The sequence below is a fragment of the Pseudomonas tremae genome, from assembly GCF_001401155.1.
In the GTDB taxonomy this organism is placed as follows: Bacteria; Pseudomonadota; Gammaproteobacteria; order Pseudomonadales; family Pseudomonadaceae; genus Aquipseudomonas; species Aquipseudomonas tremae.
On the sequence record NZ_LJRO01000458.1, the window covers coordinates 53089 to 110456 of the forward strand.

General features: G+C 59.5%; 51 protein-coding genes and 1 pseudogene (2 of these 52 only partly in view). 36 read left to right on the forward strand and 16 right to left on the reverse strand.

The window, feature by feature from the left end:
• The 5 genes from ALO43_RS24530 to ALO43_RS24550 form a co-directional block, all read right to left on the reverse strand.
• Positions 1–979 carry the 5' portion of a DNA topoisomerase IB gene (locus ALO43_RS24530; RefSeq protein ID WP_054998230.1) on the reverse strand. Its footprint begins 77 nt before the window's first position, so only the first 979 of its 1056 coding nucleotides appear in the window; its start codon is at positions 977–979; the stop codon falls past the left edge of the window.
• 87 nt (positions 980–1066) lie between these two features.
• Positions 1067–2155: a molybdenum ABC transporter ATP-binding protein gene (gene modC, locus ALO43_RS24535; protein WP_054998231.1), complete on the reverse strand. Its 1089-nt coding sequence runs from the start codon at positions 2153–2155 to the stop codon at positions 1067–1069.
• 3 nt (positions 2156–2158) lie between these two features.
• Positions 2159–2839 carry a molybdate ABC transporter permease subunit gene (gene modB / locus ALO43_RS24540; protein WP_005886690.1) on the reverse strand — a complete coding sequence of 227 codons (681 nt, stop codon included), beginning with the start codon at positions 2837–2839 and terminating at the stop codon, positions 2159–2161.
• A complete protein-coding gene (modA, locus tag ALO43_RS24545) occupies positions 2840–3607 on the reverse strand; it encodes a molybdate ABC transporter substrate-binding protein (RefSeq protein ID WP_005886692.1) in 768 nt (255 codons plus the stop codon).
• A gap of 100 nt (positions 3608–3707) precedes the next feature.
• Positions 3708–4787 (reverse strand): NAD(P)H-dependent flavin oxidoreductase, encoded by a 1080-nt coding sequence (locus tag ALO43_RS24550; RefSeq protein WP_054998232.1) that lies wholly within the window; start codon positions 4785–4787, stop codon positions 3708–3710.
• A gap of 143 nt (positions 4788–4930) precedes the next feature.
• Between ALO43_RS24550 and acuR the strand changes: the two genes are divergently transcribed.
• Together acuR and acuI are read left to right on the forward strand one after the other, a co-directional pair.
• On the forward strand, positions 4931–5566 hold the full coding sequence (acuR, locus tag ALO43_RS24555; protein ID WP_053932653.1) for an acrylate utilization transcriptional regulator AcuR: 636 nt from the start codon (positions 4931–4933) through the stop codon (positions 5564–5566).
• Between the two features lie 47 nt (positions 5567–5613).
• Positions 5614–6597 (forward strand): acrylyl-CoA reductase (NADPH), encoded by a 984-nt coding sequence (gene acuI, locus ALO43_RS24560; protein WP_024690688.1) that lies wholly within the window; start codon positions 5614–5616, stop codon positions 6595–6597.
• Here acuI and ALO43_RS24565 read toward each other — a convergent pair.
• Positions 6558–7079, reverse strand: a complete 522-nt coding sequence (locus tag ALO43_RS24565) for an antitoxin Xre-like helix-turn-helix domain-containing protein (protein ID WP_005886701.1) — start codon at positions 7077–7079, stop codon at positions 6558–6560. The genes acuI and ALO43_RS24565 overlap by 40 nt on opposite strands.
• 203 nt (positions 7080–7282) lie before the next feature.
• Here ALO43_RS24565 and ALO43_RS24570 point away from each other — a divergent pair, with 203 nt between their 5' ends.
• From ALO43_RS24570 to ALO43_RS24625, 11 genes are all read left to right on the forward strand, one after another.
• Complete coding sequence (locus ALO43_RS24570; protein ID WP_054998353.1) at positions 7283–8248, forward strand: site-specific integrase; 966 nt, start codon at positions 7283–7285, stop codon at positions 8246–8248.
• A 344-nt stretch (positions 8249–8592) separates the two neighbouring features.
• Positions 8593–8985, forward strand: a complete 393-nt coding sequence (locus ALO43_RS24575; protein WP_005886705.1) for a cupin domain-containing protein — start codon at positions 8593–8595, stop codon at positions 8983–8985.
• Positions 8978–10477, forward strand: a complete 1500-nt coding sequence (locus ALO43_RS24580) for a methionine--tRNA ligase (protein ID WP_053932651.1) — start codon at positions 8978–8980, stop codon at positions 10475–10477. The genes ALO43_RS24575 and ALO43_RS24580 overlap by 8 nt, the downstream gene beginning before the upstream one ends.
• A gap of 16 nt (positions 10478–10493) precedes the next feature.
• Entirely contained in the window at positions 10494–11633 is a 1140-nt protein-coding gene (locus ALO43_RS24585; protein WP_053480890.1) for an NAD(P)/FAD-dependent oxidoreductase, read from the forward strand.
• Complete coding sequence (locus ALO43_RS24590) at positions 11630–12607, forward strand: ABC transporter substrate-binding protein (protein WP_054998233.1); 978 nt, start codon at positions 11630–11632, stop codon at positions 12605–12607. The genes ALO43_RS24585 and ALO43_RS24590 overlap by 4 nt, the downstream gene beginning before the upstream one ends.
• 51 nt (positions 12608–12658) lie before the next feature.
• Positions 12659–13981: a SidA/IucD/PvdA family monooxygenase gene (locus ALO43_RS24595; RefSeq protein ID WP_054998234.1), complete on the forward strand. Its 1323-nt coding sequence runs from the start codon at positions 12659–12661 to the stop codon at positions 13979–13981.
• A 5-nt stretch (positions 13982–13986) separates the two neighbouring features.
• Positions 13987–16104, forward strand: coding sequence for a 2,3-diaminopropionate biosynthesis protein SbnB (gene sbnB, locus ALO43_RS29605; protein ID WP_162235626.1), 2118 nt, complete (start codon positions 13987–13989; stop codon positions 16102–16104).
• Positions 16104–17867 (forward strand): FAD/NAD(P)-binding protein, encoded by a 1764-nt coding sequence (locus tag ALO43_RS24610; protein WP_053480892.1) that lies wholly within the window; start codon positions 16104–16106, stop codon positions 17865–17867. Before sbnB ends, ALO43_RS24610 begins: the two co-directional genes overlap by 1 nt.
• Positions 17868–17893: 26 nt before the next feature.
• A complete protein-coding gene (locus tag ALO43_RS24615; RefSeq protein ID WP_024690680.1) occupies positions 17894–18538 on the forward strand; it encodes a LysE family transporter in 645 nt (214 codons plus the stop codon).
• Positions 18539–18573: 35 nt separating this feature from the next.
• On the forward strand, positions 18574–19728 hold the full coding sequence (locus ALO43_RS24620) for an iron-containing alcohol dehydrogenase (protein WP_024690679.1): 1155 nt from the start codon (positions 18574–18576) through the stop codon (positions 19726–19728).
• Positions 19729–19731: 3 nt separating this feature from the next.
• A complete protein-coding gene (locus tag ALO43_RS24625; protein ID WP_054998235.1) occupies positions 19732–20910 on the forward strand; it encodes a serine hydrolase domain-containing protein in 1179 nt (392 codons plus the stop codon).
• Here ALO43_RS24625 and ftrA read toward each other — a convergent pair.
• Positions 20870–21823, reverse strand: coding sequence for a transcriptional regulator FtrA (gene ftrA / locus ALO43_RS24630; RefSeq protein ID WP_054998236.1), 954 nt, complete (start codon positions 21821–21823; stop codon positions 20870–20872). The two genes, ALO43_RS24625 and ftrA, sit on opposite strands and share 41 nt — an antisense overlap.
• A 121-nt stretch (positions 21824–21944) precedes the next feature.
• Between ftrA and ALO43_RS24635 the strand changes: the two genes are divergently transcribed.
• From ALO43_RS24635 to treS, 4 genes are all read left to right on the forward strand, one after another.
• Positions 21945–22550: a DJ-1/PfpI family protein gene (locus ALO43_RS24635; RefSeq protein ID WP_005886732.1), complete on the forward strand. Its 606-nt coding sequence runs from the start codon at positions 21945–21947 to the stop codon at positions 22548–22550.
• Positions 22551–22892: 342 nt separating this feature from the next.
• Positions 22893–23141: a helix-turn-helix domain-containing protein gene (locus ALO43_RS24640; protein ID WP_005886735.1), complete on the forward strand. Its 249-nt coding sequence runs from the start codon at positions 22893–22895 to the stop codon at positions 23139–23141.
• Between the two features lie 47 nt (positions 23142–23188).
• Positions 23189–23758 (forward strand): LysR family transcriptional regulator substrate-binding protein, encoded by a 570-nt coding sequence (locus tag ALO43_RS24645; RefSeq protein ID WP_230855681.1) that lies wholly within the window; start codon positions 23189–23191, stop codon positions 23756–23758.
• Positions 23759–23915: 157 nt separating this feature from the next.
• Positions 23916–25979 carry a maltose alpha-D-glucosyltransferase gene (gene treS, locus ALO43_RS24650; protein WP_005886738.1) on the forward strand — a complete coding sequence of 688 codons (2064 nt, stop codon included), beginning with the start codon at positions 23916–23918 and terminating at the stop codon, positions 25977–25979.
• A gap of 58 nt (positions 25980–26037) precedes the next feature.
• Here the strand turns inward: treS and ALO43_RS24655 are convergent, their stop codons facing one another.
• Entirely contained in the window at positions 26038–27807 is a 1770-nt protein-coding gene (locus ALO43_RS24655; RefSeq protein WP_024670069.1) for a sigma-54-dependent Fis family transcriptional regulator, read from the reverse strand.
• Between the two features lie 276 nt (positions 27808–28083).
• Here ALO43_RS24655 and ALO43_RS24660 point away from each other — a divergent pair, with 276 nt between their 5' ends.
• The 3 genes from ALO43_RS24660 to ALO43_RS24670 all read left to right on the forward strand — a co-directional run bounded on the left by ALO43_RS24660 (position 28084) and on the right by ALO43_RS24670 (position 31434).
• Positions 28084–29565: a benzaldehyde dehydrogenase gene (locus tag ALO43_RS24660; protein ID WP_024690673.1), complete on the forward strand. Its 1482-nt coding sequence runs from the start codon at positions 28084–28086 to the stop codon at positions 29563–29565.
• Positions 29566–29635: 70 nt separating this feature from the next.
• A complete protein-coding gene (locus tag ALO43_RS24665) occupies positions 29636–30403 on the forward strand; it encodes a coniferyl-alcohol dehydrogenase (RefSeq protein WP_005886747.1) in 768 nt (255 codons plus the stop codon).
• A gap of 83 nt (positions 30404–30486) precedes the next feature.
• Complete coding sequence (locus tag ALO43_RS24670; RefSeq protein WP_005886749.1) at positions 30487–31434, forward strand: SphA family protein; 948 nt, start codon at positions 30487–30489, stop codon at positions 31432–31434.
• A gap of 66 nt (positions 31435–31500) precedes the next feature.
• Here ALO43_RS24670 and mhpT read toward each other — a convergent pair whose 3' ends face one another.
• Positions 31501–32715 (reverse strand): 3-(3-hydroxy-phenyl)propionate transporter MhpT, encoded by a 1215-nt coding sequence (gene mhpT, locus ALO43_RS24675; protein WP_024670071.1) that lies wholly within the window; start codon positions 32713–32715, stop codon positions 31501–31503.
• Between the two features lie 326 nt (positions 32716–33041).
• Between mhpT and ALO43_RS24680 the strand changes: the two genes are divergently transcribed.
• Positions 33042–34364 carry an OprD family porin gene (locus ALO43_RS24680; protein ID WP_054998237.1) on the forward strand — a complete coding sequence of 441 codons (1323 nt, stop codon included), beginning with the start codon at positions 33042–33044 and terminating at the stop codon, positions 34362–34364.
• Between the two features lie 54 nt (positions 34365–34418).
• On the opposite strand, the gene ALO43_RS24685 is transcribed toward ALO43_RS24680, so the two are convergent.
• A complete protein-coding gene (locus ALO43_RS24685; RefSeq protein ID WP_005886753.1) occupies positions 34419–34907 on the reverse strand; it encodes a MarR family winged helix-turn-helix transcriptional regulator in 489 nt (162 codons plus the stop codon).
• A 210-nt stretch (positions 34908–35117) separates the two neighbouring features.
• Here ALO43_RS24685 and ALO43_RS24690 point away from each other — a divergent pair, with 210 nt between their 5' ends.
• The 6 genes and pseudogenes from ALO43_RS24690 to ALO43_RS24715 all read left to right on the forward strand — a co-directional run.
• Positions 35118–35948, forward strand: coding sequence for a p-hydroxycinnamoyl CoA hydratase/lyase (locus tag ALO43_RS24690; protein ID WP_005886755.1), 831 nt, complete (start codon positions 35118–35120; stop codon positions 35946–35948).
• An 82-nt stretch (positions 35949–36030) separates the two neighbouring features.
• Positions 36031–37479, forward strand: coding sequence for an aldehyde dehydrogenase (locus tag ALO43_RS24695; RefSeq protein WP_005886758.1), 1449 nt, complete (start codon positions 36031–36033; stop codon positions 37477–37479).
• A 150-nt stretch (positions 37480–37629) separates the two neighbouring features.
• A complete protein-coding gene (locus tag ALO43_RS24700; RefSeq protein WP_054998238.1) occupies positions 37630–39516 on the forward strand; it encodes a feruloyl-CoA synthase in 1887 nt (628 codons plus the stop codon).
• The gene (locus ALO43_RS24705) at positions 39513–40781 is read left to right on the forward strand and encodes a thiolase family protein (protein ID WP_054998239.1); all 1269 of its coding nucleotides are present in this window, start codon (positions 39513–39515) and stop codon (positions 40779–40781) included. The genes ALO43_RS24700 and ALO43_RS24705 overlap by 4 nt, the downstream gene beginning before the upstream one ends.
• A 112-nt stretch (positions 40782–40893) precedes the next feature.
• The gene (locus ALO43_RS24710; protein WP_024670075.1) at positions 40894–41238 is read left to right on the forward strand and encodes a hypothetical protein; all 345 of its coding nucleotides are present in this window, start codon (positions 40894–40896) and stop codon (positions 41236–41238) included.
• Positions 41239–41331: 93 nt separating this feature from the next.
• Positions 41332–41712 (forward strand): annotated as a pseudogene (locus ALO43_RS24715) (LysR substrate-binding domain-containing protein); the annotation flags it as partial.
• A 10-nt stretch (positions 41713–41722) separates the two neighbouring features.
• On the opposite strand, the gene ALO43_RS24720 reads toward ALO43_RS24715, so the two are convergent.
• On the reverse strand, positions 41723–42640 hold the full coding sequence (locus tag ALO43_RS24720; protein WP_005886769.1) for a LysR family transcriptional regulator: 918 nt from the start codon (positions 42638–42640) through the stop codon (positions 41723–41725).
• Between the two features lie 126 nt (positions 42641–42766).
• Between ALO43_RS24720 and ALO43_RS24725 the strand changes: the two genes are divergently transcribed.
• From ALO43_RS24725 to ALO43_RS24735, 3 genes are all read left to right on the forward strand, one after another.
• Positions 42767–43522, forward strand: coding sequence for a 5-oxoprolinase subunit PxpA (locus ALO43_RS24725; RefSeq protein WP_054998240.1), 756 nt, complete (start codon positions 42767–42769; stop codon positions 43520–43522).
• An 88-nt stretch (positions 43523–43610) separates the two neighbouring features.
• On the forward strand, positions 43611–44483 hold the full coding sequence (locus tag ALO43_RS24730) for a 5-oxoprolinase subunit B family protein (protein ID WP_054998241.1): 873 nt from the start codon (positions 43611–43613) through the stop codon (positions 44481–44483).
• Entirely contained in the window at positions 44480–45454 is a 975-nt protein-coding gene (locus ALO43_RS24735) for a 5-oxoprolinase subunit C family protein (RefSeq protein WP_053480903.1), read from the forward strand. Before ALO43_RS24730 ends, ALO43_RS24735 begins: the two co-directional genes overlap by 4 nt.
• Positions 45455–45512: 58 nt before the next feature.
• Here ALO43_RS24735 and ALO43_RS24740 read toward each other — a convergent pair whose 3' ends face one another.
• Positions 45513–46094, reverse strand: coding sequence for a TetR/AcrR family transcriptional regulator (locus ALO43_RS24740; RefSeq protein ID WP_053480904.1), 582 nt, complete (start codon positions 46092–46094; stop codon positions 45513–45515).
• Positions 46095–46483: 389 nt separating this feature from the next.
• Between ALO43_RS24740 and ALO43_RS24745 the strand changes: the two genes are divergently transcribed.
• Together ALO43_RS24745 and ALO43_RS24750 are read left to right on the forward strand one after the other, a co-directional pair.
• Complete coding sequence (locus tag ALO43_RS24745) at positions 46484–47668, forward strand: L-dopachrome tautomerase-related protein (protein WP_053480905.1); 1185 nt, start codon at positions 46484–46486, stop codon at positions 47666–47668.
• A gap of 36 nt (positions 47669–47704) precedes the next feature.
• The gene (locus ALO43_RS24750) at positions 47705–48013 is read left to right on the forward strand and encodes a putative quinol monooxygenase (protein WP_054998242.1); all 309 of its coding nucleotides are present in this window, start codon (positions 47705–47707) and stop codon (positions 48011–48013) included.
• A gap of 171 nt (positions 48014–48184) precedes the next feature.
• On the opposite strand, the gene ALO43_RS24755 is transcribed toward ALO43_RS24750, so the two are convergent.
• Entirely contained in the window at positions 48185–49459 is a 1275-nt protein-coding gene (locus ALO43_RS24755; protein WP_054998243.1) for a glucarate dehydratase family protein, read from the reverse strand.
• 19 nt (positions 49460–49478) lie between these two features.
• A complete protein-coding gene (locus ALO43_RS24760; RefSeq protein WP_024690660.1) occupies positions 49479–50819 on the reverse strand; it encodes an MFS transporter in 1341 nt (446 codons plus the stop codon).
• A 140-nt stretch (positions 50820–50959) separates the two neighbouring features.
• Here ALO43_RS24760 and ALO43_RS24765 point away from each other — a divergent pair, with 140 nt between their 5' ends.
• The 4 genes from ALO43_RS24765 (at position 50960) to ALO43_RS24780 (ending at position 55671) form a co-directional block, all read left to right on the forward strand.
• Entirely contained in the window at positions 50960–51853 is an 894-nt protein-coding gene (locus ALO43_RS24765) for a LysR family transcriptional regulator (protein WP_024690659.1), read from the forward strand.
• Positions 51854–51997: 144 nt separating this feature from the next.
• Complete coding sequence (locus tag ALO43_RS24770; RefSeq protein ID WP_054998244.1) at positions 51998–52690, forward strand: hypothetical protein; 693 nt, start codon at positions 51998–52000, stop codon at positions 52688–52690.
• A 224-nt stretch (positions 52691–52914) separates the two neighbouring features.
• The gene (locus ALO43_RS24775) at positions 52915–54885 is read left to right on the forward strand and encodes a putative bifunctional diguanylate cyclase/phosphodiesterase (RefSeq protein ID WP_005886794.1); all 1971 of its coding nucleotides are present in this window, start codon (positions 52915–52917) and stop codon (positions 54883–54885) included.
• Between the two features lie 75 nt (positions 54886–54960).
• Positions 54961–55671: a GntR family transcriptional regulator gene (locus ALO43_RS24780; protein ID WP_024670789.1), complete on the forward strand. Its 711-nt coding sequence runs from the start codon at positions 54961–54963 to the stop codon at positions 55669–55671.
• On the opposite strand, the gene ALO43_RS24785 is transcribed toward ALO43_RS24780, so the two are convergent.
• Positions 55672–56622, reverse strand: a complete 951-nt coding sequence (locus tag ALO43_RS24785) for a PDR/VanB family oxidoreductase (protein WP_024670788.1) — start codon at positions 56620–56622, stop codon at positions 55672–55674. It abuts the gene before it with no gap.
• Between the two features lie 72 nt (positions 56623–56694).
• On the reverse strand, positions 56695–57368 hold the 3' portion of the coding sequence (locus tag ALO43_RS24790) for an aromatic ring-hydroxylating dioxygenase subunit alpha (protein WP_024670787.1). The gene runs 391 nt beyond the window's last position; 674 of the gene's 1065 nt are visible here — the last part of the coding sequence; the start codon falls outside the window, past its right edge; the stop codon is at positions 56695–56697.

Below are 57368 nucleotides of genomic sequence, written 5' to 3' on the forward strand. Positions count from 1 at the left end.
CGAGCCTCATGCCCTTTTTCTGTCGGGAGCGGGGGAGTTTGGCGAGGTTGCCGAGCAGGAAGCCTTCCAGCACGGCCGGGTGGATGTAGCACTTGCGACAAATAGCCGGCGTATTGCCCAGTTGTTTGGAGACGGCTTTGACCATATCCACGATGTGCCTTTTGGCGTCCGCTTCCGGCTCCCAATGCAACTTTTGCAAAGTGGCAAGGGCCAGCGCACTGGCCGCCCAGGTCCGGTAGTCCTTGGCGGTGAAATCGGAACCGGTCAGGCTTTGCAGGTAGGCGTTGATGTCGGATGACGTCACGGCATGGCGCACCCCGTCGTCGTCCAGGTACTGGAACAGGTTCTGCCCCGGCAGTTCCATGCAGCGCTTGATGACACCGGCCAGACGCCGGTCTTTCACGCTGACTTTGTGCTCGACGCCGCTCTTGCCGCGGAACTCAAAGAGGATCTGGCCGCCTTTGACCTCCACATGCTTGTTGCGCAACGTGGTGAGGCCGTAAGAACGGTTTTCCTTCGCGTATTGACTGTTGCCGATGCGAATCAGCGTGGCGTCAAGCAATGAAATCACCGTTGCCATGACTTTTTCCCGGCCCATGCCCGGCTGGGCAAGTTGCGCTTCAATCTGCTTGCGCACTTTTGGCAGCGCATGGCCGAACTCGATCAGACGTGAATACTTGTCCTGATCACGAATCTCCCGCCAGCGTGGATGGTAGCGATACTGTTTGCGCCCTCGAGCGTCGCGACCGGTGGCCTGCAAGTGACCCATCGGGTCGGCGCAGATCCACACATAGGTGTAGGCGGGCGGAATCGCCAAAGCGTTGATGCGCTTGATCTCTGACTCGTCCTTGATGCGTTGGCCCTTGGTGTCGAAATAAGCAAATTTACCGCGCAGTATCTTGCGGGTAAGGCCGGGCTGAGTGTCGTCTACGTAATGCAGGTCACTGGCAGGCTGGCTGATGGCAGTCGAGTCAGGCATGGCTAAATTCCAGAGGCAGTTAAAAAGACTGACCGCGACCGTTGACGGTGGTGCCGTGTATTTCACGCCCGGTGAATTCTCGATTTATTACGCCAGTACCGCGACTGCCTTTATCTGCGCCCACAGCTGCTGGCCTTGGTGCAGGTTCAATTGGTCTCGTGAATAGCGAGTGATGCGCGCCAGCAAGGGGGTGCCGCCAGCGTCCAGCCTTACCAGTACATGCGCCGAATTGTCGGCAAGCATTTCTGCTGTCACTGCTACCGGCAGCCTGTTGAGAATGCTGCTGTGCTCGTCAGGTTGCAGGTTGAGGCTGACATCCCTCGCCTGCACCTTGATGCGCAGCAGCGTGCCGATCGGTACTTCGGCGTGGGCGACGCGGATGCCAAGCTCGCTGCCGGGAAGCGTCACGGTGAGCAGTTGATAATGACGATCGTAGGCCGTTACCGTCCCATCGATGACTACCCCTGCGTCGTTGCCCATGGCCAGTGGCAGGTCCAGCCGCGCCAGCGTTTCCTTGATCGGACCGCTGGCCAGTACCTTGCCAGACTCAAGCAGCACAAGATGATCGGCCAGGCGTGCGACTTCATCCTGAGCATGGCTGACATAGAGCATGGGAATGTCCAGCTCCCGGTGCAAGCGCTCCAGGTAGGGCAGGATTTCACTTTTACGTTTGGCATCCAGCGCTGCCAGCGGCTCATCAAGCAGCATAAGGCGAGGGCTGGTCAACAAGGCACGGGCGATGCCCACCCGTTGCCGCTCGCCTCCGGACAATGTGTCGGGGCGGCGTGCCAGCAGGTGATCAATGCCGAGCAGCCCGGTCGCCTGCTGCAATCCGATGCGGCGTTGCTGGCGCGGAATGCGCTGCATGCCGAATTCCAGATTGGCGCGGACCGACAGATGCGCAAACAGGCTGGCTTCCTGAAACACATAGCCAATTGCGCGCTTGTGCGGGGCGAGGAAAATACCGTTGGCACTGTCCTGCCAGACCTCGTCGTGAACACGGATAAACCCTTGTTCTGCTTTCTCCAGCCCGGCGATGCAGCGCAGGCAGGTGGTCTTGCCCGAGCCGGACGGGCCGAACAATGCAGTAATGCCCGAGCCAGGCAACGTCAGCTCAGTGTTTACGGTGAAGTCGGGGTAGGCCATCTTCAGGCGCACTTCAATGGGCGACACCATGGCTCAGCTCCATCCCGCTTTGGATCTGCCGCTCGAATAGAGCAGGAGCAGAACCAGAAAGGAAAATGCCAGCATCACGCCAGCCAGCCAGTGGGCCTGCAGGTACTCCATTGACTCGACATGATCGAATATCTGCACCGATACCACCCGCGTCTTCTCCGGAATGTTGCCACCGATCATCAGCACCACGCCAAATTCACCGACTGTGTGAGCAAAGCCCAGAATCGCAGCAGTGATGAAGCCCGGCTTTGCGAGCGGCAGGGTTACATGGAAGAACGTATCCCAAGGGCTGGCACGCAGAGTAGCGGCGACTTCCAGAGGGCGTGTACCGATTGCTGCGAAGGCGTTTTGCAGAGGTTGCACGACGAAGGGCATCGAGTACAGCACCGAACCGATCACCAGCCCGGCAAAGCTGAATGTCAGCGTCCCGAGGCCAAGACTCAGGGTCAGTTGACCGATTGCACCGTTCGGGCCGAGCAGCAACAGCAGATAAAAACCGATGACGGTAGGTGGCAGCACCAGTGGCAGCGCAACAACTGCACCGATCGGCCCCTTGAGCCACGAATCGGTGCGCGCCAGCCACAGCGCAATCGGCGTGCCGATGATCAGCAGGATGACCGTGGTCAGCGACGCCAGCTTCACTGTCAGCCATATAGCGGCGATGTCAGCACTTCCCAGCGGCATTTACAGCTGGTACCCGAACGACTTGATGATCGCAGCAGCTTTTGGACCCTTCAGGTACGCAACCAGTGCTTTGGCTGCGGCGTTGTCCTTGCCTTTGACGAGAATCACAGCGTCCTGTCTGATCGGGTCATGCAGCGAATCAGGCACGATCCACGCCGAACCGCCAGTCAGTTTGCCCTCCTTGTAAACCTGCGACAGGGCCACAAAGCCCAGTTCTGCGTTGCCGGTGGAAACGAACTGATAGGCCTGGGTGATGCTTTGACCTTCGACGATCTTTGCTTTGGTTGTGTCAGTCAGCTCCAGCTTCGCCAGTACCTGCGTCGCCGCCAGGCCGTAAGGTGCTGTTTTCGGATTGGCGATGGACAAGTGCTGATATTGATTGGCCTTCAGCACATCACCCTTGCTATCGACATAGCCTTCTTTGGGCGACCACAGTGCCAGCGTGCCTACCGCGTAGGTGAAGCGCGAGCCTTTGACAATATCGCCTTCCTGCTCGAGCCTGGCCGGGGTGGCGTCGTCGGCCGACAAAAAGACTTCGAACGGCGCGCCATTTTTTATTTGCGCATAGATCTGGCCCGTGGCGCCTGAAGAGACGACGAGCTTGTGGCCGGTATCTTTCTCGAAATCTGTAGCGATGGCCTGGAGAGGCGCGGTGAAATTGGCCGCTACGGCAACTTGTACGTCATCGGCTAGCGCCGAGGCGGCAGCAGGAATGGCAACAGCCAGAGCAGCGAGCTTGAGCAGGGCGTGCAGCGAGGTCTTGCGCATGAAACAGGTTCCTTGAGGGTGAGGCAGACGCCGCTGGTAGAGAGACGTTTCGCTATATATTTAAATATATAGCGCTACCCCTTTGTTCTGAAAGCTATGTTTACCGCCGAGAGAGAATTTTCAGCGCATTTGCTGCCAGTTGTTGAGTCAGTTCCCCCGCGCCGAGCTGGTGCTTGATGCCGACTGCCTGTCCGGCCCAAAGGTTCATGAAGTCGCTGTTGCCTAGTTTCTCTGCCGCTGCACGCAGCGGCAGCAACGCGCCGCCTGCCAGCGGAAAGGCGGGGGCGAGGGCGCTGATGTGGCCGATTTCACGCATGATCCGGTTAACGATGCCTCGGGCGGGCCGACCGCTGAACAGATTTGTCAGTGCTGTCTCGCTATCAGTCGCATTCAGCAACGCCTGGCGATGAAGGGCGCTGACGCTGGCCTCCGGGCAGAACAGATACGCCGTTCCGACCTGAGCCGCCGATGCCCCCAGCGTGAACGCCGCTGCCACACCTCGACCGTCTGCAATACCGCCTGCCGCAATGACCGGGACACTCACTGCATCGACGACTTGCGGCACCAGTGCAAAGGTACCGACCTGCGTGTGCAGTTGATCGCTGAGAAACAGCCCGCGATGGCCGCCCGCTTCGTAGCCCATGGCAATCACCGCATCACAGCCTTGCCGTTCCAGCCATACGGCTTCTTCGACCGTGGTCGCTGACGAGATGACAGTGGCGCCGGTGGCCTTTACCCGGTCAAGCAGCGTGGGTTCGGGAAGGCCGAAGTGAAAACTCACCACCGAGGGTTTCAGGCGCTCGACCAGCGCACAGGTATCGCTGTCGAAAGGCGTGCGGTTGGAGGTCGGCGTTGGCGCGTCGTAGTCGGCTCCCAATTCCTCGTAATAAGGTTTGAGCGTCTGCTTCCAGCGTTCAGCCCGCGCGGCGTCAGCGGCAGGAGGCACGTGGCAGAAAAAGTTGAGATTCAGCGGAGCGCGGTTATGGTGCCGACGGAAAAGCTGCATCTCTTCTTCGATTCTATCGAGTGACAGCATCGCGCAGGGCAGCGCGCCCAAACCGCCTGCTGCCGCCACAGCGATTGCCATTGACGAGCCACTGGCCCCGGCCATCGGCGCCTGCAGGATAGGCAAGGTGATGCCGAACAGTTCAAGAACACGGGTATCTGGCCAGTGAGGCATCTGTTTCTCCGGTTATCAGGCATCGCAGCAGTGAATTTTTCATTGAGCGCGAGGCTGCTCCGAATGGCAACCGCCATTTATGGCCCGTTTATGCGAACTTTACCGATGGTTGACTTGTGAGACGATCGGTCTAGTATTCGGGGATGACTCAGATTCCGCTCACCACCAGACGCCCAGGACGCCCGCCCAACGTCAACCGGGACAACCTCGAAACCCGCGAGTTGCTGCTGCGGCGCGGCCTTGAAGTGCTCACCGAGCAAAGCTTTTCAGCAACCGGGCTGGACTACATTCTGAAGGAAGTGGGGGTCCCGAAGGGGTCGTTCTATCACTACTTCCCCAGCAAGGAAGCGTTTGGCCGCGCGGTGCTGGATGAATACGCCCGATACTTTGCGCAACGCCTGGACCGCTGGCTGCTGGATGAATCATTTTCGCCACTGGAGCGGCTGGTAGGTTTCGTGCAAAGCGCCAAAAGCGGCATGGCGCGGCATGATTATCGACGCGGCTGCATGGTCGGCAATCTCGGGCAGGAAGTCGGCCTGCTGCCGGAGGGGTTTCGCGACACGCTGGAACAGATTCTGCTCGATTGGCAAGCGAAACTGGCAGTCTGCCTGAGAGACGCGCAGGTCAGCGGTGAATTGTCCGCAGACGCAGACTGCAACGAACTGGCAGCGTTTTTCTGGATCGGCTGGGAGGGCGCTGTGCTTCGTGCCCGGCTGGTCAAAAGTGATATTCCATTGAACACCTTTATTGCCGGTTACCTTCGCGGGTTGCCGCAATAATTTCTCGAGTCTATTTAAAGACGATCGGTCTAAAATTGGAGGCGTACATGTTCAAGGGCATTTTGATCGACAAGGACGAGGCAGGGTATCGCGTCAATCTGACGGATATAGATGAAGCAAAACTGCCGGCCGGTGACGTGACCGTACGCGTGTCGCACAGCACGCTCAACTATAAGGATGCATTGGCAATCACTGGCCAGAGCCCAATTGTGCGCAGCTTTCCGATGGTGCCGGGCATTGATCTGGCGGGTGTCGTCGAAGCCAGCGATGCGAGCGAATTCAAAGTGGGCGACAGGGTGCTGCTCAATGGCTGGGGGGTAGGCGAGGGGCATTGGGGCGGTCTGGCGCAAAAAGCGCGTTTGAAAAGCGAATGGCTGATCGCTTTGCCGCAGGCCTTCACCCCGGCGCAGGCAATGGCCGTCGGAACCGCCGGCTATACGGCCATGCTCAGTGTGATTGCACTGGAGAAACACGGCTTGACGCCTGACCACGGCGATGTGCTGGTGACCGGCGCCAATGGCGGTGTGGGAAGCTTTGCCATCGCTATTCTCGCCAGGCTGGGTTACCGAGTCATTGCGTCTACCGGGCGGATGGCGGAGCGCGAGTATCTGCAAACGCTCGGCGCAGCGGCGGTCATTGACCGTGAAACGCTTTCACAGCCGGGCCGCCCGCTCGGCAAGGAGCAATGGGCGGCAGCAATTGACTCCGTGGGCAGCCACACGCTGGCAAATGTATGTGCCGGGATTCGTTATCGCGGTGTGGTCGCGGCCTGTGGCCTGGCGCAAGGCATGGAGTTCCCTGGCTCTGTGGCACCGTTCATCCTGCGTGGCGTCACGCTCGCAGGGATCGACAGCGTGACGCGCCCCCGCGCTGACCGGCTGGAAGCATGGTCGAGGCTGGCGACCGACCTGGACTTGTCCCTGCTACCGCTTATCAGCCGTGAAGTCGGTTTGAGCGAGGTGATCGATATCGCACCGCAATTGATTGCAGGTCAGGTTCGCGGGCGAGTGGTCGTGGACACCGGGCGCTGAAGGGCATCAAGAAAGATTGCCGGGCGCTGCTCAAGCGTTTTCACGTCCAGTTCAGCCAGTGCCCGATGCGCCTGAGCAGCACCGATTCCGGTTTCACACAATTGCAGCGGCGTGCGGTCGCCATGAGCCTTGTCTGGAGTGATCATCCATCGACCGGCACGCTCGGGAGTTTTGAATATGTGCAGGGCATGGCTGGCAAGCATTGCAACCCTGTCCAGACGCTCTGAGGCCACAGGGTCCAGTGACCGCTGCTGACGCTGGCGGCGCTCCAGGGTGGAAACAGAGGCATTGAACAATGCTTCCAGCTGCTGTGGCCCCAAATGGAAGGCGTGGCGCATCGCGTCTATCCAGCATGGGCCGAATCCGGCCTGAATACTTGCCAGCCGTTCGGCTTCGCTGCGCTGGCTTAGCTGGTGGGCCAGCAACCAGAAACGGGTGGCCGCCTCGCGACGGTGTGGTGATCGGGCAGCAAGGTACACCATCAGATTGCCTCGGCGATGACTTAGAAACACGCGCAAAGGCTAACCCGGACCAGCGTTGATTCAAGCCCCGGGATGTTACCGGGGATTGCCCGGTCGAGCATGTTAAAGTCGGGCGCTTGAACATGGCCGAATTGAACCTGAATCAGAAGTGCATGAGCCGTTCGCTCGCACTTGCATTTGCACCAGAGAAGGCGTTGCTCCACATGCCGCAAGACCCTCATACCGACCAGGCCGCACGCAACGTCAGCCCGCCCGCGCTACCGGATGTCAATAAACCGCTGCGCCTCTACCTGGATCGTCTTGCGCCTTCCAGCCGCCTGACCATGACTTATGTGCTGCAGGATGCAGCCGACCGGCTGGGCATGGCCGATGTGGATATTCACGACATTCCCTGGCACACATTGCAGCCAGGTCATGTCACCGCTTTGGTCGCCACGTTGCGCGAGGATGATTACGCACCCAACACTACTTCGCTGTATGTGAATGCCATTCGCGGGGTGATGAATGAAGCCTGGCGGCATGACCTGATCAGCCATGACCAACTGTTGAAAATCCGCTCGATAAAACCGGTCAGCGGCACTCGCCTGGTCAAGGGGCGCAACATCCGGCGTACGCTGATTCGTGAGCTGATGGAGGCTTGCGCTGCCGACCCGAGGCCTCAAGGGCGCCGCGATGCTGCAATCATCGCGATTTTGTACGGTTCCGGCATGCGCAAGTCAGAGTCGGTCAATCTGGATCTTTCTCAGGTTGATTTCGCCGAGCGCAGCCTTAGGGTCATGGGCAAAGGCAACAAACAGTTGATCAAGTACGCCCCGCAATGGGCCTTCAAGGCGCTGGGTGACTGGCTGGAACTGCGCCGCTCATGCCTTCAGCCGGGGCAGAGCGACGACGTGTTTCTGTTCAACCGGATACGCCGCGGCAGCCATATCACCCGCGACCGCATCACCAAGCATGCCATTTATTTCATTGCCAAGCAGCGTGGGCGCCAAGTGGGAGTGAACATCATGCCCCACGATTTCCGTCGCTCGTTCATCACTCGGGTAATCGAAGAGTACGACTTGTCGATTGCGCAGAAACTGGCGCACCACACGCACATATCGACTACCGCCAGCTACGACATGCGTAACGAAAACGAACGTCGCAATGTGGTGGATGGCTTTGATCTCTAGCGGGGGCAAGGCAAAAAAAAGCCACCTCACGCAATGTGAGGTGGCTTAAAGATCTAACCAAAGGAGCGATGAAGCAGAGCAGTAATTTACTGACCTTGTGACGCGGATTCGCAAGGTCGGCAGACGTGTTCGTTCATCGCCGCCAACGGTAACACCACCGCCCTCGATTCAATTATCAGCGTTATCGATACCAGTCATTGTCAGAAAAGATAGGACAGCCAATGTCTTGCAGGAGCAGCGATCAAAAAAATCGATAACTCGCCTCTGAGCTATCCGGCAATCGGATAGCCAACGATTGGCAACAATTTCATGCTTTGCCGCACTTGAAACGTACGGGACTGAGCATGGAAAAGTTCGATATACACCGTAAAACCGCCTTCGATTCCCTGGTACATGAGTACGGGCTCGACGGCAGTCGACTGTTGCCCTGGGAGGGCTACCCGATGCCCTTCGCGGGCGGCTGGTGCGTGGTCCGCCCAGGCACTTGCAGTGAAGCGCACACGCAGATCGATCAGGAAATATTCATTGCCATCAAGGGCAGCGCCCAGCTTGTGGTGGGCGAAAAGCAGATGCCCTTCAATGTCGGTGACATCGCCGCGATTCCGAAACACACCAACCACTATGTCATCAATGATTCCGCCGAAGACTTCCACTTTTATGTGGTCTGGTGGGACATGAATCACGTGAATGCCTTCGTCGCGCAGCACACAGAGACCACGGGGTGCATCGATGGCTAAGTACATCGTCACCATTACACCGCCAACCCCCAATGGCGACTTGCACATTGGTCATATAGCCGGCCCGTTTCTGGCCGCAGACGTATTCACCCGGGTTCAGCGCCAGCGCGGTCACGACTGCGTGCTGGTGTCCTATTCCGATGACTACCAGTCCTACATGCTGCGCAAGGGGATGGAACTCGGCGTCGATCCGGTAGCGCTTGCCAACAGCAACTCCGATCGTATCGAAGCGTCGTTGGCGGCAATCGGCATCGAGCCCGATAACTGGATGCGTCCCTACGACAATCCCTGGTTTGCCGGAGCGGTAGGTGAAGTGTTCAGCGCTTTGCAGGCGGCGGGCTTGATCGATTTTCGTGATTCCAGCGAGCCCTATTGCCCGGCGTGCGACGTCTGGGGCTACGAGGCGTTCGCTCGAGGTCACTGCAATTACTGCGGTGCCGAATCCGATGCCAGCCAGTGCGAAAACTGTGCTCAGGCGCCGGATGCCGGGCTGATGACCGGGTTGCACTGCAAGCTGTGCAAGCAGCCTTCGCAATGGCAGATCGCGCACCGTGCGTTTCTGAAACTGGCTGATTTCAAACCGCAACTGCGCGACCGCCTGCTAGGGCAGCAATGGCGTGTGCCGCTGGACAACTGGCTGCGAGACACGCTGGAGCACTTGCATGACTGGGGCGTGACCCGGCCCGGAGATGGCGGGCTCGACCTGCAAGTCGACGGTTCATGTCGGGTCCACACGTGGTTTATGGGGCTGGCCGGTTACATGGCTGCGTTTCGTGAATACGCCCATAACGTCGGCCGCCCGGAGCTGTTTCGCCAGTACTGGCAGTCGGGGCAGGGCACGCTGGTGCATTTTCTCGGTTTTGACTGCGTGTTCAGCCACGCCATCGTCTACCCGGCGCAGTTGTCGGCGTTACCGGACATCAAGGTCCGCCAGCGCTTTGTGCCCAATCAGTTTCTCAAGCTGGATGGTGTGAACCTGTCGACCAGCCGCAACCATGCCATCTGGGTCAGCGACCTGACGCGCCAGGCCTGCGCTGACAGCGCACGTCTGTACTTGGCCAGCATTGCACCAGAGGACAACGAGGGCGATTTCCGTCTGGCGGATTTCCTGGCATGGCGGGACGCGCTGTTCAACCAGTTTTTTCCGGCCTTGCTGGAAACCGGGAAACAACCTGGGGACAGCGGCTGGAATGGCCTGCGTGGTGCCGATGCCGGGCTGCTGGAGGCTTTTCGCCTGCAATGGTTGAAGGCCGCCGAGCCTGCGCAGTTCTCCATGAAAGGTCTTGCTCAGGTACTGCTGGATGTCATCGCCATTACCCGCCTGCGCCTGGCCGAAGGTCGCCCGGTCGGTCATCTGGCTGCGTTCATCGCGGTGACCGGCAAGGCGCTGATCCCGCAAATATCAGCGCAACTGATCACGGCTTACCGGCTGCCCGAAGCCCGCCTTACTGCCACGCTCATGAACGGTTCGGCCGCTGAATATTCCATCTGAACGGACGCACCTTCACATGTTCATCGACTATGAAATAGCGGTCATTGGCGCCGGGATCACGGGGGCGAGCATTGCCGCCAAGCTGTGCAGCTCCGGGGTATCAGTTGCCTTGATCGACAGGGCCACGGCCGGCAGCACAGGCGCAAGCGGTTATTCCGGCGGCCTGGTGCGCCTGTATGACGGCGACCCGACGCTGATGGCGCTGGCAGCGTACTCGATTACCCAGATGGACGATGCCCTCTTTGCCGCCACCTATGCCCGTGCGTTACGACGCACCGGCGTTATCTATCGAGGGGCGAGCGACCAGGAAGACAAGCTGCGCCGAGCCATCGAGCGATATGGCAGCGAGCGCTACCCAATGCGGATGGTGCCGAATCATCAACTCGATGGCCGTCGCTACCCGCATTGTCTGGCGCAAGATCGTGCCAACCTGTTCGAACCTCACGCGAGCGTCGGCAATGTGCGTCAAGCCGTTGCCGAGCTGTGTCAGGTGGTGCGCCAGCAGGGGCTGCTGCTGGAGCACTGCAAGATCAAGGCCATCGATTGCCGCGCTGCCGACCTTGTATTCATCGAGCTGGGCGATGCGACGCTACGCTGCCGGAGCGTAGTGGTCGCCGCGGGAGCCTGGAGCCAGCATCTGCTGCCCTGTGTGGGGCTTGAAGTGCGTTCGATCCCTCTGGCCAGGGTGTTGACTGACAGCGACTGGTCGATGCCGGTCATCGATGCTGTCACCCAGAGCTACGCCATCCCGCTGACCCGCAACATCGTGCAGACCGGCTGCGGCCTTCGCGACAGTGCATTACGGCCGGAGCACCTGGTACAGCCTGATGAACGTCATGCGCAGGATGCCCGCCAGCGCATCGCCCAGTTGAGTGGCTCTGACAAGAACGTCCGCGTGCTGGACGTGCTGCCAGGTTTCGACAGTTACAGCGTCGACGGTCGCCCGCTGGTGGGGTTTTGCGATAAGCAAAGCCCGGTTTACCTGGCTGCCGGCCTTTCAGGGTTGGGCTTCAAGTTAGCGCCAGGGATCGCCCGGATCGCTTTCGAGCAACTGCGTGGTCATCTGGCCGGGAAAGACCGTTCTTGCCCTGACTGGTCAGCCCTGTCGCCGCAGCGACTGATGCCGGGCCGTCACCCGGCGAGCGTGCAGCCATGAAGCCGGTTGTCACACACGCAGCGCCTTTGCGAGTCGGCGTCAGTGCGCTGTTCGACCCCGATGACACGCCCCATGCGCGGACCTTCATGCGGGCGCTGGCGATCGGGCGAAACTGCCTGCCCGGGCTGGCTCAGGTGCAGTGGCATTTTCTCGATGACGGTGCGCACGCCATTCGCGGCGCTGAAGTTGCGCGGCACATGATCGACTGGAAAGCGGATGTCGTCGCAGGTCATTTTTCGTCGGATGCGGCCCTTGGTGCTGCACCGCTCTACGAGCAGGCCGGTATCGCGCTACTGACCCCGGCAGCGACGATCGATCGCCTGACGACGGAGCATCACAACGTGTTTCGTTTCTGCCCCTCAGACCGGCAACTGGCTGGCGATCTGGCCGACTGGCTGGCGTCCCGCGGATGGCAGCGCGTACAGATTCAGGCCGATGACAGTGCGCACGGTCAGGCGCTGGCCGCCACCCTCGGCAATGCGCTGGCTCGCGCCGGGCTGCAACGTTGCCACGCCCGTGCTGATGTGGAGGTGTTTGCCGGTCGCCTCAAGGCCAGCCGCGAGCACTGGCGCGCGCGACGAAACGCTGGCAGCACTCGACCTCTGGTGCTCACCGACGACGCAGCCTCGCCTCATCTGGGCTGCGCGCCAGAACAGGACCGCAATACCTTCGTCATCGGCTTCGGGGTTCCCGACAGCGCCGCAAGCGTCTGTCAGGCCGCCGCGCTGCACCGGGCTTTGTTCGCCAGCGAGCCGCACACCTATTTCCGCGAAAGCCTGCTGATGCTTCACGTGCTGGCCGGGTTGTCCGGGTTGTCCGGCCAACGGCGCGCGCGACCACTGTCGGCGACGTTGCATGACAGCGTTTTCGCCACCCCGATGGGCGCCGTCAGCTTTGACCGGGGGGAGTACCAAAGCGCGCAGAGCTGCATCTGGACCCTTGGTCCGACAGGGCTGACTCCCGCAACTCGTTGACCGGAAACACCAAGAACAGCGCTTTACGCCAACTCTAAGGACAGGAATTTCATGGGTAACTCGATACCTCACTCTTTTCATTCGGACGCCGTTTGTATCGGTTTCGGCCCCGCCGGCATTGCGCTGGCCTGCGCTGTGGAGGACGCAAGGGAGGCCAATGAGCCTCTGGGCAGTCTTTCCATCCGCTACCTGGAAGCTGCGCCGGACACTCAATGGCACCGCGAACTGCTGCTCGCCGGCACCGACATCAACCATCACGTGTTTCGTGATCTGGTGACGCCACGCAACCCGCGCAGCCGTTTTTCGTTCGCCATGTACCTCAAGGACCAAGGGCGGATGTTCGATTTCGGGCTGCTGGGGCGCCCGGCCAGTCGCCATGAATGGTCGGATTACCTCGCCTGGGTTTCCAGGCAGGTGGACGCCCGCACGCTGTTCGATACGCCAGTCACCGAGATTGACCCGGTGATCCGCAACGGCCGCTTGCAGGAGGTCAGAGTCCATACGCTGCAGGCCAGCTTCATCACGCGCAATATCGTGCTGTCCAGCGGCAGTGCACCGCGGGTTCCGCCTGCGTTCGAGGCGTTGCTTGGCCCGACGCTGTTTCACACGTCGCAGTTTCTGACCCGGCTGCAAGCCTTTGGCGAGCACCTGCCCAAACGCTGGCTGGTGCTGGGCTCGGGACAGAGTGCCAGTGAGTCGGTGATGGAACTGCTCAGTCGCGACTCATCAATCGAGGTGCATTCGGTGCATCGTTCCGCCGGGTTCAAACTGACCCAACTGGGCCAGTTCCCCAACCGGGTGTTCGCCCCGGACCACGTGGATTATTTCCACAGCCTGGACCCGACGGCGCGGCATCGCTTTCTCGACTGCAGCCGCTCGGCCAACTATGCCGGGATCGACCCGGATGAAAGCCAGAAGCTGTTTTCGCTGATCTACGAGGATGCCATCGCAGGCCGCAAGCGCCTGCAAACCTGGGGCTACAGCGCAATTACCGCCATCGAGCCAAAAGGGGATGGCTATCGGGTTGTGCTGACCGACACCTTCAGTCAGCGCAGGCAGGTGCTGGAAGTCGATGCCGTGGTGCTGGGCACCGGTTATCAGCAACACCTGATACCGCCATTGTTGAGTGGGCTGCAGCCTTGGCTCAAGTCGGATGCGGACGGTGGTCTGGCCATCGATCGCGATTACCGCGTCGCAATGCAGGGCCATTGCAACGTGAACATCTGGGTCAACGGTCTCTCCGAACGTAGCCACGGTGTCAGCGACAGCCAGTCGTTTTCGCTGATGGCGTTGCGCGCCGGGAGGATTGGCGCAGGGCTGGAGCAGGCCCGGGAACCGAGCGTCGATGCAGCCTTGCTGGCGCAACGGACATGACCTTCATGCACAGGACAGCTGAATACCACAGCCTCGGCGACATCGTTCACGATCAGACCTTCCTGAAAGTGATGGGCATCGGTCAGGACTTTTTCCTGAAGATGGAGTCGCTCAATCCCGCCGGGTCGATCAAGCTCAAGACCGCTGTCGGGCTGGTAAACGACGTTCAGGCACGCGGCCTGCTGGGGCCGGAGACAATTCTGATCGAGTCATCGTCAGGTAACCTTGGCGTGGCGCTGGCGATGATCTGCGCCGAGCGCGGGATTGCGTTCACCTGCGTGGTTGACCCCATCAGCTCCAGCCATAACATTCGCATGATGCGCAGCTACGGTGCCGAGGTCATTAAGGTCGACACGCCTGATGCCAACGGCGGGTTCCTGGGGACGCGCATTGCGCTGATTCGCGAAAAGGTGGCCAGTGATCCGCGTCATGTCTGGCTCAATCAATACGAGAATGCCGCCAACCCACGCGCTCATGCCCGAACGACGGCGCATTCGATCAGCCAGCATTTTGGTCATGTGGACTATCTGTTTGTCGGTGCCGGAACCACTGGCACGCTGATGGGCTGCCTTCAGCATTTTCACCGGCACCATCCGACCACACGCATCATCGCCGTCGACAGCGTGGGCTCGGTGACGTTCGGCACGCCTGCCAGCCGACGTTTCATTCCGGGTCTGGGCACCAGCCAGCGTCCGCCGATCTTTGATGCCGAGGGTATTCATGCGCTGGAAATGATCCCGGAAGCGCGCACCGTTGCCATGTGCCGCATTCTGGCGCGCAGCAAGGGCATGCTGGTCGGCGGTTCTACCGCGACGGTAATCGCAGCCGTACACGCCTGGCGCGGGCGCATCGAGCCCGGTTCGGTAGTGGTCGCGTTATCGCCGGACTGGGGCGAGCGTTATCTGGACACACTTTACGATGATCATTGGGTCGAACAACGTTTTGGCCGTGGCGTGCTGGGCATGACCCTGGCGGATCTCGAATCGCCAGAGTCGAGCGTTGAGCACCCGTTCCGCAAAAGCTTCTGCGGGAGCGAACGTGCTCGCCAAAGTGGTGATTTCGCCATGACGCCTTCGCGAGCAAGCTCACTCGCGCAGACTGTCGACTCAACCCTCTTGCAACAGGCGCCATTTCACGTGATTGACGGGGAGGTGGTTGCGCGTTTGCTGGCAGCTGACCCTCTGGCCTGCATTGATGACGTTCAGGCAGCTTACCTGGCCCATGAGGCGGGGCAGACGATCAATCCTGACAGCTATTTTCTGCGTTTTCCCGAGGCGCCGGCCAATCGCATTATTGCCTTGCCTGCCAGCCTTAACGGCGCAAAGCCGGTCAGTGGCATCAAGTGGATCTCCAGTTTTCCGGGCAATCTCGACAGCGGGCTGCAACGCGCCTCGGCGGTGCTGATCCTCAATGACCCTGCGACCGGCTATGCCTTTGCCTGCCTGGAAGCCTCACGGATCAGTGCCATGCGCACGGCAGCATCGGCAGTGCTCGGCGCGCGCTGGATGAATGGCCATAGGCGCCATGTGCAACGAATGGCGTTTGTCGGTGCAGGTCTCATCGCCAGAACCCTTCTCGACATGTTTGTCAGTGACGGCTGGACGATGGGCTCGGTGAGCGTTTTCGATGAGCATGAGGCGTCGGCGCAGGCGCTGGTCCGGCATGCTACCGATCGGTATCAGCTGGAAAGTGCGCAAACCGACCTGCCAGTCAGCCTGCAGGCTGATGTGGTGGTGTTCGCCACGACGGCGCCCAGCCCTTACGTGCTGGACCCGGTGTTTCGGCCTGGCCAACTGGTGCTGAACATTTCGCTGCGCGATCTGGGTCATGAGGTTATTGCCCGGGCCAATAACATCCTGGATGACATTGACCATTGCCTCAAGGCGCAGACGTCTCCCGACCTTGCGGTGCGCCACTATCAGGATCGCTTGTTCATTACCGGCACCCTGGCGCAATTGATGACCGGGCAGATTGAATTGAGCCCGGATCGGGCATCGATCTTTTCGCCATTCGGGCTTGGCGTGCTTGACCTTGCGGTAGGCCAGCGCATTTATCGCCAGGCACTTGCGCAGGGTCTCGCGCTGCCGGTGCCGCAGTTCTTCTTTGAACCGAAGCGCTGGTGATGGCCATGAAGACACAGATCATCGCCATCATCGGCATGGGCTCGCGTGGTCTCAGCGTGCTGGAGCAACTTATCGGCCTGAGCCGGCACGCTGATCGGCAACCGCTGCAGATCGAAGTGTTCGACCCACAGCCTCCGGGCAGCGGATTGCACCACGCGCAACAGCCGGATTACCTGATGCTGAATACAATGGCTGGGCAGTTATCGGCGTTTTCAGCTGCGTTTCCGGCCTGCGAGCCGCCGGGCCGGACCTTTTTGCAATGGTGCCACGCCGAGGATGTCCGGCTTGACGAACGCGGTCATGTCAGCCGCGATGGACAGGGCAGGCCGGTGACGTTTGGGGATTTCTTGCCGCGGGCCTTGCTGGGGCGCTATTTACAGCACAGTTACCGCTTTCTTCTGACGCAATGTCCGGCGCATGTGCAGGTTCGTTATCACGCCGAACAAGTATTCAGCTGCCGGCCACAGCCCGACGCGGCGGGTTTCACGCTGCGCAGCCTGAACATTGCAAGGGATGTCGACGCCGTGTTCCTCACCAGCGGGCACGCCTCAGACGCATTCGGGCCGCAAGAAGTCGGCGACGTCGTGGCAATCGAAGGCTTGGGACTGACTGCGATGGACCGGTTGGCGAGCCTGACCGAGGGGCGCGGAGGGCGTTATGTGCGCGACGCAGGGTTTGCTGGCTGGCGTTATCTGGCGTCAGGGCGCGAGCCCAGGGTGTTTATCTACTCGCGCAGTGGGCAACCGTTCCGTGCCCGACCGCATTGGCATTCATCAAGCGCCGCAGCGTTTCCCAGGCTGTTTTTTACCGCTGCCACCATTGCCCGTTTGCGTGAGCAGAAGCCGGGCGGGCAGCTCGACTTTACCGCCGATGTACTGCCGCTGATCAAGGACGAGATGCGCGCAGTGTTTTACCAGGCCAAAGTCCGGCTCGATGCGCCACGACAGTTGGCGTCAGTCCAGCGGATGCTCGGCGAAACCGATTCCAGGCAGGCGTTGTTTGCTTGGCTGGCCGATCAGTGGGGCGAATTTGACCCTGGGCAATGGCTGATCCTCCGGCCTTGGTCAGGCGCAATGGACGCCTACGAAGCATGGTTGGTGGCGTGGATCAAGCAAGACCTGGCGTTGAGCCGTCTGGGCACAGCGCATAGCCCGATCTGCCAGGCGCTGGAGGTGTGGCGTGACTATCGCGACCTGTTGCGCAGCGTCGTGGATCGCAACGGCCTGACCGAGTCTTCGACGCTGGAGTTTTACCGCCTGTGGGCCGGGCTTTCCAACCGACTCGTCGGTGGGCCGCAAAAAGAGCGCCACGAGGACCTGCTGGCGCTGATCGAAGCCGGCGTGGTGACGGTTCTTGCGCCGACAGGTGACGCGCAACGTAAAGACATCCCGTTGGGCAGTGTCATCTGCGCCAGGGTCAGTAGCAGCGGTTTATCAGGCGCCAGCCGGTCCGCTAAGGGCGTTGAGCTGATCAACGATCTGCTTGCGCAGGGCCTGATTCGGCCAGCGCACGCATGGCCCGCCGACGGCATCGAGACTGACCCGTTGGGGCGCGTCATCAGCCGCGAGGGTCAGGCTAATGCGCGGCTCTGGGCGCTGGGGCCTTCGGTAGAAGGTTGCACGTTCTACAACCACTACGTCCCGACTCCTGACCCGACCTGCCGAGCGCTCACCGAAGCGCATGAAGCGGTGAAGTCCTGCCTGGAAAAACTGGCAAACCTCTCTTCAAGTTGCATCACATTTCAATTTAATAAAGCTGTTTAACTGTTTGATTAAAAGGTAATTAATTTATGAGTGAAATAACTCTGCTGATGGCGTTGGCTGGCGCGTTCATCGTTTTGATCATCAGCCCCGGTCCGAACTTTCTGGTCATCACTCAACTGTCGCTCAGCCAGTCCCGAACGCAGGGAGTATGCGCAGGGCTGGGCGTTGCCTCGGGCAGCATCCTATGGGCCTTGCTGGCAGCCACCGGGCTGGGGCTCATCTTCCAGCAAGTGCCTTGGCTGCAACCAGCCTTGCAACTGCTCGGAGGCACTTACCTTGCCTGGCTTGGCGTCAAAAGCCTGCGCAATGCGGGTGGCTCGCCAAAACCCAGGGACATCGCTGCGTTGGGCATCGGCGGCCCTGGACGCGCCTACCGTTTTGGCTTGCTGACCAACCTGACCAATCCCAAGGCGCTGGCGTTTTACACCAGCGTATTCACCACTGTTACCACGCCGGGCATGCCTGTGTGGGTGCGCGTTGCAGGGGTGGGGATCATCGCCGTGCTGGCGATCTCCTGGTTCGTGCTGTTGGCCACGCTGTTTTCGATCCCTGCCGTGCAAGCCCGCTATCAGCGAATGAAGAGGGTGATAGACATCGTAACCGGCCTTTTCATGATCGCGTTCGGCTTGCGCCTGCTGGTCGGTTTGCTGCCCGCAAGCGTCTTTAATTGAAACGCTCATCTCATTGATATTCAAGGAATAGAACGATGAACAGCAACAACTGGCATTACCCGACTTCAATTCGCGCCGGTGCCGGACGCGTCAATGAGCTGGCCGACGCCTGTAGGGTGACAGGCATCAAGCGACCGCTGTTGATCACCGACAGCTTTCTTGGCGGTACTGACATGATCGCCAGTGCCGTGGAGGATTGCCGCCTGCAACTGGGCCACTGCGGTGTGTTCGACCGGGTCAAGGGCAACCCGACCGGCAGCAATGTCGCCGAGGGGCTCGAGGTTTATCGAAGCGGCCGTTACGACGGCGTCATTGCGTTTGGCGGCGGTTCGGCGCTGGACGCCGCCAAGGCAGTTGCCCTGATGTCCGGCCAGAACCGCCCGTTGTGGGACTTCGAAGACATAGGGCATAACCATTTGCGTGCCGATCCCGAGGGTATTGCCCCGGTCATCGCATTGCCGACCACCGCCGGGACTGGCTCTGAGGTGGGCAGGGCGTCTGTGATTACCGACGAGCAGGCGCGGGTCAAACGCACGATCTTGCACAGTCGCATGATGCCTCGCATCGCCATTCTCGATGCCACATTGACGCTGGGCTTGCCAAAGCACCTGACCGCTGCCACGGGAGCTGATGCGCTGACTCATTGCATGGAAGCCTGGTGTTCACCGGTCTGGCACCCGATGGCTGAAGCGGTAGCGGTCAAGGGGATGCAGATGATCAAAATGTTCTTGCCCAGGGTGGTCGCCGACGGGCAGGACCTGGAGGCGCGTCAGCAGATGCTGGTGGCGTCCAGCCTGGGGGCTGCGGCGTTTCAACGTGGTCTGGGCGGTGTGCATGCCATCGCCCAAAGCCTGGGCGCCCTTTATGACCACCATCACGGTTTGTTGAATGCGATCCTGCTGCCCTACGTGCTGGAGGCCAATCGCCCGGCGCTGTCCACACAAATGGATGATCTGGCGGTTTACCTGCGCCTGCCGAGTCCGAGCTTCGACGGGGTGATGGAGTGGGTGTTGAGCCTGCGCGACCAGATCGGCATTCCATCTACGTTGAGTGCCATCGGCATTGATGAGCGTGACGCCGAATTGGTCGGGCGCATGGCGTTTGCCGATGGCTGCTCGCACACCAACCCGATTCGTCATTCTGCTGAAGTCTATGCACAGGTATTCAGCCGTGCAGTAAAGGGGCATTGAGGCATGGCGCAGCTGGATGACCTGACCGTGCAGCGCGTGGATGAGGTCTGGAGCCGCTTTGTCGATCAGGGCCGGATAGTCGGCGGAGTGTTGCTGCTGGCCCAGCAGGGCCAACTGCGCTATGCCAGCGCACGAGGCTGGGCGGATCGCGAACAGCAGCTTGCGGTCAGTCGTGCGACGCGCTTTCGCCTGGCCTCACTGACCAAGCTGCTGACCTCGGTGACTGTACTGCGGCTTTGCGAACTGGGCGTGTTGAGCCTGTCCGCCGCAGTAACCGACTGGCTACCGGCATTTCGGCCATGCATGACGGATGGCCGTGAGCCGGTCATCACCTTGCAGCAATTGCTGTCGCACACCGCAGGCCTGAGCTACGGTTTCGACCAGCCCGTCAATAACGCTTACCTGCGGGGCGGCGTGTCCGACGGGCTGGACTGCGTTTCGTTCGATCTGCGGGAGAACCTGAGCCGGCTGGCGAGGTTGCCACTGCTGTTCGAACCTGGCAGCGGCTGGGGGTATTCGCTGGCAACCGATGTTCTCGGCGCGGTGGTCGAGCAGGCCACCGGGCAGCGATTGACCGAGGCTATCGCCCGCTGGGTCACCGGCCCGCTGCGCATGCAGGCCACGTCATTCCGTCACGAACCGCATCAATCGCTCTCGTGTGCCTACAGGCATGACGGTCCGGGCGCGGAGCTCATTGGCAATGACGATGTTCTGCTGCTCGACAGCGGTCAGGCGTGGTTGTGTTCGGCCCGTGCCCATGACGCGCAGGCCTATGAGTCGGGTGGCGCAGGGATGCTGGGCAGCGCCGATGACTATTTGCGGTTGCTGGAGTGCCTGCGGCTCGGCGGCGCGCCTTTGTTGAGTCCGTCCAGTACCCGGAGTCTGCTGGGCAATGCGATCGGTGCCACGCCTGTCGCTCATCGTGGCCCGGGCTGGAAATTCGGGCTGGGGCCGATGATTCTCGCCGATCCCTCGGCTGCCAGACAGCGGCAGGGCGCAGGCACCTGGTCGTGGTGCGGCCTGTATGGCAGCCATTATTGGGTCGACCCGATGTGTGGAATAAGCCTGGTCGCCATGACCAATACCGCTATCGTCGGCGCTTGGGGGGAGCTCGCCGAATCAATTGTCGACGCGGTGTACGTCAGGTCCGGGCGAACTGCTTGCGGTAGCTGCTCGGGCTGATCCCTACCAGATTGCGAAAGTGTCGACGGAAGGACTCTTCCGAGCCAAAACCGGCCCTGTCCACCACTTCATTCAGACGCAGTTTCGAGGATTCCAGCAGTTCTTTGGCGTACGCCACACGTTCGCCAAGCAGCCAGTCATACGGGGTCAGACCTGTGCTTTCCATAAAACTGCGGTGCAGGGTGCGGGTGCTGAGCGACGCCCGCGACGCCATCTCCTTGATGGTGTGCGGGCGTTGCAGATCACCGCGAATCCAGTCCATGAGGTTGGAAATCGGCCCGTCACTGGCCGCCACCAGTTGCCGTGAGGCGTACTGCGATTGTCCGCCTTCGCGATGCGGCGGGATGACCATGCGCTGCGCGACCATATTGGCCACCCGAGAACCATGATCGTTGCGCACCAGGTGCAGCATCATGTCCAGCCCGGCCGCGGAGCCGGCAGCAGTCACGATGTTGCCTTGGTCGACATACAGCTCGTTGGGCTGAATGGTCAGCCCCGGGTACATGGTCGCCAGCAAATCGGTATAGCGCCAGTGGGTGGTGACCTTATGCCCGTCGAGCAGCCCGGCCGCTGCCAGCACGAAAGCCCCGGTGCAGATCGAGCAGATTCGCGTGCCGCGTGCATGAGCGGCCTGAAGCTGCTCGATCAGGCGCAGAGGGACTTTGGATTCCACGCCGCGCCAGCCCGGAACGATGATGGTATCGGCGTTTTCCAGCAGCACTTCGCCAGGCGTCGGAACAATGGTGATACCCCCGGCTGCGGTGATCGGGCCGTCATCTACCGGGAAGGTGGCGAACTCATACCAAGTCACCCCCAGTTCGGGTCTTTTAAGGGCAAATACCTCGACCGTGCAACCGAATTCGAAGGTGCAGAGCTGGTTGTAGATGAGGGCGACAACGAGATGATTTTTCATGGCGCGATGTTACCGGATATTGGCATTTCAGCCAGTAGTTTGTAGCGGCGTCACTGCGTAATCTGCCCCGGTGAAACCTTAACATGCAAGCGGTCTGGCAAGCAGACCCAGGAGCCAATTCGTGCCACTCAATATCGGTATCTACGTTTATGACGACGTCGAGGTTCTCGATTTCGCCGGCCCCTACGAAGTGTTCACTACCGCAACACGCATGCATGCTCGCAACACCCGTGATGACCGCCAGTTGTTCAACGTATTCACCATTGGCCGCAGCACCGCATCGGTGCGTGCCCGCGCCGGTTTGAAGGTCGATCCTGACTTTTCGATCAGCGACCATCCACCTGTCGATTGCCTGATCGTTCCAGGAGGGGTGATCACTGCCGAACTGGAAAAGTCTGACGTGATTCGCTGGATCAGTGAGCAGTCGCAGCCCGGTCGTGTAATCGCCGCAGTGTGTACCGGGGCGTTCTTGCTGGCCAAGACCGGCAAGCTGGCCGGCAAGCAGGTGACCACGCACTGGGAAGACATCAACGACCTCAAGGAAATGTTTCCTTCAGTGGACGTGCTTAGCACCCTGCGTTGGGTCGATGAAGGCTCATTCGTGACATCGGCCGGCATTTCAGCCGGCATCGATATGAGCCTTCATCTGGTGGAGCGTCTGCACAGCCGGGAGCTGGCCGAGCGTACTGCGCTGCAAATGGATTTTGACTGGACCGAAAACGACTGAGTCATCCCCGGTAGCCAAGCCATTAGCAAGGTCGCTGCCGGCAAACCAGACGCGTCAGAGCGCACTGCTGACGATCAATGCGACGTAACCATATCCGCCGTTACCCGGGATATCCAGCCTGCGGATACCACGCATCACGCTGTGCGCCCGAAACCTGCATAGCGAACGTTCCACGGACAGCCAGCAGTCGCTTTGCCACGCTTGAGACATCTCTTTGAATTGCCGACAGGCCGGGCAGTCCGGTGTATCGGCGGGGGTTTCTGCATTCCCGATTTTTCAGTTCAGCAGCCTTCAGCCCTGCGGCTGGCCCGCGCCCACCCCTAGCAAAACAGAGTTCAGGACATGAAAACCCACTTCTTCAAAGTCGTTCAAACCGTTGCACAGCACGGTTCGTTCTCGGAGGCCGCGGCCATTCTCGGGTGCAGCCAGTCCAACATCAGCTATGCCATCAAGGAGGTCGAAGACTTCTTCGAAAAGCGGCTGTTTATCCGCAGTCGGACCGGCTGCAAGCTTACCCCTGATGGCAAGGTCATTACCCAGACACTGGGGACCGTCATGGCTACCCTCGAGCAATTAAAAAAAATGGGGTGAGTGGCAGCGTAACCATCCATTACCACACCCATATTCGCGAGACGAGCCTGTCCGCTTCACTGGATTTTCTCGCCCGTCATTACCCCGATATCCACTTGAATGTACTGTACCCGGGCGAGCAGAACCCTTCATTGAATGCATTGATCAAGGACGCGGCCGACATTCTCATCCTGCCCGGTACGCTGCTGAGCGAGCACTACATGGAGCACCATCAGTGGTCTGACCATTATGTACTGGTCGCCGCGCGCGCCAGGCGGACGCTACCGCAGAGTTTTGTCGAGCTGTCCCAGGTGTCACGTTATGTGGCGTGGCGGCATCCCGGCGTGGAGCGCCTGCATCAGCAACTGGCATCGGCTCAGGTCAGGCTCAGCCAACGCGGAGAACTCACCTGTCTGGAAACGCTTATGGATCTGGTCGCCAAGCGCCATTGCATCTCTATCGTGCCCAGCATGTTGTTGCGCGACGGCTTCCGTGAGCTGGAGCAGATTGCGCTGCCTGTGATGGTCATGCGCCAGATCAGTGTGGTGGCTCGTCCGGCCTCATTGCTGTCAACTGCGGCCAATGCCGTGATTCAAGCGCTGAAAAAGCCGGCGCCCCCTGCGGCGCTGCATTATTGAGTCGGAAAAAACTGTCGCAGGGCTGTCGGCGGCAATCGGGTCCGCACATCAATGCAACGATTCAGGTCTGTTGGGCTCATATCCCTAGGTAATACATTCAGGGCGTTCCGCACAAGGATCGCCTCAGGTCGCCGATTCGAGAGGAAGACAGGACGCTATGACGATACCGGACAAGCAGTACGTGGACTGGCTGGTCGAGCAATCGATGCTCAATGCCGCAAGACAGCGCGCCAAGACCTATTCGGGGCAAGGCAGGCTCTGGCAGCGTCCATTTGCGCTGGCGCGTCCCAGAGATGCGTCCGCTATCGCTTCGGTGTGGTTCACCGCCTATCCGGCATCGATCGTCACCCGTGAAGGCGGCTCGGTACTTGAAGCGCTGGGCGACGAAACGCTGTGGCATGCCCTGTCCGAAATCGGCATTCAGGGTATTCACAACGGGCCGCTCAAGCTCTCTGGCGGACTGCAAGGCCGTGAACGTACGCCAAGTATCGATGGTAATTTCGACCGCATCAGCTTCGGCATCGACCCGGACCTGGGCACCGAAGCACAATTGTTGAGCCTGACGCGCATTGCTGCGGCGCACAATGCGGTGATCATCGACGACATCATCCCGTCGCACACTGGCAAGGGCGCAGACTTCCGCCTCGCCGAGATGGCGTATGAGGATTATCCAGGCCTGTTTCATATGGTCGAGATCCGTGAAGAAGACTGGTCGCTGCTGCCCGACGTCGCGGCTGGCCGTGACGCGGTCAATCTGATGCCGGACGTGGTCGATCAGTTGCGCGACAAGCACTACATCGTCGGTCAGTTGCAGCGAGTCATCTTCTTCGAGCCGGGTGTAAAGGAAACAGACTGGAGCGCGACCGACGTGGTGCAAGGCGTCGATGGCAAGGCGCGGCGCTGGGTTTACCTGCATTATTTCAAGGACGGCCAGCCTTCGTTGAACTGGCTGGACCCAAGCTTTGCAGCGCAGCAGATGATCATCGGTGATGCGTTGCACGCCATCGATGTCATGGGTGCCCGCGTATTGCGCTTGGACGCCAACGGTTTTCTCGGCGTTGAACGTCGTGCCGAGGGCACGGCGTGGTCGGAAAGCCATCCGCTGTCGATCACCGGCAACCAACTGCTGGCCGGGGCGATCCGCAAAGCGGGGGGCTTCAGCTTTCAGGAACTGAACCTGACCATCGATGACATCGCGTCCATGGGGCAGGGCGGCGCTGACCTGTCCTACGACTTCATCACGCGGCCCGCCTACCAGCACGCGCTGCTGACCGGCACCACTGAGTTCCTGCGCCTGATGCTGCGTCAGGTGCATGCTTATGGCATCGACCCGGCGTCGCTGATTCATGCGCTGCAGAACCACGATGAGCTGACGCTGGAACTGGTGCATTTCTGGACGCTGCACGCCCACGATACTTTCCATTACCAGGGCCAGACATTCCCCGGCAACATCCTGCGCGAGCATATTCGCGAAGAGATGTACGAGAAACTGTCCGGCGAGCATGCGCCTTACAACCTCAAGTTCGTCACCAACGGGGTGTCGTGTACCACTGCGAGCATCATCACGGCCGCCTTGGGCATTCGCGATCTGGACGCGATCACCGATGCCGATATTCAGCAGATTCAGCACATCCACCTGTTGCTGGCGATGTACAACGCCATGCAGCCCGGTGTGTTTGCCTTGTCTGGCTGGGACCTGGTCGGCGCGCTGACCTTGCCCGCCGAGCAGGTTGACCATCTGATGCAGGATGGTGACACGCGCTGGATTCACCGGGGCGCCTATGATCTGGCCGATCTGGACCCGGAAGCCGAGTTTTCGGCAGGTGACATGCCGCGCCCAAGGACGCTGTATGGCAGCCTGGTCAGTCAACTGAAACGGCCGGACTCTTTTGCCTCGCAGCTCAAGAAGATTCTCGCTGTGCGTCGTGCTTACGATATCGCCGCCAGCCGCCAGATTCTGATCCCGGACGTCGAACACCCGGGCCTGCTGGTCATGGTTCATGAGTTGCCAGCTGGCAAGGGCACGCAGATTACCGCCCTCAACTTCAGTGCCGAGACCATCGTCGAGACGCTGAACCTGCCAGGCATCGCGTCTGGCCCGGTGGTCGACATCATCAACGAACGCGTGGAAGGCGATCTGACCGAGCAGGGCGAGTTCACCATCACGCTGGATGCTTATGAAGGTCTGGCGTTGAGGGTGGTCAGCACACTGCCTTTGTGATGTCGGCATGAAACGCGGCCTTGAGCCGCGCTTCAGTCGCTTTCCGGGTTTGCAGTGCTCAAACGGCCTTGGGTGGGCATTTCTTGAGACGGTAGGCGAACTGGGCGCGGCTCAAGCCCAGCAAACGCGAGGCTGCCGACAGGTTGCCGTGGCTTTTATCCAGTGCTTCACGGATCAGACGCTGTTCGAGATCGTCAATCGAAAAGGCCTGGTCGTTCTGCGCCAGCGAATCCAGCAGTCCCGCCTCAGGGACTGTTTCCCCCGCTACCGAAGTGGCTCGCGCCAATACGCCATCGTGATTCAGCGAGTAAGAACCCGCTGGTAGCGACTCGTTGCGAAAGATATGCACCAGATCAATGGCCTGGCCTTCATCGCTGGCGATCAGCCCGCGTTCGATCAGGTTCTGCAATTCACGCACATTGCCGGCGAAGTCGTAACGCAACAGGGTTTTCAATGCTCGCATTGTCAATCCCGCAGGCGTCCTGCCGTATTCCTGACAGAACCGCTTCAAAAACGCATTGATAAGAAGCGGAATGTCATCGCGGCGCTCGCGCAACGGGGGCAGGGCAATCGGATAAACGTTGAGCCTGTAGAACAGGTCTTCGCGAAAATCACCGCTGGTCACGGCCTTGCGCAGGTCGACGTTGGTTGCCGCCACCACTCGCACATGGACCTTGATGCCATGCCCGCCGCCCACACGTTCTATCTCGCGCTCCTGCAACGCGCGCAGCAATTTGCTTTGCCCGGCCAGGCTCAGTGATGTGATTTCATCCAGAAACAGCGTACCGCCATTGGCTCGTTCGAAGCGTCCGGGCCTGGAGTGCGTCGCGCCGGTGTAGGCCCCGCGTTCCACACCGAACAATTCCGCCTCTATCAGGTTGTCTGGAATGGCGGCACAGTTGAGCGCCACGAACGGGCCGTCCCTGTGTCGGCTGAGCTGGTGCAGTTGACGAGCGAACATCTCTTTGCCGACGCCTGACTCGCCGCTGATCAGTACCGTCGCCGGAGTCATAGCCACTCTTTGCAACGCTTGTGTGGCGCTGTTGAACGCCGCGCTGGCCCCGATCAGCGGTTGATCGGTCCCGGCAGGCGGCGCTTGATCATGGCTGGGTGCGAATGGCGTCTGGTGCGCAGGCCCTGGCGAGCTCAACACACTCAGGTAACTCAGATCGCGTTCGACATCGCCCCATTGTTCGGCGGTCTTGCCAATGACCCGGCAGTGGGCATGACCCATTCCACGGCATTCCACTTCCCGGAAAATCACCATTTGGCCAAACAGGCCGCTGACAAAGCCAATGGCATAACCGACCTCGGTCCAGCACACCGGATCCTGGCCGACGCCATAGGCCGCGACATGCTCGTCGGCTTCGCAGGAGTTATGCCAGAGAAACTCGCCTTCGTAAAAACCCGATTCTGCATCGAACTTGAAGTGCAACGGTTCGACCTTGGTCATGCCTTCCAGCGTATGCAGGTGCGTACCGGCGCGGAATGCCGAGGTGGCGTCTGCCAACGGCCAGCGCTCGCGGATCAGCCGGGCATCCCGGGCTCCGGACAGATAACCGGCACGGGTGAACATGCCGCGAGCCTGTTCCTGGCCAAGTCGCTCGATGATTTCATGGCGCAACGTGCCAAACGATGAGCTGTGCAGCAACAGCATGCGCTGGTCATTGAGCCAGATACGCCCATCGTCAGGTGAAAAGAACAGGCAGCTTGTCAGCTCTTCAGCGGTCGGAGAGTCGCCGACATCAAAATGCGTGCTGTCGCCGCGAGGCGAGGCGCGCTCAATGCTGGCGCTATGATCGGGGAAGTGGCTGTGAGGGTTGTTCATTCTTGTGCCTCGGCCTGTATGATCGAAATGATCAATCTGTCAGTTAGTTAGTAAACATAACTTGATTAAATGAACAAGCCTCGTAGGCGACATTGCTACGTGCGTTGCTCTCTGAAAAAAGCATCAGAGCTGGAAAGCCACGCGATAGAGCGGTTGACCCGATATATGACCTTATGATGGCAATCCCGGCACAGGCTTTGCTCTGGAGTGATTACGGCGCGTGTTACCCATTCGATGGGTACAGGCGATTACAACCATAAAAGCCGGAGTCCTGAAATGTCTGCGTCCAACGACACCTCCCTTCTGCAACCTGCGATTGAGGCCGAGTGCATCTTCAATGGTGACTGGATTCCTTCTTCGGCACGGCTGCAAGCCGTCATCGAGCCTGCCACCGGCGAATTGCTGATGAACACAGCCATGGCCAACCCGGCGGACATCGCCGTCGCTTGCCGAGAAGCCGCGTTGGCGCAGCCTGCCTGGGCTGCGCTGGGGCCTCGAGAAAAAGCAGAAGTATTTCTTCTGGCCGCTGATCACGCGGTCTGTGCTTTCGATGAGCTGGCGCTTTATGTTGCCCGCGAGACCGGTGGCAGCCTGCAAAAGGGCCAGCATGAAGTTAACGAAACCATCGTGCTGCTACGCCAGGCCGCAGGCATGCTGTCGCAGGCCCACGGGCACGGTTTGATACTGCCAAGCGCGGCCGGTCGCCTGTCGTATGCACGGCGTGTCCCACACGGGGTGGTGGGGGTCATATCGCCGTTCAATTTCCCGCTGGTGCTTTCCCTGCGTTCGGTAGCTCCGGCGCTGGCTGCCGGCAATGCCGTGGTCCTCAAGCCCGATCCACAGACGCCGATAAGCGGCGGTTTCCTGATTGCCCGGCTGTTTGAGGAAGCAGGTCTGCCCAAGGGCCTGTTGCACGTGCTACCCGGTGCGGCAGATGCAGGCGAAGCGTTATGCCGCGACACCAATGTGCAGATGATCACTTTCACCGGTTCGACCGTGGCCGGACGTAAAGTCGCCGAAGCCGCCGGGCGAAACCTCAAGAAGGTCTCCCTGGAGTTGGGCGGCAAGAATCCGCTGATCATTCTTGAAGACGCCGACCTTGATCTGGCCGCAAGCAATGCAGCCTTTGGTGCGTGGCTGCATCAAGGACAGATCTGCATGGCAACGGGGCTGATTCTGGTTCACGAGTCCGTCGCTGCCAGCCTGACCCGTAAGCTGGCTGAAAAGGCCCGGGCCCTGACGGTGGGCAATGCCGCACGGGGAGAGTCTGCACTGGGTCCGCTGATCAATGAACGGCAATTGCAGCACGTGCATCAAGTGGTTACTGACACCCTGCAAGCCGGCGCGCAGCTGGAAACCGGCGGCGAATATGAAGGCTTGTTCTATCGCCCGACCGTGCTCAGCGGCGTCAAGCCTGGGATGCGCGCGTTTGAGGAGGAAATATTTGGTCCGGTGGCGGTTGTGGCCAGTTTTTCCACCGACGAAGAAGCCATCTTGCTGGCCAATCGTTCCGAATACGGCCTGGCTGCGGCGGTCATCTCTCCCGACGTAGGGCGCGCCACAGCGCTTGGCGACCGGCTCAGGTGCGGCATGCTGCACATCAACGATCAGACAGTGGCCGACGAATGCATCAACGCATTTGGTGGGCGTGGTGCGTCTGGCAACGGCAGCAGCGCAGGCAGCCCCTCTGACTGGGATGAATACAGCCAATGGCAGTGGGTTACCGTGAAAAACCAGCCCCCGGCTTATCCTTTCTGAGATTTACGCAAGTCGCTTCAGCTTTTCAGACATCAATGACGTGATCCCATAACAATAAGAGTACGTGAGCATGAACCTGACTAACAAAACACTGATCGTCACAGGCGTTTCGTCCGGCATCGGCGCCGAGGTCGCGCGTCTGGCGCGCTTTCACGGCGCGCGAGTCATCGGTATCGATCGCCATGAACCGCAACTCACCGTGGACGGGTTCTTTCAGGCCGACCTGGGTGACCCTGAGAGCATCAATGCGCTGGTTGAGCGCTTGCCAGCGCAGATCGACGCCCTGTGCAACATTGCCGGAGTGCCCGGCACGGCGCCGGTCCAGGCCGTGGCGCAAGTCAACTATCTGGGGCTGCGACACCTGACACAGTGCCTGCTGCCACGCATGACGCCGGGCAGCAGCATTGTCAACGTGTCGTCGGTGCTGGGTTCGCAATGGGCCGAGCGGCTGGAACTGCACAAGGCGCTGGCTGCCACCGATAGCTACAGCGATGGCCAGCAGTGGCTGGCGGCCAATCCGGTGGCGCAGGACACCTGTTACCAGTACTTCAAAGAGGCGCTGATCGTTTGGAGCTTTCAGCAGGCGCAAGCGTGGTTTCGCGATCATTCGGTGCGCGTCAACTGCGTCGCGCCAGGGCCGGTGTTCACGCCGATCCTTGGCGATTTCGTGAGTATGGTCGGTGAAGCGCGAGTGGCACGCGACAGTTTGCATATGAAACGCCCCGCGCTGGCCGACGAGGTAGCTGACGTGATCGGGTTTCTCTGTTCGGACGCGTCACGCTGGATCAACGGCGTCAACCTCCCGGTGGATGGCGGACTTGCGGCCTCGTACGTCTGAAGATGTAAAGCGTTCCCCCCCGGCGACACGGTCGTGAAACCGGGGTTATAAAAAATAACAACAATAAGTACAGGAATCCCAAGATGCCCAAGTCTATCTTGCGTACCGTTGCGTCCACTTCTCTGGTTTTTCTTTCATCGGCGGCACTGGCTTACGATCTACCAGGCCTCAACCTGGGCAATACCAGCTTCTACGACGGCTCGCCAGCGCCTGCCGGGCCGGGCTGGTACCTGGAGGAATACCTCAACTATTCCAAAGCCAGCCGTTTCAATGACGCCAATGGCGACAAACTGCAGCTGCCCAGGCAAGACGTTGATGCACTGGCAGTTACCACACAGATAATCTACGTCGGCCAGCCTCTGGCCAACGGTGCAATGCCGGGCATTACCGTAATCAACACTTCGCTGGCGCATGTTGGCGTGGACGATGGTCTTGATAACAGCGCACTGAGTTCGCGCGCCGGTTTCGGCGACGTGGTTATCGGTCCTTATCTGCAACTGCCGACCCTGACTCGGGCCGATGGCAGCCCGCTACTGACCCAGCGGGTCGAAGCCGATGTGTCTGTTCCGGTGGGCGCCTACAACCGCAACCGCTCAATCAACCCCGGCAGCAACTTCTGGTCGTTCAACCCGTACTACGCGGCCACTTACTGGTTTTCGCCTAAGTGGTCGGCCAGCGGGCGTTTCATGTACTTGTGGAATGGCAAGAACGATGACCCGCAAGCCGGTTTTGGCAGTGTTTCCGACACACAGGCAGGCCAGGCATTGCACGCCAACCTGACCCTGCAATATGCAGTGACCGAACAGCTCTCGGTGGGACTCAACGGTTACTGGCTCAAGCAATTCACCGACACTCAGGTGGGCGGCCACGACGTGAGCGGTCGCAAGGAAAAAGTCTGGGCGATCGGGCCGGGCGTTCTGTACAGCTTCAACAAAGAGAACGTTCTGACGGTCAACAGTTACTTCGAACAGGGCGCGGAAAACCGTACTGAAGGCAACAAGCTGGTGCTTAACTTCCTGCATAAGTTGTAACGCTTGCAGTAAGCCCAAGTGTAGCGCTCATCGCTGTGTGGCGATGAGCGCCGATGTTGTTATCGCTCAACTCGCTGTCTTGAGCTCGCGCTTGCCAAATGCCGAGGCGCGCGATAGTACAGTGATCGCCGCCAATGCGGCGATCACCAGGCCTGGCGAGGTCGCCAGCAGTACGCCAGCGGTTCCCGCACCGGCGCCCAACAATTGCCCGGCAGCCAAGGGGCCGGCGACCGAACCAAGACGACCGATTGCAACGGCAGCCCCAACGCCGGTAGCGCGCACCGAGGTGGGGTAGGCGGGCGGCGCCAATGCGTACAACACCAGTTGTGCCGCCATGACGAACACCCCGGCAGCAAACCCGGCCATCGCCATCGGCACGATACCGACCGACACGCCCACACCAGCCAGTGCCGCCAGCAGGCCTGCATAGACAAACAGTACGACCTTCATGCCGTTGCAGCGATCCAGCAACAGCCCGCCCAGCAAAGAACCCAAAGCGCCGCCAATGTTGAACAGCATCTGCACCATGCCCGCCTGTGGCTTGCTGAAACCCTGCGCGATCAATAGCGACGGTAGCCAGTTGAGCAACATGTACATGACTGTGAGGGTAAAGAAATAGCCGACCCACAGAGCCAGTGTGGTACGCGTCCGGCCTTCGCCAAATAACGCGCTGGCGGCTGAATGCTTAATAGCACTCGCAGAAGTCTGCTGTTTGAAGGCGCTGGACTCCGGCAGCAGAAGGATCATCAAAGGTGCCGCCAGCAAAGGTGCCAGACCGCCGATGATGAACGTAGTCTGCCAGTGCTCGCTGGTGAACATCGCCACCACCGCAGCCAGCGCGCCGCCCAATGGAACGCCCGCATACATGACGCTGATCGCAAGCCCGCGATGGCGTTCGCTTACGGCTTCCGCACACAGCGCAATCAGATTGGGTAACGCTGCTCCCAGACCCAGCCCGGTCAGAAAGCGCACTAGCAACAGGCCGGAAAAAGACTGCACATAAGCGGTGCTCAGCGAGAAAACCCCAAACAGCAGCACGGCGACCACGAGAATCTTCTTGCGACCAATGCGATCAGCAATCCAGCCTCCGAAAAATGCGCCTGGAAGCAGGCCGATGATTCCGGCACTGAACACCCAGCCCATCATTTTGGGATCAAGCGAGAAGGTCTGCCGCAATCCGGCTGCGGCGGTGCCGGCAGCCTGCAGATCGAACCCTTCGATAAGCGCGACGATGAAACACAAAAAGATGGTCAGCGTCGAGCGACGCAACGGACTGTTCATGGCAAGCCTCATTGTTGTTTTTGTTGTCTGCAAAGTCGGCTCCTGAACCCTGTAGAAGGTTCGAAACCCGCGCGAATCAAGGTAACAAAAATAACTAAAAAAAGAATCTGCGCCTGTCTATCGAGAAGTCGGACGTTTATTCGTTTATAAACATAGGCTTAGGATTGTATGATAAGGATTATCTTAAAGTGGTTAATAATATTAATGTTCGATTATCGATCATTGTGGATTGACGCCAGCGCTTAATCTTTCAATTCTCTACTGACAGCCTGCCATCAAGCGCGGGCCCGAACCCCAAAAACAACAACAATAATTGGAAATCGAATATGCCGATGCACACTCGTGATGCAGTCAGCGCCGTTGCAGTCTGTTTTTTTCGTGGACAAACCTGCCGCTTCGCATTCGGCCTGCTGGGTATCAGCGTGTTGGCTGATACTGCGCAGGCCCAAGGGTTTCTGGAGGACAGCCACGGCACCCTGACGCTGCGCAATTACTATATGGACCGCGATTACAAGGATGACGGTGCCAAGACGGCCACCCGGGAGTGGGCGCAGGGCTTCATCATGAATGCCGAGTCGGGTTTTACCGAGGGACCGGTCGGCTTTGGTCTTGATGCACGGGCTCTGGTCGGCATGAAGCTGGACTCATCTCCGGACCGCAGCGGCACCGAGTTGTTGCCAGTTTCCGCCAGCGACGGACGCGCGGCCGACGAATATTCGCGGTTGGCATTGACCGGCAAGCTGAAATTCAGCGAGACCACGATCAAGACCGGCGATGTGTCGATTTTCCTGCCGTTTGCCTTTGCCAGCCCCTCGCGTCTGCTGCCGCAGACCTTTCGTGGCACGACGCTGACCTCAAAGGAGATCGACGGTCTGACCATGAATGCCGGCTATATCGACCGGGTCAACAAGCGTGACTCCAGCAACTATCAGGCAATCAGCATTGCAGCGCCGAACCGCCGTTTCAACGGCGCGGCTACGTCATCGCACATGGCCTACGCCGGGGCTGATTACCAGGCCAGCAAAGCTCTGAGCGTGCGTGCCTATCATGCCGAAGTGGCCGACCTTTATACCCAGAACACCCTGGCGCTGCTGCACAAGCTGGACATCGGCGACGGTGTACTGAGCACCGATCTGCGCAGTTTCTTCAGCAGCGACACCGGCAGCGCGAAGGCCGGAGAGGTCGATAACCAGAATCTCTCGGCGCTGCTGGGCTACAAGTGGGGAGGGCACAGCGTCAGCCTGGGTTACATGCATTCCAGCGGCGACACAGCGACGCCTTATGTGTCGGGCACTGAATTGATGGGGTTGAGCGAAATGACCATGAGCTCGGATTTTCTCAATGCCAAAGAGCGCACCTGGCAGGCCATTTACGACTATGACTTCACTGCGGTAGGCCTTGTCGGTCTGCGCAGTCGTCTGCGCTATGTGCGCGGCGACAACATAGAGCTGGCTGCCTTTAATGCCGACGATCGAAAAGAGCGAGAGTTTCAGATGGAGCTAGGCTATGTCGTCCAGAGCGGTCCATTGAAGAACGTTGCCCTGTTGGCACGCAAGTCGATCTATCGAAATGACTTCCCGGCGGGAGCAGCTTTTCGTGATGAAAACCAGACGCGTTTTATCGTCCAGTACAGCTTGCCGCTCTGGTGATCAGGCACTGGAAATCGGTCGGTCACCAGCGGCGAAGCGCCGCTGATGACGATTTCAAGCCTGGTAGACTTTTTTCAGCAGCCTGAGCAGGTCCTGACGTTCCTGTTGGTTCAGTGCTGCGGTGGCATCAAGATCGCTGTCCACGGCAATCTGCTTCAGTTGACGGAGCAGCGTTTCGCCGGTCTTGCTGAGAAATATGCCATACGAGCGTTTGTCCGGTTTGCAGCGAACACGTACCGCAAGTGCGCGCTCTTCCAGTTTGTTCAGCAACGGCACAACCTGAGGCGGCTCGATCGCCAGTGCTTTGGCCAGATCAGCCTGCATGAGGCCAGGGTTCTGTTCGATGATCGCGAGTGCCGAAAACTGCGCCGGCCGCAGGTCATGAGCGGAAAGACGGCCGATCAGGTTCTGGAACAGTTTGAGCTGTGCCCGGCGCATGGCATAACCGATCAGATCATCCAGCGCGGACTCGGTGGGCAGAGCTACCTCGGCAGTCTGTACCGGCGACTGGATAACATCAGCGATGTCGGATGGCTTGGCCATTGAAAATGCGGTCCTTTTGATGGTTGGGGTCGATCAGCCGATCAGTTTGCCGAGGTTGGCGACCGATAGCTATGGGGCAGTCATGACTAAGACCAGCCTGTTTTGCCGGAGTGCCAAAATAGTGATTAATTGCATTAATGGTTAATTGACATAACTATATTTGCGGTTTAGCTTTGAGTCATCTACTGATCCAGAACAAGAGAGCACGCCATGAGCAAGTACGAAGGTCGCTGGACAACCGTCAAGGTCGAGATGGAGCAGGGCATCGCCTGGGTCATCCTCAACCGCCCTGAAAAGCGCAACGCCATGAGCCCGACCCTGAATCGGGAAATGATTGATGTGCTGGAGACGCTCGAACAGGATCCTGAAGCAGGCGTGTTGGTGCTGACCGGCGCTGGCGAGGCCTGGACTGCAGGCATGGACCTTAAGGAGTATTTCCGCGAGGTAGATGCGGGGCCGGAAATTCTTCAGGAAAAGATTCGTCGCGAAGCGTCCCAGTGGCAATGGAAAATGCTGCGCATGTACGCCAAGCCCACCATTGCGATGGTCAATGGCTGGTGTTTCGGCGGCGGTTTCAGCCCGCTGGTGGCCTGCGACCTGGCAATCTGTGCCGACGAGGCAACCTTCGGGCTGTCGGAAATCAACTGGGGCATACCGCCAGGCAATCTGGTCAGCAAGGCTATGGCTGACACCGTGGGCCATCGGCAATCGCTGTATTACATCATGACCGGCAAGACCTTCGACGGTAAGAAAGCCGCTGAAATGGGCCTGGTAAACGAAAGCGTGCCATTGGCGCAATTGCGCCAGGTGACGATTGATCTGGCCCTCAATCTGCTGGAAAAGAACCCGGTGGTATTGCGCGCCGCGAAACATGGCTTCAAGCGCTGCCGCGAACTGACCTGGGAGCAGAACGAAGACTATCTGTATGCGAAGCTCGATCAGTCCCGCCTGCTGGACAAGGAAGGCGGGCGCGAGCAGGGTATGAAGCAATTCCTCGACGACAAAAGCATCAAGCCGGGGCTTGAAGCCTATAAGCGTTAACTGCTGGCCTCTCGCTGCCAGGCTTTGGGCTTGCAGCTCAAAGCCTGAAGCTGCACTTCAACAATAATAAAGAGGAATCACCATGCTGGACGTGCCCCTGCTGATCGGCGGCCAGTCGTGCCCCGCCCGTGAAGGTCGTACTTTTGAACGCTGCAACCCGGTGACAGGCGAAGTGGTTTCGCGAGTCGCCGCAGCGACGCTGGAAGACGCGGACGCAGCCGTTGCTGCTGCCCAGGCCGCGTTTCCTGGCTGGGCGGCGCTGGCGCCCAGTGAACGGCGTGCGCGCCTGCTCAAGGCTGCCGAGCAAATGCAGGCCCGCAGCGAAGAATTCATCGCCGCTGCGGGAGAAACCGGGGCGATGGCCAACTGGTACGGCTTCAACGTTCAACTGGCCGCCAACATGCTGCGCGAAGCCGCATCGATGACCACGCAGATCACCGGCGATGTCATCCCCTCCAATATTCCCGGCAGCTTTGCAATGGCCTTGCGCCAACCCTGCGGCGTGGTGCTGGGCATTGCGCCGTGGAATGCTCCGGTGATTCTGGCTACACGTGCCATCGCCATGCCGCTTGCCTGCGGCAATACCGTGGTGCTCAAGGCGTCTGAACTCAGCCCGGCGGTGCATCGCCTGATCGGCCAGGTGTTGCAGGACGCCGGGCTGGGTGACGGTGTGGTCAACGTGATCAGCAATGCACCTGCGGATGCTCCGGCGATTGTCGAGCGCCTGATTGCCAATCCTGCAGTGCGCCGGGTCAATTTCACCGGCTCGACCCACGTTGGGCGCATCGTCGGTGAACTTTCGGCCCGGCACCTGAAGCCCGCATTGCTGGAGCTGGGTGGCAAGGCGCCGTTTCTGGTGCTGGACGACGCTGACCTGGACGCTGCGGTGGAAGCGGCAGCTTTTGGTGCCTATTTCAATCAGGGGCAAATCTGCATGTCCACCGAGCGGTTGATTGTCGATCAGAAAGTGGCTGACAGCTTTGTGGCGAAGCTGACGGCCAAGATCGAAACCTTACGCGCGGGTCATCCGGATGACAGTCAGTCGGTACTTGGGTCGCTGGTGGACGTCAGCGCCGGGACGCGCATCAAGGCGCTGATCGACGATGCGGTCAATCTGGGGGCAACGCTGCTGATTGGTGGCCAGTTGCATGGCAGCATTCTGCAGCCGACGCTGCTCGACGGCGTGACGGACGCCATGCGCCTGTATCGCGAAGAGTCCTTCGGTCCGGTGGCGGTAGTGGTTCGCGGGGAGGGTGACGAGGCGTTGTTGCAATTGGCCAATGATTCCGAGTTCGGCCTGTCTGCGGCCATCTTCAGCCGTGATACCGGCCGCGCCCTGGCGCTGGCGCAACGTGTCGAGTCCGGCATGTGCCATATCAATGGGCCCACCGTGCATGACGAGGCACAAATGCCCTTCGGCGGGGTGAAGTCCAGTGGTTACGGCAGCTTCGGCGGCAAGGCATCGATCGAGCACTTTACCCAGTTGCGCTGGGTGACCTTGCAAAACGGGCCTCGGCATTACCCGATCTGAATCCTTGCGCACTGACGACGGCCTGCCGGACAGCCGTTTCGCCAGTAAGCCGGGTACAACAATAACAAGGCTGCAGCCCGACGCTGCCACGCTCGACCCGAACCGCTGCTGGCCGTTTGGCGTCTGTGTGCCTTGATGGAGAGAACGCACGTGAGTTCCGATATCAGATCATCGTTGTTGCAGAGTGAAGCCGGTTCGCCGCGCTATCGTCAGGTCTCCATCGGTCACCCGCCCATCGAGGTGCGGGAAGAACAGGGCATCTTGCACATGCGCGCCCTCGAACCCCTGGCCCAATTGCCCGACCGGCTGCTTGACCGGCTGGTGCATTGGGCCAGCGTCAGGCCGCAGCAGACCTTTATCGCTGCCCGCGACAGCCGGGGTGGCTGGCGTAAGGTCAGTTATGCCGACATGCTGGCTGATGTCCGCGCCATTGCCCAAAGCCTGCTGGCTTTCGGTCTGTCTGCGGAACGCCCGCTGACGTTGCTGTCAGGCAACGATATCGAACATCTGCAGATCGCCCTCGGGGCCATGTACGCCGGGATTCCGTATTGCCCGGTGTCGCCGGCCTATTCAATCATGTCTCAGGATTTCGCCAAGTTGCGCCATGTCTGCGATGTGTTGCAGCCAGGCCTGGTATTTGTAAGCGACGCAGCGCCATTCCAGCGCGCTATCGATGCGATTATTCCGGCGCAGACGCCGATCATCACGGTGCGTGGGCAACTCAGTGGCAGACCCGCGCTGAGCTTTGCCAGCCTGCTCGAAAAGCCAGGCGGCAGCGAAGCCGAAGCTGCATTCATGGCCAGCGGGCCGGACAGCATCGCCAAGTTTCTTTTCACCTCAGGCTCGACCAAGTTGCCCAAGGCGGTGGTCACCACCCAGCGCATGCTGTGCGCCAATCAACAGATGCTGCTGCAGACCTTCCCGGTGTTCGGCGAAGAGCCTCCGGTGCTGGTGGACTGGTTGCCTTGGAATCACACGTTTGGCGGCAGTCATAACATCGGTATCGTCCTGTACAACGGTGGCACGTTCTATCTGGACAATGGAAAACCGACCGCTCAGGGTTTTGCCGAAACGTTGCGCAACCTCAAGGAAATCTCGCCCACGGCCTACCTGACCGTACCCAAAGGCTGGGAAGAGCTGGTAAATGCTCTGGAGCAGGACGCTGACCTGCGTGAGCGCTTCTTTTCGCGCATGAAGCTGTTCTTCTTCGCTGCGGCCGGGCTGTCGCAGAGCATCTGGGACCGTCTTGACCGAATTTCCGAGCATCATTGTGGCGAACGAATTCGCATGATGGCCGGGCTCGGCATGACCGAGGCCGCGCCGTCCTGTACGTTTACCACCGGGCCGTTGGCAATGGCCGGTTACATCGGGCTGCCTGCACCGGGTTGCGAAGTGTGTCTGGTGCCGGTAGACGGCAAGCTCGAGGGACGTTTTCGCGGCCCCCATATCATGCCGGGCTACTGGCGCTCGCCGCAGCAGACTGCCGAGGTGTTCGACGAGAACGGCTTCTACTGCTCCGGCGATGCGATCAAACTGGCCGATCCTTCGGCGCCCGAGTTGGGGCTGATGTTTGACGGGCGTCTGGCCGAAGACTTCAAGCTGTCCTCGGGCGTGTTTGTCAGCGTCGGCCCGATGCGTAATCGCGCGGTGCTGGAAGGCTCGCCGTACGTTCAGGATGTCGTCATTACCGCGCCGGATCGCGAATGCCTGGGCGCGCTGGTGTTCCCGCGCCTGCACGAGTGTCGGCAACTGGCCGGCCTGGGCGCACAGGCAACTGATGCCGAAGTGCTGACCAGCGCCGCAGTACGAGAGTGGTTTGCAGGCTGGCTGGCTCGCTTGAACCAGGGCGCCAACGGCAACGCCAGTCGGCTGGAATGGATTGCATTGCTCGATGAGCCTGCGTCTATCGATCGCGGCGAGATTACCGACAAGGGGTCGATCAACCAGCGCGCGGTCCTGCAGTGGCGAGCAGACCGAGTCGAAGCGCTGTATCGCGGCCAAGACCCCGACAGGCTTGATGCAGGTCCCAAGGGGTGAGCGGTGGCGGTCAGTATTCTGCGTTCAGCGATGTCGCGATCGTTGAGGCTGTGCGCACTCCGTGGGTGGATTTGGGCGGAGCGCTGGCGAAGATTTCGCCCATCGATCTGGGCATCAAGGTGGCCCGCGAGGTGCTGGCGCGCGCCGCAGTCTCGCCAGCCTCGGTCGACACGGTATTGGCCGGCTCGATGGCACAGGCCAGTTTTGATGCGTACCTGCTGCCCAGGCACATCGGTTTGTACAGCGGTGTGCCACAGAGCGTTCCGGCGCTAGGCGTACAACTAATCTGCGCCACGGGCCTTGAGTTGTTGCGCCAGGCGGCCCTGCACGTGGGTGGAGGCGGACAAATGGCGCTGTGCGTCGCTGCCGAGTCTATGTCGCGCAATCCTATTGCTGCGTATACCCACCGGGACGGATTCGCATTGGGCGGCGAAGTGCAGTTCAAGGATTTTCTTTGGGAAGCGCTTTACGATCCGGCACCGGCCATGGACATGATCGCCACGGCCGACAACCTGGCCCGGCGCCACGTGTTGAGTCGCGAAACAGTGGATGAATACGCCTTGCTCAGCCATCAGCGAGCCATGCAATCACAGGTCGACGGTCATTGGCTTTCGGAAATTGTCCCGATCAGCAATGAATGCTTTGAACTGGCGCTGTTTCAACCGCGCTGCATAGAGCTGCCGCGCGGGGTCGAGAGCGTCACTCAGGACAGTCACCCGCGCGCAACCAGCCCTGAAGCGTTGTCGCGTTTACGTGCCATTCATGGCGATGGGGTTCAGACCGCAGGCAATAGCTGTGCGGTGGTCGACGGCGCGGCCGCGGCGCTCGTCGCTCACCTGTCGCAGACAGACAGGCCGGTCATGGCGCATTTGCTGGCCAGCGCGGTGGTCGGCGTCGCTCCGGAGTTCATGGGCATCGGCCCTGTGCTGGCCATTCAATTGTTGTTGCAGCGCAGTGGGCTGGCGCTCGACGATATCGACCGACTGGAAATCAACGAGGCACAGGCCGCTCAGGTGCTGGCCGTGGCGCAGACACTGGAACTGGACATTGAAAGGCTCAATTGTCAGGGCGGCTCACTGGGTATCGGCCATCCGCTGGCTGCCACCGGGCTGCGGCTGGTCATGACCCTGGCCCGTCAGTTGCGCGAAGAAAACCTGCGTTACGGTATTGCTGCTGCCTGTGTGGGCGGAGGGCAGGGCATGGCGCTGCTGATCGAGAACCCTCTGTATCGAGCCTTCCCGGAACGCGACCGATTGTCCGCGTAAACCTGTTTATACCTCCATAAACACTGCGCATGATGCATGTCATCTTTTACCGCTTGACCGAATCATGATGAAGGGCGACTCTCGCGCCTTTGGAACACCACGGAACCTGTCTATGCGTGCCCTCGCTGAGCTATCTTTCGATTTCGTCTGGCATTTGATGTTCACGGATGCTGATCAGCTCGACCAGGATCTGGCAGTGCGCTCGCTGGAAGGTCTGTCCGACTACTTTTCAGCAATGTCCGACGAAGAGAAAAGGGCGTTCATCGCCGTGGCGCATGAGCGCAAGGCACGATTGCTGACGGTGCCTGATACCGTTGGCTACGCTCCAGTGAAACGGGTCACCGAAGACCAGGCGCAGTTTCTAGATCACGTTGTTTCGGGGCAGTTCTTTCAGCAGTTCGAAGAGCCTTTGGTGGTTGATCCGGGCGACTGCGTGGTACCGATCCGCAGCCGCTGAAGGGCTCAAGCAGCGGTTTATTGCGCCGCAGATCCCGGCAGCCTGACGATGACCTTGATTTCGAAGTCAAAACCGTAAAGCCAGGTAACTTGAGATTCGGCACATCGTATTGTCGGGTATCTGTGGGCGCGAACCGGCAAGGCGCTGCCCTATGCCATGCACCGCAGTGGCGAACAGGTCCATATTCAGGGCCGCTACACGCTGGCCGTGGATGACGGCAACGCCTATATCGCTGCCGGACTTGCCGGGATGGGCATTCTCTGGCTACCCGATTACATGGCTCGACGGCATCTGGCGCGAGGCGATCTTGTCCGGTTGTTCGAGGATTGGCAGCTGGACAGCATGCCGATGTATGTGGCCTTTCCCCCCAATCGGCATGTCAGCATCAAGGTGCGGGTGTTTATCGACTGGGTGAGCGAAGTGATGGCTCAGCACGGACCGCTTGGCAAGCGTTCCAAGGCCGATCAGGCATAGCGCGATGCGTTCAACGCCGCGCCGAGAGTTGTTGAGGAGCCAGAAACGCGTCGTGGAAATAGTTGCGGAAGGCCTGCATCGCCGGGCTCAATTCGCGCCCGCGGTGCCAGGCCAGCCCAACGCTCATGGGCGTTACCTGGTCGGTCACGGTCAACGTTTCGATTCGCTTGCCCTCCAGCGACCATGGGCGATGCACCAGGTCCGAGAGAATCGCCACGCCGCTGCCGTTGGCAACCATACTGCGCACGGCCTCCACCGAACTGGTGCGCACACGAACGTTTGGTTGTTGGCCAGCCAGCTCCCAGTAGCGCATGGCGCTCTGCTCGGCTTCGTCAACGGTCAACAGGATGTAGGGCTCGTTTGCCACGTCGGCCAGGCTGACAGAGGCACGCTGGCACAGCGGGTGGTGGCTGGACAGCCATAAGCGGCGTTCCGAGTTGAACAGTGTTTCCGAGATGATATCCGGGTGAGTGATGTTGGCGGTAAGCACCACAGCCATATCGAATCGGCCTTCCAGCAAGCCTTGCTCAATCGATTGGCGCTCCTGCTCATGCACTTTGATGGCGACGTCCGGGTGCCAGTGCTCGAGCCGTTGCAAATGGTGCGGCAGAAAGTAACCGATCACGGTATAGCTCGCGGCCAGGCGCAGTACGCCGCTGGCGCGAACATCGGGCAAAGGGCTGTTCAGTGCATCATCAACGCTGCGCAGAATCACATAAGCACGGTTGAGAAAGTGTCGTCCGGCCTCGGTCAGGCTCATGCCTTGTGCCGAGCGCTGGAAAAGCAGTGAACCCAGCATGCTCTCCAGTTCCTTGATCGCCGTGGTGACGGCTGACTGGGAAATATTGAGATGGATGGCGGCCTGCGATATCTGCCCGATCTCGGCGGTGGCGACGAAATAACGAACCTGGCGCAAGGTCAGGGACATAAGTACTCCAGTCTGAGAGGTATCTGTTTTTGAGAAGATAACGTATCTGATAATAGATCTACCCAAGGGGGTAGTGAAAATTTAACGTGGTTTGCATCCCGCTACCTAGCCTCAGGAGCAAATACCATGCAGGTGGATTTCAACTCGGACATGGGTGAAAGCTTCGGCGCCTGGACCATCGGTGACGGTGTCGACACCGAGCTGATGGCCTTTATCAGTTCAGCCAACATCGCTACCGGCTTCCATGCCGGTGACCCAGGCACCATGCGTCGAACCATTGAGCAGGCCAAACGCCTGGGCGTCGCCATCGGCGCACACCCAGGTTTCCGTGATCTGGTGGGCTTCGGGCGCCGGCATATCAACGCGCCAGCGCAGGAACTGGTCGATGACATGCTTTACCAACTTGGCGCACTGCGCGAACTGGCCAGGGTTCAGGGCGTCGCCCTTCAGCATTTCAAACCTCACGGCGCGCTGTACATGCACCTCGCTCGCGATGAAGAGGCCGCCAGGCTGCTGGTGCAAAACCTGCAGCGTCTCGAGCCTGATTTGCTGCTTTACTGCATGCCCGGTTCGGTGATCTGCAAGGTGGCTCAGGAACTGGGTCAGCCGGTGGTCCGCGAGTTCTATGCCGATCGTGCTTACGACCTCAGCGGTTCTATCGTCTTTACCCGCAACGTACGCACCCATGAGCCGGCTGAAGTCGCGGCACGTGTGGTTCGCGCCTGTCAGCAAGGGCGGGTGCTTACGGTCGAAGGCGAGGATCTGGCCATCGAATTCGATTCAATCTGTTTGCACAGCGACACTCCGGGCGCCCTGGCCCTCGCACAGGCAACCCGTGAAGCGCTGGATAATGCTGGGATAGACGTGCGTAAGCCGCGTTAGCCAGCATGCGGCACCGGGAACAAAGATTCCCGGGCCGCCATTACGATCTTTGCCTGCCTTTCTACAACGATTCCAAAAAGGAACAGACATGGCCGATCCGATCCGCTACAGCTTTGGCGCCGATGAACATCTTTTTGCCGAGGTCAGTGACAGCATGTCGCTGGAAGCCTTCTTCAAGGGCCTGGCCGTAACCCGTGCGGTCGAGCGCCTGGCGCTGGATGGCGTACTCGATGTTTGCCTGGCGAATGCCTCGTTCCAGATCCGTTTCGATCCCGACCGCATCGCACCACATGCGCTGCTGAATGCGGTAAGGGAGGCCGAAGCCGGCGCGGTCGCCGAGCGCACTTTACAGACCCGTATCATCGAGATTCCTGTGCTCTACAACGATCCCTGGACCCACGAAACCCTGATGCGTTTTCGTGACCGCCATCAGGACCCGAGCGCCACAGACCTTGAATACGCTGCGCGCATCAACAATCTGGCCGACGTGGATGCGTTCATCGCCGCACACAGCGGCGCGCCGTGGTTTGTGTCAATGGTGGGATTCGTGGCTGGCCTGCCGTTCATGTTTCAGATGGTCGAACGTGAACGGCAGTTGCAGGTGCCCAAGTACCTGCGCCCGCGCACCGACACGCCGAAGCTGACTCTGGGGCATGGCGGTTGCTTTGGCTGTATCTATTCGGTGCGTGGTGCAGGTGGTTATCAGATGTTCGGCGTCACCCCGGCGCCGATCTACGACCCGCAACAGGGGCTGGCGTACCTGAAAGAACACATGGTGTTTTTCCGGCCGGGCGACATTGTGCAGTTCAGATCGGTGGACCGGGAAACCTATGATCACGCCGTTGCCGAAGTGGAGGCCGGGCGTTTCGACCTGCGGATTCGTCCCGTCGAGTTTTCACTGGATGCGTTTCTGGCCGATCCTGCAGGCTATCCGAAATCGTTGCAGGAGGTGCTGGCATGATCAAGGTACTCAAACCCGGTCTGGCCACCTCGGTTCAGGACCTTGGTCGCGAAGGTTATTACCATTTGGGCATTCCGCCCTCAGGTGCTCTGGACCAGTACGCACTGAGCGCCGCCAACCAACTGGTCGGCAATCCGCCCGGTGCCGCCGGACTTGAATGCACCCTGGTCGGTCCGGAGCTGGAGTTCCAGTGCGACGCTCTGGTTGCGGTGTGTGGGGCACATATGGCTCCGCGCCTGGACGGCGTTGAAATGCACCATGACACTGCTTTTTCTGTAACCGCCGGGCAGGTGTTGCGTTTTGATTTTCCCAAAGATGGTGCCCGCACTTATCTGGCTGTCGCGGGCGGGATCGATGTGCCGCTGGTGTTGGGCAGTCGTTCGACCTACACGCTGGGTGCGCTTGGCGGTTTTCAGGGGCGCAGGCTGGCGACAGACGATCTGTTGCCGATGGGCACCGCCAGCGGCAAGGGCCGTGCAGGCGCGAGTCTGCCGATGGCGCTGCGCCAGTCGCTGGGCGGCGAAGTCTATCTGCGTGTGGTGCCGGGGTTGTATTACGAGCGCCTGACCGAGTTTGCGGCAACCAGCTTTTTCTCCGAGTCCTGGACCGTCGGCTCGGAGGCGGACCGCATCGGCTATCGCTTCAAGGGCGGCAGGGCGCTGACGTTCCAGCCACGGGAACAACCGTTCGGCGCCGGCTCCGACCCTTCGAACATCGTCGACAGTTGCTATCCGATCGGCTCTATTCAGGTCCCGGCAGGGCTGGAACCTATCGTTTTGCACCGTGACGCAGTGTCTGGAGGCGGCTACGCGATGATCGGCACCGTGATCAGCGCCGACCTTGACCTGATCGGTCAGATGCAACCCAACCAGAAGGCCCGCTTTGTTGCCGTAACGCTGGAGGAGGCCTTGCTGGCGCGCAAGTCGTACAAGAAGAAGCTGGCGTGTTTGAGCAAGTTGTTTGCTTCCTGAAATGATCGGCGGGCAGGGCGGTCCCGCCCTGCTTGCTCATCACAGCGCTGGAAACCCTTCAACCGGCCTGTGCGGGCGTCACTTGAGCCAGCATTTTCGCGCGACATACCTCGAGTATTTCATCGGCCAGCGGTGAATCGTCCGGGCAGCTGCGCGACAGCAGCAGAGCACCGATCGCGTGGGCAAACATATCAATGGTCTGGGCCCTGGACTGCTGCAGCGTGTCGCCATCAGTGCGTTCGTCCGAAGTCTGCATTGCGGCGAGTATGCTTTCGATACCTTTGGCAAATGTCGCTTTGACTTCGTCCGACTGACGCGCGGCATCACCCCCGAGCGCCGCCATTGTGCAGCCGGTGCCGGGGTTGTCCCGGTGGTTTCGGGACAGGTAGTAGTCGATGAATTGCGCAGGCTCAATGTCCTTCGATTTTTCCACCGTCTGCTGGATAGAGCAGGCGGCCGACTCTGCCATCAGGTCAGACTTCGAGCCAAAGTGCTTGTAGAACCCGCCGTGGGTAAAGCCTGCGGCTGCCATCAAGTCAGCTATTCCCACACCGTCAAAGCCACGCTCACGAAACTGTACGGATGCGGTCTCTACAATGTGAGCGCGGTTGGCCTGCGCCTGCGCCTTGGTGACCTTCATGTATTTTCCTCGTTGTCTGGCCGTTCGACAGGAGGAGAATATAGCATTGATGTTGACCGTCATTAAAGGGCCGGGCAATTTGCAACGGTCATGAAAGAGGCTTTGATCATCAGGCGACCAACCACCGGGTACAGTGCGAAACGTCTTGGCGCCTTGCTGACCGATAGCGCGCGAGTCTGAAGATGGATGACGCGACGCGTTCCGATGGGGGCTGATCTTCGTCGTTGCGTTGAAAGTGTTTACGTATTCGCGGCATTTCTCTTTGTAACAGGAAAGGCCAGAATACTTGCCATCCTGTAGCCCACCCCAGCTGGCGACACGTTGCGCTAAGCACGTGCGCCGAGCCGAAATACCGATGAGCAGCTCTGGCTGGCTCATCAGGAGAGCCCATGCATCGAACAGCCATTTCTTTAGCAATTGCTATGATTTCCGCAGCCACGCTCACTACTTCACTGGCTTATGGCATGAGCACCACCGAATTGCCTGCGAGTGCGCCTGCCGATAAACCCGTCGGCAAGCTCGAACAGGTCCATGCGTTTTATGACGCGATGCCGACTGGCGTGACAGTCACCGAAACCGGGCGAATCTTCGTCAACTTCCCTCGCTGGGGTGACAAGGTGCCATTCACGGTGGGCGAGATTCGTGACGGCAAGGTGGTCGCCTACCCGGATTCGGCGGTCAACCAGGAGAACCCGAAAGACCCGGCCGACGGCCTGATCAGCGTGCAGAGCGTGGTCGCTGATGGCAAAGGGCGCGTTTGGATGCTGGATACTGCGGCGCCAGGGTTCGCAGCACCACGTCCGCACGGTGCCAAACTGGTTGCGGTAGACCTGGCCACCAATAAAATCGTCAAGCGACTGGTCTTTCCGGATAACGTGATTTTGCCCAGCACTTATGTCAACGACATGCGCTTCGACTTCCGCAAGGGGTCGCAGGGGACTGTCTATGTCACTGACTCGTCGGTAAGCGGGCCGGGCGCAATCATTGTCATGGACATCGCCAGCGGCAAGGCTGTGCGGCGCTTGAGCGGGGCAAAGGCAACCTCCGCAGACCCTGCGTTCGTACCTGTCGTCGAGGGCATGCCCGTACTTGGCGATGGCCCCGATGGCACGCGCAAACCAGTGACCGTTGCTGCAGACGGGATAGCACTGTCGGCAGATGGCAAGACGCTGTATTTCTCGCCGTTGTCCAGCCGCCACCTGTACTCCGTCGCTACCGACCTGTTGAACGACAGCGGTGTAACCGAGCAACAACTGGTAGCTGCTGTTCAGGACCTCGGCGAAAAAGGCGCCTCCGACGGGCTGGAGTCCGATGCAGAGGGCGCTGTGTACGCAGGTGACTATGAGCACAATGCGATTCGCAAACGCCTGTCGAACGGCGCATGGCAGACTGTGGCACATGATCCTCGCATGCTATGGCCCGATACCTTGTCGATCGGCCCTGACGGTTACCTGTATTTCATCGTCAACCAGTTACACCGTCAGGCAGGTTTCAATTCAGGCCACGACAAACGTGAAAAACCTTATAGCTTGCTGCGCGTGAAAGTCGGCGCTGCGCCTGCGCCGACGCATTAACCGGACCGAATTGAACCGAACAATGGAGAGCTGGACATGAATACGCAGGTAAAACCCATCGTCTTGATCGCAGTCCTGAAAGCCAGGCCGGGCAAGGAGGCTGCATTGAAAGAAGCATTACTTGCACTGGTGGAACCCTCCAGATCAGAACCGGGAAACATCGAATACGTGCTGTTCGAGAAGTCCGATGAGGCCGGGACGTTTTACATGCGTGAGTGCTTTGAACACCAGGCAGCGCTGGATGCGCATGTTGCCACGGCACACTATCAGCAGTTCTCGGCGGCAGCCGGCGAATTGCTCGCCACGCCACCTCAGTTAATATTTCTTGATCAGGTATCGCACTGAGTCGGGACAGGTCGTTGCAATGTTTCAGGCTGTGATCAGAGAGCCTGAAGTCCATCAACTGTCGGGCGTGCCGCCCATTGTGGCGTAAGGTATTAGCCCCGCAGGATCAACCGGGCGTCGACCAGACGGCCCATTCTGCTCAAAGCACGGACTGAGCCGGATCGGGGGTTCTCAATACCTCGGTTTGACCGCCTTCCATTCCGGTTTGTACTTCTGCATCTGTTTTACATCATCGCGCTGACGAATCCCGCAGCTGTGGTACTGGTCGTTGAGCCTGCCGAGCTGGTCGTAATCCAGCTCCAGCCCGAGGCCGGGTGCCCGGGTGATGCTGACGCAGCCGTCGACAATCGGCAGCTTTCCGCCCTTGATGACTTCTTCGTCCGGCTCCTGCCACGGGTAGTGGGTGTCACAGGCGTAATCCAGGTTGGGCACCGACGCGGCCACGTGGGCCATCGCCATGAGGCTGATGCCCAGATGCGAGTTTGAGTGCATCGACACGCCGAGGCCAAAGGTGTCGCACATCTTCGCCAGCGTCTGAGTGTCGCGCAGGCCGCCCCAGTAATGGTGGTCGGCGAGCACGATCTGCACGCTGTCGAGGGCCACGCTGCGGCGGAACTCGTCGAAATCGGTCACAACCATGTTGGTCGCCAGCGGCAGGCCGGTGCGTTTGTGCAGTTCGGACATACCGTCCAGGCCCGGCGTAGGGTCTTCGTAGTATTGAAGGTCATCACCCAGCAATTCGGCCATGCGGATCGAAGTTTCCAGCGACCAGTTGCCATTGGGGTCGATGCGCAACGGGTAGCCGGGGAAGGCTTTTTTCAACGCCTTGATGCAGGACACTTCATGTTCTGGGTCCAGCGCGCCGGCCTTGAGTTTGATGCTTTTGAAACCATAGGCTTTGATCATGCGTCTGGCCTGCGCGACGATCTGTTCCTCGTTCAGTGCTTCACCCCAGCTGTCTGGCGCGTAAGGCGCATCGGCATGCTGCGCATACTTGAAGAACAGGTAGGCGCTGAAGGGAATCCGGTCGCGAATCGCGCCACCAAGCAGGTCTACCAGAGGCAGGTTCATGGAGCGTGCCTGCACGTCCAAAAAGGCCACCTCGAACGCGGAATAGGCGTTGCTGACTGCTTTGCTGGCGTGTGAGCCCGGCGCCAGCTCGGCACCTGCCAGACTGACGGGCTTGTGTGCGGCAACGGTCGCCTGAACGATACTGCGCAATAGATTGAGATTGAACGGGTCGACACCGATCAGCTGCTTCTGCACCTGTTGTTGAATTGCCAGCGCCGGAGCATCGCCGTAGCTTTCGCCAAGGCCTATGTAGCCGTTGTCGGTTTCGACCTCGATGATCGAACGCAGCGCGAAAGGCTCGTGGATGCCGCTGGCGTTAAGCAGCGGCGGGTCACGAAAGGCGATAGGGGTCACGGTCACACGTGTGATTTTCAAAGGACTGTCTCCCGAGGGTTCAGGGTTTTAGGCTGGAAGGGGTGCCAAGCGTGCCCTTGCGATGCAGCGGGGCGTGCTCGACGTCGGATGGGCGTCTGTCACCGCGCGGAGTGGTGCGGGCGAAGAAAATCACGATGGCGGCCAGCAGCGATGTGGCAGCAAGGCCGTACAAACCACCCTGTATGGAACCAGTGGTCTGCTCGAGGAAGCCGAATGTGGTGGGTGCCACGAAGCCGCCAAGGTTACCGATGGAGTTGATCAGTGCGATCACCGCTGCAGCGATGCGTGCATCGAGGTATCCCTGAGGAATTGGCCAGAACAGTGCCGACGCAGCTTTGAAGCCGATGGCTGCGAAACAGATGGCGACGAAAGCGAAAACCGGACCGCCAATGGTCGACATGAACATGCCGACAGAAGCGATGACCAGCGTCACGGCGACCCACGCCTGCTGATGTTTGAAACGCGCGGCAAGGGCGGCAAAACCGTACATGGCGACAATCGAGATGATCCAAGGCACCGAGTTGAACAGCCCTACCTCGAAGTCGCTGAAGCTGCCCATCTTACGGATCATGCTAGGTAGCCAGAATGTCGCGCCGTAGATGGTCAGCGCTACCGAAAAGTAGATAAAGCAAAACAACAGAATCTGCCGGTCGGCCAGCAAGCGGAATACCGAAGGCTTTACCGTCTGTGCGGCTTCGCGAAGCCGCTGTTCTTCGGCAATGGCGTTGACCAGCGCAGTTTTTTCTTCAGCGCTGAGCCAGGTTGCCTGGTGCGGATGCGACTGTAACCAGAACCACACGAAGCCACACAGGGCGATGGATGCAAAGCCCTCGATCAGGAACATCCATTGCCAGCCGTGCAGGTTCAACCCTTCTACGCTCAGCAACGCTCCGGATACCGGACCGGAGATCACCGAAGCAATCGCCGAGCCACTGAGAAACAGCGCCATTGCCTTGCCACGATCGCTTGAAGGTAGCCACTGAGTGAAGTAATAAATGATGCCTGGAAAGAAGCCCGCTTCAGCCGCGCCAAGGATAAAGCGCAGCACATAGAAGCTGGTTTCGCCCTGCACGAATGCCATGGCCATCGCCGCCGCGCCCCAGGTGAACATGATGCGCGTCAGCCAGGCGCGGGCGCCGTAGCGCTGCAGCAACAGGTTGGAAGGCACTTCGAACAGCGCATAACCAACAAAGAACAAACCGGCACCCAACCCGTACGCTGCGGCGCCTATACCCAGATCGGTTTCCAGATGGCTGCGCACAAAGCCGATGTTGACCCGGTCGATGTAGTTGACGATGAACATCACCACAAACAGTGGCAATACATGGCGTTTCACCTTGGAAGCGGCACGCGCGAGCACCGTGACATCCGTGGTGTGAGGGGTGGTATTCAAGCGATGACTCCCATTCATTGTTTTTTTGAGGGATGAGTCAATCATGGACGTGCGGATTATTCCCGTCTAATCTAGTTATTGACTTGATTGATACCTGGATTGGATCAATGTTCGAGCTTTCGCAATTGCGCTGTTTCACCACCGTGGCGACAGAGCTGAATTTTCGGCGCGCCGCCGAACGACTCAACATGACCCAACCACCGCTGAGTCGACAGATCCAGTTGCTGGAACACAATCTTGGTGTCGAGCTGTTCACCCGCAGTACCCGTAGCGTGGCACTCACCGCCGCAGGTCGGGCTTTTTTCATAGAGGCTCAGACGCTGCTGGAGAGGGCGCAGCAAGCGGCCATTGCCGCTCGACGTTTCGCGGAAGGTGACATCGGGTCGGTGACCATCAGTTTCGTGGGGAGCGCGGTGTATGAGTTTCTGCCCAAGGTGATTGCAGAGGCTCGGTTAAACCAGCCGCAGGTGAAGATTTCCCTGACTGAAATGAACACCTGTCAGCAGCATGAAGCACTGAGGGCTCGGCGCATTGATCTGGGTATCGTTCGGGCGCCGCTGTTCCAGCCTGGTTACGAGAGCGAATGCCTGGTGCGCGAGCCTTTTGTGCTTGCGGTGCCGGGCAAGCATCCGCTGGCTAGCGAGGACAACGTAGGTGTGGCTGACCTCGATGGCGTTCCTTTTCTGATGTACTCGCACTCTGCTTACCCGCCATTCAACGAACTGCTGACCGGCATGTTTCGTTCGGCGCAGGTGGCGCCGGAGTATGTCCAGTGGCTTGGATCATCACTGACCATTCTGGCGCTGGTCAATGCCGGCATGGGGCTGGCGCTGGTGCCGCGATGCGCGACCAACGTGGTGTTCAAGGACGTTGTGTTTCGTGACATCGACCTGGGTGAGGGGGTGCAGAGCGAGTTGCATCTGGTCTGGCGTTCAGACAACGACAACCCGGCTTGCAGAATGCTGCTTGAAGCGATCCGCACCGCAGTAAGGTCTTATTAAAAACATGCCTGAAACAAGGTGCAGCTGGCCGGCGTCGACTATCATTTGTTCAGTCGATAGTCATCATCAAGCAAGGCAAGTTCTGTTTTTCCGGCAAAGGAGGAGGATGGCGTCATAGCCACTTGCTCCAAGGGAGACGACGCGATGAGAATGTTCAATCTGTTGACGCTTGCTGCTGTGTTGACAACCGCTAGCGTATTTTCGGCACCCGCCAGCGCTGCCGTCTCGTCCGCCACTCCAGCCTCCGAACAGTCCTGCCACTTCGCGCCCGTCGCCGACAGCGCCGCCAGTCTTCGGCACACACAGACAGTGGGTGTGCTGTACAGCGAAAACACCCTCACCAACCTGCAGTATCTGAACAACTACCATTCGATCGCGCTCGGGAGCGGGAAAAACCAGGCGCTCGATTCACGTATCCGCAATGCATTTATCAGCAGTTCAGACCCCAAGCTGGCGACAGACTGGCTGGTGGGGTCTCTGAGCAAAGAGTTCGCTTCCGTAACGGTCTACGACAACCTTGACGCACTGATGCTGGCGCGCCCGGACGTCGTAGTGATGCTCGACACCTATAACCGGCTGGTAAGCAAACGCAACAGTCAGGTCGAAGCGCGTTTCATGGCCCGGTTTTACGACAACAACCTGCAGTACATTGGCAAGGCAGAAGGCGAGGTGGTGAAGGACATCACATCAGTCTGGGTGCAGGGCAAGGCTGCGCCCGAGATTGCTGCACAGATCAAGCAGCAGCGTGAACTTCAGGTCAGTGCATTGAAGCAGTTCGATGTGTCGCTGAAGTCGCTGGTGATGCAGGCTGATCGTGCCCAGGTGGCGGCGAACTGAGCGTGACTTGAAGATTCATCACAAAGCGTCTGCAGGATGTCTTGTCGCGGTGGCTGGCGCACTGTGGCCTGTCTGTTTCACTCAAACCGATGCGCGGTTCGGTTTTACTGTAAAGAATTAATCACCGCTGCCGAGAGCATTACAGGTGAGCAGGTTACAACCCTGCTCGCATGATGAGCAGCAAGCCACGTGCGCTTTGACTGTAGTGACAGAGAAGCCTTGCGATGCTGAAAAAACTACCGGGTGCCTTGCGTACCCTGATGTCCGTGCCTTCCGATAATCCCCGGCTTTTGCAAGCCCAATACGTCGCTTTGTCCCGACAACTGCCGCTGATGTACTTCGTGCTGTTGGTCAATACCTGGGCGCTTGCCTTTACCCATTGGGCGACTGCTCCGATTTGGCTGACGTTGCTGGTGCCGACAGTCCTCACCATCGGGTGCGGCATTCGCGCGCGCAAGTGGCTGCTTTCGGTAAACAAGCCGCCGCCAGCTTCAAGCACGATTCTGGCGACGTTGCGCGGTACCAATGGGCTGGCAGGTATCATCGCCGCCGCCTTCGCGGGATGGTCCTTGGCGCTGTACCCCTATGGCGACTCCTATACCCAGGCGCACGTGGCGTTTTTCATGGGTATTACCGTGATTGTGTGCATTTTCTGCATGATGCATTTGCAATCTGCAGCCTTGACCACCGCGGTGATCGTCAATACAGCGTTCGTTATTTTCTTTGCTTCGACGCACAACATCACGTTTATCGCCACTGCGGCGAATATCGTGCTGGTGTCTATCGGTATGCTGATCATTCTTCGCTATCAGTACCGCGACTTCACCAGCCTGGTGAACGTCCAGGTCAGGACTGAACAGCTGAGCAACGAGAACCTGTTGCTGGCCAATCAGGATAGCCTGACCGGCTTGCCCAATCGTCGGCAGTTTTTCCAGACACTGGATACGGCGATGAACGAGGCACTGCTGCAGCGCAGCGGGCTTGCGGTGGGTGTGCTGGATCTGGACGGGTTCAAGCCGGTCAACGACCTGTATGGCCATCGTATCGGTGATCGGCTGCTGATGCTGGTCGCCGAACGGCTGAGCAGCGCTGCCAGCGATACAGTGCATGTGTCGCGGCTGGGCGGTGACGAATTCGCGCTAGTCATCAAGGGCGACATCAGTAACGAGGCGTTGCTGATGTTCGGCAAGCACCTTTGCACATTGATGCATGAAAGCTTCGAGCTGTCGGAAATCCCGATCCAGATCGGCGCGACCCTCGGTTTCGCGACGTTTCCAGCCACCGCCGACAATGCCACCCAGCTGTTTGAATATGCCGATTACGCCCTTTACCAAGGCAAGAACCACAACCCCGGGTCCACTTGCCTTTTTTCGGCCGGTCACCGTAAACAGCTGCATACCGATGGCGTAACCGAGCAGGCATTGCGGCGGGCGAATCTGGAGACGGAGTTTCACGTCCTGTTTCAGCCGATCATTGAAAGTTGCACACGTGAAACAGTGGCTTTCGAAGCGCTGGCACGCTGGAACAGTCCTGAACTCGGCGCAGTATCTCCTGCGCATTTCATTCCGATTGCCGAGCGGATCGGCATGATCAACAAGCTGACCGTACCTTTGCTGACGCATGCACTGCAGCGAGCATTGTCCTGGCCATCGCCGATCAAGCTGTCGTTCAATCTGTCGGCCCATGACTGCGCGACCTGGGAAAGCGTCAATAAAATTGTCGAGATCATTGAAAACAGCGGTTTTGACGCGTCGCGCCTTGATCTGGAAATCACTGAAACGGCCGTCATGCAGGACATTAACCAGGTTCAACAAGCGATTGCCCGGTTTCGCCAGTTGGGGTGCGGGATCTCCCTTGACGACTTTGGCACCGGTTACTCCAGTCTTAGCCAGCTGCACGCCCTGGCGCTGACCAAACTGAAGATTGATCGCAGTTTTGTGACCGGCGTGCATGACAATCCGGCCAGTTATAAGATCGTCAAGTCGCTGGTAGCCCTGAGCCTGGACATGTCACTGGGTTGCGTGATCGAGGGGGTCGAGACGCAGGACGAGCTGAACGCGCTGACGAGCCTGGGCTGCACGATGGTACAAGGCTATTTCTACAGCCCGCCGATAACGTTCGCCGAGACACTGGTGTGGATTGAAACGCCGGATGACGAGCGCACATTTGGTTACGCAGCTTCGTGCCCCATCTGATCTATTGCGCCTGAGCCATTCAGCATCGCGCGAGTGGGGTAATATGCATTTTTCTATGCCCACGGAATGCTGTTCATGAGTAAACCCGGACAGACTGTTCTCGTTGCACTGCGCAAAATGATTGCATCAGGCGAACTGGCGGCCGGTGAGCGCTTGATGGAAGTGCCGACTGCGCAACTGTTCGGTGTTTCACGCATGCCGGTGCGCATGGCCTTTCGTACGCTGGAACAGGAGGGCTTGCTGGTGCCCTTTGGCGGGCGGGGCTTTCAGGTACGTTCGATCAGCCCACAGGAAATCGCCGGCGCGGTAGATGTGCGTGGAGTGCTTGAAGGGCTGGCGGCTCGGCAACTGGCCGAGCGTGGGTTGACCCCGCAAGCCCGTGACGAGCTTCAGGCGTGCCTGGATCTAGGCGATTCGCTGTTCGAGAAAGGCCACGTCACCGAAGATGACCTTGAGGTTTATCATGACCTGAACATGCGTCTGCATCGGGTGATTGTGGAAGGTAGTGGCAACCGGGCTATTGCCGATGCGCTGGCGCGTAACGATCATCTGCCTTTTGCGTCGGTCACGGCACTGGCAGTTGATCGCAATAACCTGATTCGCGAGTACCGACGCTTCAATTTCGCCCACATGCAGCATCATGCTGTGGTCGATGCGCTTATCAACGGCCAAAGTGCCCGCGCTGAGGCGATCATGCGTGAGCACGCCAATGCGACCTTGCGCTATGCCGAGATTTTCGGTACCTGCGTGCCCGAGCGCATGAAGGTCATTCAACCCTCCGACTGATCAGAGGTCGATGACCAGCAGAGGCGTCCTGGAGCGCGAGCAGCAGGGCGTGAACTGGTCGTTGAGCGCTTGCTCGTCCTCGGTCAGAAACAGGTCCCGATGGTCGGGGATGCCTTTCAATACCCGCGTCAGGCAAGTCCCGCAAACGCCTTGCTCGCAGGACAGCGGAATATCGATGCCGTGGCTTTCAAGCACCTGAGCCACAGTCTTGTTGGCCGGAATAGCGATGACTTGACCGGTGCTGGCGATCTCGATCGAGAAGCTGTCGTCGTTGCTGGTGTCTACCGGCTCGGCGGAAAAATACTCGCGATGCAAATTGTCCTCGGACCACCCCGCACTGCGCGCGCTGTCGAGGATGTGCTGCATGAACCCACCCGGTCCGCAGACGTACAGATGACAGTCGGGTTTTGGGGTAGCCAGCACTTGGGCTGCGTTCAGTGCAGTGCCCGGTTGCTCATCGAGGTGCAGCGTTACCCGGTCGGCGAAACGCGACTGCTTCAGACGCTCGATAAAAGCCCCTCGTTCGGCAGAACGCACGCAATAGTGCAGCTCAAAGTCGGCGCCGTCCAGGTCCAGTTGTTCCGCCATGCAGAGGATCGGCGTGATACCGATGCCGCCACCAAACAGCAGGCTACGACGGCTGTTCTCGGCCAGGGGGAAGAGGTTGCGCGGTTCGCTGATGCGTAACTGCGCGCCTGCCTGGATCTGCTGATGCAGGCTGCGCGAACCACCGCGTGAGGCCGGGTCGTTGAGCACGCCGATCAGGTATCGATGGCGCTCGTTCGGGGCGTTGCACAGCGAATATTGCCTGATCAGACCATCAGGCAGGTGGACGTCGATGTGCGCGCCGGCCGTGAAGGGCGGTAGTGGCTGCCCATCGGTACGCACCAGTTCAAAGCTGCAGATATCCAGCGCTTCGTCATTGCGTGATGACACCGTCACGTCGATCATGATGTTTCCTCGGGTGACCGCTGCAGGGTCACTTCTGATTGTTCTCAAAGCGTCTGGCTGGGGTTTTGAACGTCACTTCGTGGCCATGACCGGGATCTGTTCGCCAGGGCTGGCCCGCTCGGCGGCGATCAGGCGTTCCAGAATTTTGCGTGACTGCACGCCACCGGCATCAATGTTGAGCTTGAGCAGGTTGCGATGGGGGTGCTGCAGCAGGTTCTGTTGCTGGCGCTCGAGCATTTCCAGGTCTTCGCTGAAAATCTTGCGCTGACCTTCGCGGATGGTGGCTGTCAGCGACTCATCAGCTGGATTGAAATTGCGCGCCATCCCCCAGAAATACCAGATGGATGTGTCGGTTTCGGGCGTGATGAAGTCGACGACGATGCTCGACGCCTTGAATTCCTGGGGTGCTTCATAGCCACCCTTGCCAGCATGGGCGACGCCGACTTCGATCAATACATGGCTGGGCGGGGTGAAGCGACAGATCTGCCAGCGATCTACCGGCACGTCATCCGCAAGATTATTACCGCGCAAGGCCATTTGCCAGAATGGCGGCGGCATGATGTTTTCCATATGGCGCGCAGTGACGACTTCTTCGCCTTCGACGGTGGTGACGGGCGGCGCTTCGTCGATCTCCTTCTGGCCGATGCTTGAGGCATGCACGTAGGTTTCGTGCGTAAGGTCCATCAGGTTGTCGATCATCAGGCGGTAGTCGCACTGGATGTGAAACAGACCGCCGCCATAGACCC

What these genes read in the sequence shown, in the direction of transcription:
- modC (WP_054998231.1), bottom strand. Translation starts at nt 2,155, where the DNA reads ATGGTGTCGCCCATTGAAGTGCGCCTGAAGATGGCCTACCCCGACTTC.
- modB (WP_005886690.1), bottom strand. Translation starts at nt 2,839, where the DNA reads ATGCCGCTGGGAAGTGCTGACATCGCCGCTATATGGCTGACAGTGAAG.
- modA (WP_005886692.1), bottom strand. Translation starts at nt 3,607, where the DNA reads ATGCGCAAGACCTCGCTGCACGCCCTGCTCAAGCTCGCTGCTCTGGCT.
- ALO43_RS24550 (WP_054998232.1), bottom strand. Translation starts at nt 4,787, where the DNA reads ATGCCTCACTGGCCAGATACCCGTGTTCTTGAACTGTTCGGCATCACC.
- acuR (WP_053932653.1), top strand. Translation starts at nt 4,931, where the DNA reads ATGACTCAGATTCCGCTCACCACCAGACGCCCAGGACGCCCGCCCAAC.
- acuI (WP_024690688.1), top strand. Translation starts at nt 5,614, where the DNA reads ATGTTCAAGGGCATTTTGATCGACAAGGACGAGGCAGGGTATCGCGTC.
- ALO43_RS24565 (WP_005886701.1), bottom strand. Translation starts at nt 7,079, where the DNA reads ATGGTGTACCTTGCTGCCCGATCACCACACCGTCGCGAGGCGGCCACC.
- ALO43_RS24570 (WP_054998353.1), top strand. Translation starts at nt 7,283, where the DNA reads ATGCCGCAAGACCCTCATACCGACCAGGCCGCACGCAACGTCAGCCCG.
- ALO43_RS24575 (WP_005886705.1), top strand. Translation starts at nt 8,593, where the DNA reads ATGGAAAAGTTCGATATACACCGTAAAACCGCCTTCGATTCCCTGGTA.
- ALO43_RS24580 (WP_053932651.1), top strand. Translation starts at nt 8,978, where the DNA reads ATGGCTAAGTACATCGTCACCATTACACCGCCAACCCCCAATGGCGAC.
- ALO43_RS24585 (WP_053480890.1), top strand. Translation starts at nt 10,494, where the DNA reads ATGTTCATCGACTATGAAATAGCGGTCATTGGCGCCGGGATCACGGGG.
- ALO43_RS24590 (WP_054998233.1), top strand. Translation starts at nt 11,630, where the DNA reads ATGAAGCCGGTTGTCACACACGCAGCGCCTTTGCGAGTCGGCGTCAGT.
- ALO43_RS24595 (WP_054998234.1), top strand. Translation starts at nt 12,659, where the DNA reads ATGGGTAACTCGATACCTCACTCTTTTCATTCGGACGCCGTTTGTATC.
- sbnB (WP_162235626.1), top strand. Translation starts at nt 13,987, where the DNA reads ATGCACAGGACAGCTGAATACCACAGCCTCGGCGACATCGTTCACGAT.
- ALO43_RS24610 (WP_053480892.1), top strand. Translation starts at nt 16,104, where the DNA reads ATGGCCATGAAGACACAGATCATCGCCATCATCGGCATGGGCTCGCGT.
- ALO43_RS24615 (WP_024690680.1), top strand. Translation starts at nt 17,894, where the DNA reads ATGAGTGAAATAACTCTGCTGATGGCGTTGGCTGGCGCGTTCATCGTT.
- ALO43_RS24620 (WP_024690679.1), top strand. Translation starts at nt 18,574, where the DNA reads ATGAACAGCAACAACTGGCATTACCCGACTTCAATTCGCGCCGGTGCC.
- ALO43_RS24625 (WP_054998235.1), top strand. Translation starts at nt 19,732, where the DNA reads ATGGCGCAGCTGGATGACCTGACCGTGCAGCGCGTGGATGAGGTCTGG.
- ftrA (WP_054998236.1), bottom strand. Translation starts at nt 21,823, where the DNA reads ATGAAAAATCATCTCGTTGTCGCCCTCATCTACAACCAGCTCTGCACC.
- ALO43_RS24640 (WP_005886735.1), top strand. Translation starts at nt 22,893, where the DNA reads ATGAAAACCCACTTCTTCAAAGTCGTTCAAACCGTTGCACAGCACGGT.
- treS (WP_005886738.1), top strand. Translation starts at nt 23,916, where the DNA reads ATGACGATACCGGACAAGCAGTACGTGGACTGGCTGGTCGAGCAATCG.
- ALO43_RS24655 (WP_024670069.1), bottom strand. Translation starts at nt 27,807, where the DNA reads ATGAACAACCCTCACAGCCACTTCCCCGATCATAGCGCCAGCATTGAG.
- ALO43_RS24660 (WP_024690673.1), top strand. Translation starts at nt 28,084, where the DNA reads ATGTCTGCGTCCAACGACACCTCCCTTCTGCAACCTGCGATTGAGGCC.
- ALO43_RS24665 (WP_005886747.1), top strand. Translation starts at nt 29,636, where the DNA reads ATGAACCTGACTAACAAAACACTGATCGTCACAGGCGTTTCGTCCGGC.
- ALO43_RS24670 (WP_005886749.1), top strand. Translation starts at nt 30,487, where the DNA reads ATGCCCAAGTCTATCTTGCGTACCGTTGCGTCCACTTCTCTGGTTTTT.
- mhpT (WP_024670071.1), bottom strand. Translation starts at nt 32,715, where the DNA reads ATGAACAGTCCGTTGCGTCGCTCGACGCTGACCATCTTTTTGTGTTTC.
- ALO43_RS24680 (WP_054998237.1), top strand. Translation starts at nt 33,042, where the DNA reads ATGCCGATGCACACTCGTGATGCAGTCAGCGCCGTTGCAGTCTGTTTT.
- ALO43_RS24685 (WP_005886753.1), bottom strand. Translation starts at nt 34,907, where the DNA reads ATGGCCAAGCCATCCGACATCGCTGATGTTATCCAGTCGCCGGTACAG.
- ALO43_RS24690 (WP_005886755.1), top strand. Translation starts at nt 35,118, where the DNA reads ATGAGCAAGTACGAAGGTCGCTGGACAACCGTCAAGGTCGAGATGGAG.
- ALO43_RS24695 (WP_005886758.1), top strand. Translation starts at nt 36,031, where the DNA reads ATGCTGGACGTGCCCCTGCTGATCGGCGGCCAGTCGTGCCCCGCCCGT.
- ALO43_RS24710 (WP_024670075.1), top strand. Translation starts at nt 40,894, where the DNA reads ATGCGTGCCCTCGCTGAGCTATCTTTCGATTTCGTCTGGCATTTGATG.
- ALO43_RS24720 (WP_005886769.1), bottom strand. Translation starts at nt 42,640, where the DNA reads ATGTCCCTGACCTTGCGCCAGGTTCGTTATTTCGTCGCCACCGCCGAG.
- ALO43_RS24725 (WP_054998240.1), top strand. Translation starts at nt 42,767, where the DNA reads ATGCAGGTGGATTTCAACTCGGACATGGGTGAAAGCTTCGGCGCCTGG.
- ALO43_RS24730 (WP_054998241.1), top strand. Translation starts at nt 43,611, where the DNA reads ATGGCCGATCCGATCCGCTACAGCTTTGGCGCCGATGAACATCTTTTT.
- ALO43_RS24735 (WP_053480903.1), top strand. Translation starts at nt 44,480, where the DNA reads ATGATCAAGGTACTCAAACCCGGTCTGGCCACCTCGGTTCAGGACCTT.
- ALO43_RS24740 (WP_053480904.1), bottom strand. Translation starts at nt 46,094, where the DNA reads ATGAAGGTCACCAAGGCGCAGGCGCAGGCCAACCGCGCTCACATTGTA.
- ALO43_RS24745 (WP_053480905.1), top strand. Translation starts at nt 46,484, where the DNA reads ATGCATCGAACAGCCATTTCTTTAGCAATTGCTATGATTTCCGCAGCC.
- ALO43_RS24750 (WP_054998242.1), top strand. Translation starts at nt 47,705, where the DNA reads ATGAATACGCAGGTAAAACCCATCGTCTTGATCGCAGTCCTGAAAGCC.
- ALO43_RS24765 (WP_024690659.1), top strand. Translation starts at nt 50,960, where the DNA reads ATGTTCGAGCTTTCGCAATTGCGCTGTTTCACCACCGTGGCGACAGAG.
- ALO43_RS24770 (WP_054998244.1), top strand. Translation starts at nt 51,998, where the DNA reads ATGAGAATGTTCAATCTGTTGACGCTTGCTGCTGTGTTGACAACCGCT.
- ALO43_RS24775 (WP_005886794.1), top strand. Translation starts at nt 52,915, where the DNA reads ATGCTGAAAAAACTACCGGGTGCCTTGCGTACCCTGATGTCCGTGCCT.
- ALO43_RS24780 (WP_024670789.1), top strand. Translation starts at nt 54,961, where the DNA reads ATGAGTAAACCCGGACAGACTGTTCTCGTTGCACTGCGCAAAATGATT.
- ALO43_RS24785 (WP_024670788.1), bottom strand. Translation starts at nt 56,622, where the DNA reads ATGATCGACGTGACGGTGTCATCACGCAATGACGAAGCGCTGGATATC.